Origin of the sequence: Sphingomonas sp. J315, from assembly GCF_024666595.1 — a bacterium.
GTDB lineage: Bacteria > Pseudomonadota > Alphaproteobacteria > Sphingomonadales > Sphingomonadaceae > Sphingomonas.
This window is the reverse complement of record NZ_CP088296.1, coordinates 3,810,455-3,866,486: the sequence shown is the minus strand read 5'-3', so window position 1 is coordinate 3,866,486 and position 56,032 is coordinate 3,810,455. Positions and strand designations below refer to the sequence as shown.

55 protein-coding genes, 2 tRNA genes and 3 pseudogenes (2 of these 60 cut by a window edge) are annotated in these 56,032 nt (G+C 65.4%); 29 read left to right on the top strand and 31 right to left on the bottom strand.

Annotated elements, in window-relative coordinates; genetic code table 11:
* Positions 1–90: the 5' portion of a GbsR/MarR family transcriptional regulator gene (locus LRS08_RS19620; RefSeq protein WP_257845616.1), read on the bottom strand. It extends 459 nt beyond the left edge of the window; the window shows 90 of its 549 coding nt (coding positions 1–90); it begins with the start codon at positions 88–90; its stop codon lies beyond the left edge, outside the window.
* 40 nt (positions 91–130) lie between these two features.
* Here LRS08_RS19620 and LRS08_RS19615 point away from each other — a divergent pair, with 40 nt between their 5' ends.
* Together LRS08_RS19615 and LRS08_RS19610 are read left to right on the top strand one after the other, a co-directional pair.
* Positions 131–520: a VOC family protein gene (locus LRS08_RS19615; protein WP_257845617.1), complete on the top strand. Its 390-nt coding sequence runs from the start codon at positions 131–133 to the stop codon at positions 518–520.
* Between the two features lie 3 nt (positions 521–523).
* Positions 524–973 (top strand): DUF488 family protein, encoded by a 450-nt coding sequence (locus LRS08_RS19610; protein WP_257845618.1) that lies wholly within the window; start codon positions 524–526, stop codon positions 971–973.
* Here the strand turns inward: LRS08_RS19610 and LRS08_RS19605 are convergent.
* Together LRS08_RS19605 and gyrA are read right to left on the bottom strand one after the other, a co-directional pair.
* Positions 963–1,310 carry a DUF952 domain-containing protein gene (locus tag LRS08_RS19605; protein ID WP_260481147.1) on the bottom strand — a complete coding sequence of 116 codons (348 nt, stop codon included), beginning with the start codon at positions 1,308–1,310 and terminating at the stop codon, positions 963–965. The genes LRS08_RS19610 and LRS08_RS19605 overlap by 11 nt on opposite strands.
* Positions 1,307–4,057: a DNA gyrase subunit A gene (gyrA, locus tag LRS08_RS19600; RefSeq protein ID WP_260481146.1), complete on the bottom strand. Its 2,751-nt coding sequence runs from the start codon at positions 4,055–4,057 to the stop codon at positions 1,307–1,309. The genes LRS08_RS19605 and gyrA overlap by 4 nt, the downstream gene beginning before the upstream one ends.
* 259 nt (positions 4,058–4,316) lie before the next feature.
* On the opposite strand from gyrA, the gene LRS08_RS19595 reads away from it, so the two are divergent.
* The gene (locus LRS08_RS19595) at positions 4,317–5,582 is read left to right on the top strand and encodes a hypothetical protein (protein ID WP_257845619.1); all 1,266 of its coding nucleotides are present in this window, start codon (positions 4,317–4,319) and stop codon (positions 5,580–5,582) included.
* A 52-nt stretch (positions 5,583–5,634) separates the two neighbouring features.
* Here the strand turns inward: LRS08_RS19595 and LRS08_RS19590 are convergent, their stop codons facing one another.
* A complete protein-coding gene (locus tag LRS08_RS19590) occupies positions 5,635–6,096 on the bottom strand; it encodes an Lrp/AsnC family transcriptional regulator (RefSeq protein WP_260481145.1) in 462 nt (153 codons plus the stop codon).
* Positions 6,097–6,286: 190 nt separating this feature from the next.
* Between LRS08_RS19590 and LRS08_RS19585 the strand changes: the two genes are divergently transcribed.
* The 4 genes from LRS08_RS19585 (at position 6,287) to LRS08_RS19570 (ending at position 9,678) form a co-directional block, all read left to right on the top strand.
* Positions 6,287–8,410, top strand: coding sequence for a sensor histidine kinase (locus LRS08_RS19585; RefSeq protein WP_257845620.1), 2,124 nt, complete (start codon positions 6,287–6,289; stop codon positions 8,408–8,410).
* An 82-nt stretch (positions 8,411–8,492) separates the two neighbouring features.
* Positions 8,493–9,461: a polysaccharide deacetylase family protein gene (locus tag LRS08_RS19580; protein WP_257845621.1), complete on the top strand. Its 969-nt coding sequence runs from the start codon at positions 8,493–8,495 to the stop codon at positions 9,459–9,461.
* Between the two features lie 17 nt (positions 9,462–9,478).
* Positions 9,479–9,555: transfer RNA gene (locus LRS08_RS19575), tRNA-Ile, on the top strand.
* A 46-nt stretch (positions 9,556–9,601) separates the two neighbouring features.
* Positions 9,602–9,678, top strand: a tRNA-Pro gene (locus LRS08_RS19570).
* Between the two features lie 12 nt (positions 9,679–9,690).
* Here LRS08_RS19570 and LRS08_RS19565 read toward each other — a convergent pair.
* Together LRS08_RS19565 and LRS08_RS19560 are read right to left on the bottom strand one after the other, a co-directional pair.
* Positions 9,691–10,869, bottom strand: coding sequence for a vWA domain-containing protein (locus tag LRS08_RS19565; protein WP_257845622.1), 1,179 nt, complete (start codon positions 10,867–10,869; stop codon positions 9,691–9,693).
* 38 nt (positions 10,870–10,907) lie between these two features.
* Positions 10,908–11,456, bottom strand: coding sequence for a CHAP domain-containing protein (locus LRS08_RS19560; RefSeq protein WP_260481144.1), 549 nt, complete (start codon positions 11,454–11,456; stop codon positions 10,908–10,910).
* Between the two features lie 186 nt (positions 11,457–11,642).
* Here LRS08_RS19560 and guaA point away from each other — a divergent pair, with 186 nt between their 5' ends.
* From guaA to LRS08_RS19545, 3 genes are all read left to right on the top strand, one after another.
* Positions 11,643–13,199, top strand: coding sequence for a glutamine-hydrolyzing GMP synthase (gene guaA, locus LRS08_RS19555; RefSeq protein ID WP_257845624.1), 1,557 nt, complete (start codon positions 11,643–11,645; stop codon positions 13,197–13,199).
* A gap of 4 nt (positions 13,200–13,203) precedes the next feature.
* Entirely contained in the window at positions 13,204–13,548 is a 345-nt protein-coding gene (locus LRS08_RS19550) for an ArsC family reductase (protein WP_409456266.1), read from the top strand.
* Positions 13,549–13,615: 67 nt separating this feature from the next.
* Entirely contained in the window at positions 13,616–14,050 is a 435-nt protein-coding gene (locus tag LRS08_RS19545) for a hypothetical protein (protein WP_257846206.1), read from the top strand.
* A gap of 18 nt (positions 14,051–14,068) precedes the next feature.
* Here LRS08_RS19545 and LRS08_RS19540 read toward each other — a convergent pair whose 3' ends face one another.
* Complete coding sequence (locus LRS08_RS19540; RefSeq protein WP_260481142.1) at positions 14,069–14,284, bottom strand: helix-turn-helix transcriptional regulator; 216 nt, start codon at positions 14,282–14,284, stop codon at positions 14,069–14,071.
* A complete protein-coding gene (locus LRS08_RS19535; protein WP_257845625.1) occupies positions 14,277–14,699 on the bottom strand; it encodes a hypothetical protein in 423 nt (140 codons plus the stop codon). The genes LRS08_RS19540 and LRS08_RS19535 overlap by 8 nt, the downstream gene beginning before the upstream one ends.
* A 124-nt stretch (positions 14,700–14,823) precedes the next feature.
* On the opposite strand from LRS08_RS19535, the gene panB reads away from it, so the two are divergent.
* From panB to LRS08_RS19510, 5 genes are all read left to right on the top strand, one after another.
* On the top strand, positions 14,824–15,684 hold the full coding sequence (gene panB / locus LRS08_RS19530) for a 3-methyl-2-oxobutanoate hydroxymethyltransferase (RefSeq protein ID WP_257845626.1): 861 nt from the start codon (positions 14,824–14,826) through the stop codon (positions 15,682–15,684).
* Between the two features lie 72 nt (positions 15,685–15,756).
* On the top strand, positions 15,757–16,461 hold the full coding sequence (locus tag LRS08_RS19525) for a tetratricopeptide repeat protein (protein WP_257845627.1): 705 nt from the start codon (positions 15,757–15,759) through the stop codon (positions 16,459–16,461).
* On the top strand, positions 16,458–17,780 hold the full coding sequence (locus LRS08_RS19520) for a PQQ-like beta-propeller repeat protein (RefSeq protein WP_257845628.1): 1,323 nt from the start codon (positions 16,458–16,460) through the stop codon (positions 17,778–17,780). Before LRS08_RS19525 ends, LRS08_RS19520 begins: the two co-directional genes overlap by 4 nt.
* 26 nt (positions 17,781–17,806) lie before the next feature.
* On the top strand, positions 17,807–19,171 hold the full coding sequence (der, locus tag LRS08_RS19515; protein ID WP_257845629.1) for a ribosome biogenesis GTPase Der: 1,365 nt from the start codon (positions 17,807–17,809) through the stop codon (positions 19,169–19,171).
* Between the two features lie 210 nt (positions 19,172–19,381).
* On the top strand, positions 19,382–19,795 hold the full coding sequence (locus tag LRS08_RS19510; RefSeq protein WP_257845630.1) for an Hpt domain-containing protein: 414 nt from the start codon (positions 19,382–19,384) through the stop codon (positions 19,793–19,795).
* Between the two features lie 12 nt (positions 19,796–19,807).
* On the opposite strand, the gene bfr is transcribed toward LRS08_RS19510, so the two are convergent.
* On the bottom strand, positions 19,808–20,290 hold the full coding sequence (bfr, locus tag LRS08_RS19505) for a bacterioferritin (protein WP_257845631.1): 483 nt from the start codon (positions 20,288–20,290) through the stop codon (positions 19,808–19,810).
* Between the two features lie 133 nt (positions 20,291–20,423).
* Positions 20,424–20,594 (bottom strand): bacterioferritin-associated ferredoxin, encoded by a 171-nt coding sequence (locus tag LRS08_RS19500; protein WP_224919999.1) that lies wholly within the window; start codon positions 20,592–20,594, stop codon positions 20,424–20,426.
* Positions 20,595–20,837: 243 nt separating this feature from the next.
* On the opposite strand from LRS08_RS19500, the gene LRS08_RS19495 reads away from it, so the two are divergent.
* Entirely contained in the window at positions 20,838–21,419 is a 582-nt protein-coding gene (locus tag LRS08_RS19495; RefSeq protein WP_260481141.1) for a hypothetical protein, read from the top strand.
* Here LRS08_RS19495 and LRS08_RS19490 read toward each other — a convergent pair.
* The 4 genes from LRS08_RS19490 to LRS08_RS19475 form a co-directional block, all read right to left on the bottom strand.
* Positions 21,409–22,653 carry a DUF418 domain-containing protein gene (locus LRS08_RS19490; protein ID WP_257845633.1) on the bottom strand — a complete coding sequence of 415 codons (1,245 nt, stop codon included), beginning with the start codon at positions 22,651–22,653 and terminating at the stop codon, positions 21,409–21,411. The two genes, LRS08_RS19495 and LRS08_RS19490, sit on opposite strands and share 11 nt — an antisense overlap.
* 58 nt (positions 22,654–22,711) lie before the next feature.
* Positions 22,712–23,128 (bottom strand): DUF3052 domain-containing protein, encoded by a 417-nt coding sequence (locus LRS08_RS19485; protein ID WP_257845634.1) that lies wholly within the window; start codon positions 23,126–23,128, stop codon positions 22,712–22,714.
* 125 nt (positions 23,129–23,253) lie between these two features.
* Complete coding sequence (gene purL / locus LRS08_RS19480; RefSeq protein WP_257845635.1) at positions 23,254–25,473, bottom strand: phosphoribosylformylglycinamidine synthase subunit PurL; 2,220 nt, start codon at positions 25,471–25,473, stop codon at positions 23,254–23,256.
* 57 nt (positions 25,474–25,530) lie between these two features.
* Positions 25,531–26,709, bottom strand: a complete 1,179-nt coding sequence (locus tag LRS08_RS19475; protein WP_257845636.1) for a cupin domain-containing protein — start codon at positions 26,707–26,709, stop codon at positions 25,531–25,533.
* Between the two features lie 79 nt (positions 26,710–26,788).
* Between LRS08_RS19475 and LRS08_RS19470 the strand changes: the two genes are divergently transcribed.
* Positions 26,789–27,535 carry an energy transducer TonB gene (locus tag LRS08_RS19470; RefSeq protein ID WP_260481140.1) on the top strand — a complete coding sequence of 249 codons (747 nt, stop codon included), beginning with the start codon at positions 26,789–26,791 and terminating at the stop codon, positions 27,533–27,535.
* 15 nt (positions 27,536–27,550) lie between these two features.
* Positions 27,551–28,087 (top strand): hypothetical protein, encoded by a 537-nt coding sequence (locus tag LRS08_RS19465; protein ID WP_260481139.1) that lies wholly within the window; start codon positions 27,551–27,553, stop codon positions 28,085–28,087.
* Here the strand turns inward: LRS08_RS19465 and LRS08_RS19460 are convergent.
* A complete protein-coding gene (locus tag LRS08_RS19460) occupies positions 28,070–29,530 on the bottom strand; it encodes a phospholipase D-like domain-containing protein (protein WP_257845639.1) in 1,461 nt (486 codons plus the stop codon). The two genes, LRS08_RS19465 and LRS08_RS19460, sit on opposite strands and share 18 nt — an antisense overlap.
* Positions 29,531–29,607: 77 nt before the next feature.
* On the opposite strand from LRS08_RS19460, the gene LRS08_RS19455 reads away from it, so the two are divergent.
* Positions 29,608–29,979 (top strand): PAS domain-containing protein, encoded by a 372-nt coding sequence (locus tag LRS08_RS19455; protein WP_260481138.1) that lies wholly within the window; start codon positions 29,608–29,610, stop codon positions 29,977–29,979.
* Here LRS08_RS19455 and arsC read toward each other — a convergent pair.
* From arsC to LRS08_RS19430, 5 genes and pseudogenes are all read right to left on the bottom strand, one after another.
* Positions 29,976–30,311: an arsenate reductase (glutaredoxin) gene (arsC, locus tag LRS08_RS19450; protein ID WP_257845641.1), complete on the bottom strand. Its 336-nt coding sequence runs from the start codon at positions 30,309–30,311 to the stop codon at positions 29,976–29,978. The genes LRS08_RS19455 and arsC overlap by 4 nt on opposite strands.
* Positions 30,308–31,669, bottom strand: coding sequence for an acetyl-CoA carboxylase biotin carboxylase subunit (gene accC, locus LRS08_RS19445; RefSeq protein WP_260481137.1), 1,362 nt, complete (start codon positions 31,667–31,669; stop codon positions 30,308–30,310). The genes arsC and accC overlap by 4 nt, the downstream gene beginning before the upstream one ends.
* A 4-nt stretch (positions 31,670–31,673) precedes the next feature.
* Positions 31,674–32,149 (bottom strand): annotated as a pseudogene (gene accB / locus LRS08_RS19440) (acetyl-CoA carboxylase biotin carboxyl carrier protein).
* 65 nt (positions 32,150–32,214) lie between these two features.
* Positions 32,215–32,649 (bottom strand): type II 3-dehydroquinate dehydratase, encoded by a 435-nt coding sequence (gene aroQ, locus LRS08_RS19435; protein WP_257845642.1) that lies wholly within the window; start codon positions 32,647–32,649, stop codon positions 32,215–32,217.
* A gap of 59 nt (positions 32,650–32,708) precedes the next feature.
* Complete coding sequence (locus LRS08_RS19430) at positions 32,709–34,064, bottom strand: CHAT domain-containing protein (protein ID WP_257845643.1); 1,356 nt, start codon at positions 34,062–34,064, stop codon at positions 32,709–32,711.
* A gap of 88 nt (positions 34,065–34,152) precedes the next feature.
* On the opposite strand from LRS08_RS19430, the gene thiS reads away from it, so the two are divergent.
* Positions 34,153–35,142: a sulfur carrier protein ThiS gene (gene thiS, locus LRS08_RS19420; protein WP_308223048.1), complete on the top strand. Its 990-nt coding sequence runs from the start codon at positions 34,153–34,155 to the stop codon at positions 35,140–35,142.
* On the opposite strand, the gene LRS08_RS19415 is transcribed toward thiS, so the two are convergent.
* Together LRS08_RS19415 and LRS08_RS19410 are read right to left on the bottom strand one after the other, a co-directional pair.
* Complete coding sequence (locus tag LRS08_RS19415) at positions 35,139–35,795, bottom strand: hypothetical protein (protein ID WP_260481136.1); 657 nt, start codon at positions 35,793–35,795, stop codon at positions 35,139–35,141. The two genes, thiS and LRS08_RS19415, sit on opposite strands and share 4 nt — an antisense overlap.
* The gene (locus tag LRS08_RS19410; protein ID WP_257845645.1) at positions 35,756–36,352 is read right to left on the bottom strand and encodes a class I SAM-dependent methyltransferase; all 597 of its coding nucleotides are present in this window, start codon (positions 36,350–36,352) and stop codon (positions 35,756–35,758) included. Before LRS08_RS19410 ends, LRS08_RS19415 begins: the two co-directional genes overlap by 40 nt.
* A 95-nt stretch (positions 36,353–36,447) precedes the next feature.
* Between LRS08_RS19410 and LRS08_RS19405 the strand changes: the two genes are divergently transcribed.
* Complete coding sequence (locus LRS08_RS19405; RefSeq protein WP_257845646.1) at positions 36,448–36,618, top strand: CsbD family protein; 171 nt, start codon at positions 36,448–36,450, stop codon at positions 36,616–36,618.
* 164 nt (positions 36,619–36,782) lie between these two features.
* Entirely contained in the window at positions 36,783–37,103 is a 321-nt protein-coding gene (locus LRS08_RS19400) for a RodZ family helix-turn-helix domain-containing protein (protein ID WP_257845647.1), read from the top strand.
* Here LRS08_RS19400 and LRS08_RS19395 read toward each other — a convergent pair.
* From LRS08_RS19395 to LRS08_RS19385, 3 genes and pseudogenes are all read right to left on the bottom strand, one after another.
* A pseudogene (locus LRS08_RS19395) lies at positions 37,104–38,757 on the bottom strand (thiamine pyrophosphate-binding protein).
* 49 nt (positions 38,758–38,806) lie between these two features.
* Entirely contained in the window at positions 38,807–40,201 is a 1,395-nt protein-coding gene (locus LRS08_RS19390; RefSeq protein WP_257845648.1) for a leucyl aminopeptidase family protein, read from the bottom strand.
* 36 nt (positions 40,202–40,237) lie between these two features.
* Complete coding sequence (locus tag LRS08_RS19385) at positions 40,238–41,164, bottom strand: hypothetical protein (protein WP_257845649.1); 927 nt, start codon at positions 41,162–41,164, stop codon at positions 40,238–40,240.
* 55 nt (positions 41,165–41,219) lie between these two features.
* Between LRS08_RS19385 and LRS08_RS19380 the strand changes: the two genes are divergently transcribed.
* Together LRS08_RS19380 and LRS08_RS19375 are read left to right on the top strand one after the other, a co-directional pair.
* Positions 41,220–41,891, top strand: coding sequence for a hypothetical protein (locus LRS08_RS19380; RefSeq protein WP_257845650.1), 672 nt, complete (start codon positions 41,220–41,222; stop codon positions 41,889–41,891).
* Positions 41,884–42,279 carry a hypothetical protein gene (locus tag LRS08_RS19375; RefSeq protein ID WP_257845651.1) on the top strand — a complete coding sequence of 132 codons (396 nt, stop codon included), beginning with the start codon at positions 41,884–41,886 and terminating at the stop codon, positions 42,277–42,279. Before LRS08_RS19380 ends, LRS08_RS19375 begins: the two co-directional genes overlap by 8 nt.
* Here the strand turns inward: LRS08_RS19375 and rimO are convergent.
* Positions 42,258–43,586, bottom strand: coding sequence for a 30S ribosomal protein S12 methylthiotransferase RimO (gene rimO / locus LRS08_RS19370; RefSeq protein ID WP_257845652.1), 1,329 nt, complete (start codon positions 43,584–43,586; stop codon positions 42,258–42,260). The genes LRS08_RS19375 and rimO overlap by 22 nt on opposite strands.
* Positions 43,587–43,771: 185 nt before the next feature.
* Here rimO and LRS08_RS19365 point away from each other — a divergent pair, with 185 nt between their 5' ends.
* Entirely contained in the window at positions 43,772–45,166 is a 1,395-nt protein-coding gene (locus tag LRS08_RS19365) for a tetratricopeptide repeat protein (RefSeq protein WP_257845653.1), read from the top strand.
* 39 nt (positions 45,167–45,205) lie between these two features.
* On the opposite strand, the gene LRS08_RS19360 is transcribed toward LRS08_RS19365, so the two are convergent.
* Positions 45,206–48,220, bottom strand: coding sequence for a TonB-dependent receptor (locus LRS08_RS19360; RefSeq protein WP_257845654.1), 3,015 nt, complete (start codon positions 48,218–48,220; stop codon positions 45,206–45,208).
* 303 nt (positions 48,221–48,523) lie between these two features.
* Between LRS08_RS19360 and LRS08_RS19355 the strand changes: the two genes are divergently transcribed.
* A complete protein-coding gene (locus tag LRS08_RS19355; protein ID WP_260481135.1) occupies positions 48,524–50,224 on the top strand; it encodes an ATP-binding protein in 1,701 nt (566 codons plus the stop codon).
* 7 nt (positions 50,225–50,231) lie between these two features.
* On the opposite strand, the gene LRS08_RS19350 is transcribed toward LRS08_RS19355, so the two are convergent.
* The 3 genes from LRS08_RS19350 to serS all read right to left on the bottom strand — a co-directional run bounded on the left by LRS08_RS19350 (position 50,232) and on the right by serS (position 53,687).
* The gene (locus LRS08_RS19350) at positions 50,232–51,266 is read right to left on the bottom strand and encodes a TrkA family potassium uptake protein (RefSeq protein WP_257845656.1); all 1,035 of its coding nucleotides are present in this window, start codon (positions 51,264–51,266) and stop codon (positions 50,232–50,234) included.
* Positions 51,263–52,321, bottom strand: a complete 1,059-nt coding sequence (locus tag LRS08_RS19345) for a M23 family metallopeptidase (protein WP_257845657.1) — start codon at positions 52,319–52,321, stop codon at positions 51,263–51,265. The genes LRS08_RS19350 and LRS08_RS19345 overlap by 4 nt, the downstream gene beginning before the upstream one ends.
* Before the next feature lie 88 nt (positions 52,322–52,409).
* Positions 52,410–53,687, bottom strand: coding sequence for a serine--tRNA ligase (gene serS / locus LRS08_RS19340; protein WP_257845658.1), 1,278 nt, complete (start codon positions 53,685–53,687; stop codon positions 52,410–52,412).
* An 89-nt stretch (positions 53,688–53,776) separates the two neighbouring features.
* On the opposite strand from serS, the pseudogene LRS08_RS19335 reads away from it, so the two are divergent.
* Positions 53,777–54,221 (top strand): annotated as a pseudogene (locus LRS08_RS19335) (host attachment family protein).
* 64 nt (positions 54,222–54,285) lie between these two features.
* Positions 54,286–55,227 (top strand): hypothetical protein, encoded by a 942-nt coding sequence (locus tag LRS08_RS19330; protein WP_257845660.1) that lies wholly within the window; start codon positions 54,286–54,288, stop codon positions 55,225–55,227.
* On the opposite strand, the gene LRS08_RS19325 is transcribed toward LRS08_RS19330, so the two are convergent.
* Positions 55,210–55,503: a hypothetical protein gene (locus tag LRS08_RS19325; protein ID WP_260481134.1), complete on the bottom strand. Its 294-nt coding sequence runs from the start codon at positions 55,501–55,503 to the stop codon at positions 55,210–55,212. The genes LRS08_RS19330 and LRS08_RS19325 overlap by 18 nt on opposite strands.
* Before the next feature lie 411 nt (positions 55,504–55,914).
* Between LRS08_RS19325 and dksA the strand changes: the two genes are divergently transcribed.
* Positions 55,915–56,032, top strand: partial view of an RNA polymerase-binding protein DksA gene (dksA, locus tag LRS08_RS19320; protein ID WP_257845661.1) — the beginning only. 344 nt of this gene lie beyond the right edge of the window; only the first 118 of its 462 coding nucleotides appear in the window; it begins with the start codon at positions 55,915–55,917; the stop codon falls past the right edge of the window.

The window sequence follows — 56,032 nt, the reverse complement described above, 5'->3', positions numbered from 1 at the left end:
GACGGAGCGGTTGACGCCCCAATGCGTTCCCATCTCACCCCAGTGGAGGATGAAGGCTCTTGCGTCGGGATGCTCTGCGAAGCGGGCCATGATGTAATTTCTGTAATTACAGAAATAAAGAGAGTCAATCATGATCGATCATATGGGTGTGGCGGTGCGCGACGCGGCGCGGTCCAGGGCATTTTACGAGGCGGCGCTGAAGCCGCTGGGGATGAAGTGCCTGACCGAGGTGCCGGCGGAGGAGAATGGATCGGGGGGTGCAGCCTATGGCTTTGGCGTCGAGGGCGGCGGCGAGTTCTGGGTGGGCGACAATGAGAAGGTCGGAGAGGGGACGCATGTCGCGTTCCGCGCCGCGACGCGCGCGCAGGTCGATGCATTCCACGAAGCGGCGATCGCAGCGGGCGGGCGCGATCATGGCAAGCCGGGGCTGCGGCCAAATTATGGGCCGAACTATTATGCGGCGTTCGTGTACGATCCCGACGGGATTAATCTGGAGGCGGTGTGCTACGCCGAGGAGTAGGCGATGAAGGTGTTCACCATCGGCTATGAGGGCGCGACGGTCGCCTCGTTCCTTGCAGCGCTGGAGCGGGCGGGGGTGCGGCAAGTGATCGATGTGCGGCAGCTGCCGCTATCGCGGCGGCCGGGCTTTTCGAAATCCTCGCTGGGCGCAGCACTGGCCGAGCGGGGGATCGGCTATGTGCACCTGAAGGCACTGGGCACACCAAAGCCGGGGCGCGATGCCGCGAAGAAGGGCGATCGGCGGACACTGGAGTCAGTTTATGCCAGGCAGCTCGAATTGCCCGAGGCGCAGGCGCAGGCGGCGCGGATGCGCGAGTTGATCGCGGAGACGCCGAGTGCGTTGCTGTGCTTCGAACGCGATCCGGGGATGTGCCACCGGACGCTGTTGCTCGATGCGGAGGGTGAGGGGGTCGAGGTGGTCGATCTGTTCGCCGACGACGCGCTCAGCCGGTGACCGGCAGCGCGACCGATCCGTCCTCCGCGCGTTCGAGCGGCGAATAAGCCACCACCGTCTCGAGCGTCAGTGCGCCGTAGAGGTGGGGGAATTCCGCGCCGCCGCGCGACGCTTCCCATTTAATCGCGTCGCCCAGCGCCTCCAGGTCGACCGCCGCAACCCACAGATCGGGCTGGTCGGCGAAATGCTTGTCGACCGTCTCGGTCAGCTGGGCGGCGGTGGAGAGGTGGATATAGCCGTCCTGGATGTCGATCGGCGCGCCGTCGAAGCTGCCCGCTTCAAGGTCGGCCATCTGGGGGGCGGTCAAAACCTTGTAGGCGGTTGTCGGGCGGGTCATTCGCCGCCCTCCGTCCCCGAAGCGAGGTCGTCGCCCGGGGTTGCGTCGGGAACCGGAGCGGTTTCGGTATCGCCATCGGCCAGATTGACCTCGGCATCCTCTTCGCTCTCCTCGATCCGCGCGGCCGAGACGACATGTTCGTCCTGCGCGACGTTGAACAGCCGCACGCCCGCCGAACCGCGCCCGATGACGCGCAGCGAGCTGAGCGGAAGGCGGATCATCTTGGCCTGATCGGTCACCAGCATCAGCTGGTCCGACTGGGTTGCCGGGAAGCTGGCGAGCACCGGGCCGTTGCGGGCGATATTGTCGATATTGGTGATGCCCTGACCGCCGCGACCGGTGCGGCGATATTCATAGGCCGAGGACAACTTGCCATAGCCATTGGCGCAGACCGTGAGGATGAACTGCTCCTTGGCGCGCAGTTCCTCGAACCGTTCGGGCGACAGGTCGGGCTCGCCTTCCTTCTCCGCCTTCCACGGGGCGAAGCGCAGATACGCCTCGCGCTCTTCGGCAGTGGTGCCGACGCGATGCAGGATCGACAGCGAGATGACCTGATCGTCGCCCAGCAGGCGCATGCCGCGCACGCCGGTCGAGTTGCGGCTCTGGAACTCGCGGACCTCGTCGCCGGCGAAGCGGATCGCCTTGCCCGCGCGGCTGGCGAGCAGGACGTCGTCGCCCTCGTCGAGAAGCGCGACGCCGATCAGGCGATCGTTCTCATCCTCGCCCTCGAACTTCATCGCGATCTTGCCGTTCGACGGCACGTTGGTGAAGGCGTCCATGCTGTTGCGGCGGACATTGCCCTTCGCGGTCGCGAACATGACGTGGAGCTTGCCCCACTCCGCCTCATCCTCGGGCAGCGGCAAGACGGTCGAGATGGTTTCCCCGGCGGCGAGCGGGAGAAGGTTGACCATGGGACGGCCGCGCGTATTCGCTCCACCTTCGGGCAGGCGCCACACCTTCATGCGATAGACGCGGCCCAGGGTCGAGAAGAACAGCACCGGCGTGTGGGTCGAGGTGACGAACAACTCGGTGACGACATCCTCGTCCTTGGTCGCCATGCCGGCGCGGCCCTTGCCGCCGCGTGCCTGGGCGCGGAAGGCGTCGAGCGGAGTGCGCTTGATGTACCCCTGCATCGTCACGGTGACGACCATGTCTTCGCGTTCGATCAGGTCCTCGTCCTCGATCCCGTCGGCGGCGGCGGCGATTTCGGTGCGGCGCGGGGTAGCGTACTGGTCGCGAACGGCGACGAGTTCCTCGCGCAGCACTTCGTAGAGCTTGGCGCGATTGGCGAGGATTTCGAGCAGCTCGGCGATCGAATCGGCGAGTTCCTTGAGTTCGTCGCCAATCTCGTCGCGGCCCAGCGCGGTGAGGCGGTGGAGGCGCAGGTCGAGGATCGCGCGGACCTGGATGTCCGACAAGCGATAGGTGTCGCCGGTGATCTCGGTCTCGACCGCTTCGACGAGGCGGATGTACTGGGCGATCTCGGCGATCGGCCAGTCGCGCATCAGCAGCGATTCGCGTGCCGCAGCGGGGCTGGACGAGCCACGGATGATGCGGACGACTTCATCGAGGTTGGTGACCGCGATGACCAGGCCGAGCAAGATGTGCGCGCGGTCGCGGGCCTTGGCGAGTTCGAACTTCGAGCGGCGGGTAATGACCTGCTCGCGGAACTTGACGAACGCCTCGACGATGTCGCGCAGGTTGAGCAGTTCGGGGCGCCCGCCGCGGATCGCGAGCATGTTTGCCGGGAAGCTCTGCTGCGCCGGGGTGTTGCGCCACAGCTGGTTGAGCACGACTTCGGGCGTGGCGTCACGCTTGAGGTCGATGACGATGCGCACGCCCTCACGCGACGATTCGTCGCGGATGTCGCTGATTCCCTCGACCCGCTTTTCCTTCGCCGCCTCGGCGATTTTTTCGACGAGCGCGTTCTTGCCCTGCTGGTACGGGATTTCGGTGAGGACGATCGAGCGGCGCTCGCCGCGCTGTTCGGTGATGTAGCGGCTGCGCACGATGATCGAGCCGCGGCCCGACTGATATGCGTTGCGACAACCCGAACGGCCGAGGATCTGCGCGCCGGTCGGGAAGTCCGGGCCGGGCACGATCTCCATCAGCTCTTCGATCGTGATCGCGCCATTGTCGATATAGGCAAGGCAGGCATCGACCACTTCGCCGAGATTGTGCGGCGGGATGTTGGTCGCCATGCCGACCGCGATGCCGCCTGCGCCGTTGACGAGCAGATTGGGGTAGCGGGCGGGCAGGACCGTCGGCTCGCTTTCGGAGCCGTCGTAATTGTCCTGAAAGTCGACCGTGTCCTTGTCGATATCGTCGAGCAGCGACATCGCCACCTTGGCGAGGCGCGCTTCGGTGTAACGCATCGCCGCGGGGGGATCGGGGTCCATCGACCCGAAATTGCCCTGGCCGTCGATCAGCGGCACCCGCATCGCCCAGTCCTGCGCCATGCGCGCCATTGCGTCATAGATCGAGCTGTCGCCGTGCGGGTGATATTTACCCATCACGTCACCGACCAGGCGGGCAGACTTGCGATACGCCTTGCCGGGCAGATAGCCGCCCTCCTGCGCCGCGTAGAGGATACGGCGGTGGACGGGCTTCAGGCCGTCGCGGACATCGGGCAGCGCGCGCGCCACGATCACGCTCATCGCGTAATCGAGGTAGCTGGTCTTCATCTCATCGACGATGGAGATGGGGGTGATATCGGAAGGGTCCGCGAGGACGGTCTCGTCGGTCAAGAATCGGTGCTTTCGAAGGGTTGTTTCAGTGTTGTGACCGCTCTAGCGGGGCGGTGGCTACCTGCCAACCCCGCGCGCTCGCACGCGCGCGCACGCGAGGGCTGGCGGGCCGCGTATCATTTCGGGAGCCGGAGCGTTCAAAAAGCGTTCAGCGAGCCTGTGCGAGCGGCTGATCGCCTATACACCGCCTTGACCGGGCGGGGCGGATTACTAGAGCGGTCGCGTCAACCGCTACGCAAATGCGTGAGGAGAGTTTCGGATGAAGTCTGTTTCCAAGGCTGCGCTTGCCGCGGCAGTTCTGCTGGCTGCGCCCTACGCCGTGTCGGCACCTGCGGCTGCGCAGAAAAAACAGAAGGAAGAGGCACCCAAGATCAAGGTGAGCGATGCGTTCCGCAAGGCCGCGATCGAGGTCGAAACGCTGTTGAAGGCCAAAGACTATGCCGGCGCGGCGGGCAAGATCGACGCGCTCGACGCGCTGTCGGCCAATGACGACGAAAAATTCTACGTTGCCAATTTCCGCCTGCAGATCGCAATCGGGGCCAAGGACAATCCCGGCACGATCCGCGCGCTCGACATGCTGATCGCGAACCCCAAGACCGATCCGGCGAACTTGCCCCAGTATAACTATTTCCGTGGCGACCTGACGCTCGCCCAGAAGAAGCACGCCGAGGCGCTGCCGTATCTGATCAAGGCGCGTGACCTGGGCTATGTCACCACCGGCGGCAACCTCAATTTGCAGATCGCCCAGGCGCAGCTCGAGTCGGGACAGCTCGACGCGGGCATCGCCAGCATCGACGCGGCGATCAAGGGGGAGGAGGCTGCGGGCCGCAAGGCGCCGGAGAGCTGGTACAAGTTCGCCGTCGATCGGCTCTATCGCGGTGGCAAGAAGGCGGCGGCAAGCGAATGGCTGGGTCGCCAGATGGCCGCTTACCCGAGCGCGCAGGGCTGGCGCAGCACCTTGCTCATCTACATGGAGCAGGCGCGTGAAAAGGGCGTAGCGATGGACGCCGACCTGCAGCTCGACCTGTTCCGCCTGATGCGCGCTGCCAAGGCGATGGGGGGCGAGGCGGACTATATCGAATATGCCGATCTGGCGCAGCGTCGCGGCCTGCCATGGGAAGCCAAGGCGGTGATCGAGGAAGGCCGCGCAGCCGGCAAGGTTCTGGCGGGCAACACTGCCGCCAACGAACTCTATCGCTCCGCCACGGTTCGCGAGAAGGCCGAAGGGTCGCTTGCCGGTGAGGAAAAGGGTGCCGCAGCGGCCGCCAATGGCGTTGCGGCCAAGAATGTCGGCGACGCCTATCTGGGCAGCCGGAACTTCGTGAAGGCTGTGGAACTGTATCGCCTGGCGCTGCAAAAGGGCGGCGTCGACGCGAATCTGGTCAACACCCGTCTCGGCATCGCGTTGGCGATGCAGGGCCAGAAGGCCGAGGCAAAGACCGCGTTTCAGGCAGTCAGCGGTGCCGGGCGCAGCGAAATCGCGCGGTTCTGGACCACCTGGCTGGACCAGACGCCGACGGCCTGATTTCGAGCTTTTGTGAATCGAAGGGGCGGTCGATGGGCCGCCCCTTTTTCGTTCAGTCGACCGGCACGCCGGGGTCTGACTTGGACGTGCGGATCGTCAGCGAAGTGCGGACATGCGCGACGTTGGGCGCGGTGGTCAGCCGAGTGGTCAGGAACTGCTGAAAGCTGCTGAGATCGCGCGCGACGATCTTCAGGATGAAGTCGATATCGCCGTTGAGCATGTAGCATTCGCGAATCTCGGGAATCGCGGCCACATGTGCCTCGAACGCCTCAAGGTCGGATTCGGCCTGGCTCTTGAGGCTGACCATCGCGAAGACGGTGATCGAATAGCCAAGCCAATTGGGATCGAGATCGGCATGATAGCCCCGAATCGCGCCCTTTTCCTCCAAAGCGCGCACGCGGCGCAGGCAGGGCGGGGCGGTCAGGCCGACGCGGTCGGCCAACTCGACATTGGTCATGCGCCCGTCGGACTGAAGATGCGCCATGATTTGCCGGTCGATGTCGTCGAAAGCCATAATGTTTCCCTTGGACGGTGCCTTTGCATCGCCATTTGCCAGTTAAACATAATAAAATTACTTGCAAGCGCAATTGTCCCACTATGCTACGGCGCGCTTTCGGGACGAATTCTCCTGTTCCCTCCGGGCCTTCGGGCGGGTTAAGGATTCCTTACCGGCCGATTTCCGGCCCGACTGGGCAGACCGTTTTTTGCGCTACGACGACACCCTGGAGACCGTTCTGGCCGGAGATGTTTCGACATCATTCGGCAAGGCGTCGGCGTGGCGTCAGCTGGTCGATCTGATCGGTCGGCGGCGGGTAGCGGCGGATGCGCGCGCGTTCAACCTGCTTCGCCGGATTCGCGACGAGGTGCCGATCGGCGTCCGCGCCGCGAGCGCCCGCGCGCTGGAACATGTCAACCCGCCCGCGCCGCTGGTCGCACTGTGCGCCCTCGACGATATTTCGGTTGCCGCTCCGTTGCTGCGCACCGCGCGGATGTCATCAGGCGAGTGGGTCGAATTGCTGCCCCGCCTGTCGTCGGCGGGGCGATCGGTGCTGCGCGCCCGCCGCGATCTGCCGCCGGGGATCGAGCGCGCGCTGGAGGCATTCGGGCCGATCGATTTCGTGGTCTCGGGCGCCGCGGCGGAAGTCGTTGCCGAATCGACGCCTGAGGCGGCTGCGGATGTTCCGGCGGTCATCGCATCTGAAACCGTTGACGAACCCGTGCCGCTCACGGAGGTCGAGCCGGCGCTGGTCGCGCTGCCCGTGATCGCCGAGGACGAGGATGCCGAGCCGGTCGCGCTTGGCGAATCCGGTTCCGTGCTGGAGGCGGTCGCGCGGGTAGAGTCGCGGATCCGGATGCGGCTGCGCCCGGTGCTCGATCCGGTCGAAACGCCGGTCGTCGAGGTCGCGCCGGAACCCGACCCCGCACCCGCGACGGAGCCCGAGCCGGAGGTTGAGCCGACGGCGGTGCCCGCGAACATCTCGTCCTTTGTTTCGGTCGGAACGGCGGCGCTGGGCATTCCCGTCGTTGCGCAGGCGCTGGAGGCTGTCGAAGGCGAGAACCGGCCCGTGCCGGCCCAAAGCGGGACGGACGGCGAACCGTCCGTCGCAATCCCTCTTGCGACGGAGTCTCCCCCGGCGCACGCCTCGGACATGGAAGAAGTCTTCATTCTGGGTAATCGTGACCCCGAGCCGGTCGTCGCCGATACTGCGGATGTCGCGCCTGAAGGTCCGTTCGAGATTGCCGATGTCGTCGCGCGGATCGACGCATTCTATACGCTGCAGCAGGAACGCGCAGCGCATGCACCGCCGCCGGTTCGAATCGATGGATTCCGTTTCGAAACCGACGAGCTGGGGGTAATCCGTTGGGTCGAGGGCGTGTCGCGCGCGCCGCTGATCGGACTGTCGCTCGAACTCAACAACGCGAGTGACGGATCGCGTGCCGATGGCGTGGCTGCAGGAGCGCTGCGCCAGCGCGCGGTGTTCAACGACGCGCGGCTGACGGTGATCGGCGAGTCGGACGCTGCGGGTGAATGGCGCATTTCGGGTGCGCCCGCGTTCGACCGCGCGACCGGTCGCTTCTCTGGCTATCGTGGTACTGCCCGGCGTCCACGTCGGGAGGAGAGCGCGACACCTGCGGCGGCACCACTGGCCGATCCTGCAGCGGATTCGTTGCGCCAGCTGATGCACGAGTTGCGCACCCCGACCAACGCCATCGCCGGCTTTGCCGAGATGATCGAGCGCGAGATGCTGGGCGATGCTCCGCCGGTCTATCGGGAACGCGCCGGCACGATCCGCGACCATGCCCGGGCGCTGCTCGCCGCGATCGACGATCTCGACATCGCCGCGCGGATCGAGGCGTCGGCGCTGACGCTGCACAGCGGCGAGGTGACGCTGCGCCCGATCCTGGCGCGTATCGCCGACGATCTGGCCGCGCTGGCCGAGCTGCGCGGGGCGTGGATCGCGCTCCCGATCGACGATCCGGTGGTGCGCGGCGACGCGCGCGCGATCGAGCGGATGCTGTCGCGACTGCTCGCCACCCTGCTCTCGGCGGCGCGCGATGGCGAGCGGGTCGGGGTGCAGGTGAGCGAGGCGGCCGGCGTCGTCGCCATTGCGTTCGACCGGCCCGATGCGTTGGCCGGACACAGCGGCGAGGCGTTGTTCGCAATGGATGACGAACAGGAGGATGCCGCGCTGCTCGGCACCGGGTTCGCACTATGGCTGGTCCGCAACATCGCGCGCGAGCTGGGTGGCCAGCTGGCGATCACGCCGGAAGCGATCACGGTCGAGCTCCCCGCGATGGTAACCAAGTCTTTGGAACAGGCGCGCTAAACTCCCCATCGTGACGAGGGGTAGGCAACCACAGAACGGACCGGCCGATTTTCGCCCATCTGCGCCACCCGCAGATGCGGCGGTGCATTGGCCCGACGCGTTCGGAACCCGCTTTGCCGTGTTCGTCGATACCGAGGAAGAGTTCGACTGGTCGCAGCCGCTGGCGCGCGCGAACCGCGGAACCCAGGCGATGGACGCGCTGCCGGGCATCCATGCGCTGTTCGCCGACCATGGCGTGCCCGCGACCTATATGATCGACGATCCGATCGTGCGGTGCAGGCGCTCGGTCGATATTCTCCAGGGGTTGCTGGCCGATGGCGGGTCGGCGATCGGATCGCAGCTTCACCCCTGGGTCAATCCGCCGCACGACGAAATCGTGAGCCCGCGCAACAGCTTTCTGGGCAATTTGCCCCCCGCATTGCAGGCGGCGAAGATCGAAGCGCTGACCGACGCGATCGAACTGGCGTTCGGGCAGCGACCCGTGATGATGCGGACGGGGCGCTATGGGCTTGGTCGCGACACGCTCCCGCTGCTCGCGGCGGCGGGGTATCGCGTCGATACGTCGATGCGGTCGGGATACAGCTATGCCGCCGAAGCCGGGCCGGATTATCGCGCCATCCCCAACCATGCTTTTGCGACGGGGGAGGGGGATCTGATCGAGATTCCGCTGACCACCATCTATACCGGCGCGTTGCGGCGGGGCGGGATCGGGCTGCACCAGGCGCTGGGCCGGGTGCCGCGCGGGCGGGGCGTCGCGTCGCGGCTCGGACTCCTCTCGCGCGTCGCGCTGACGCCGGAGGACATGCCGATCGACCTCGCGCTCGACGCGATCCGGGTGGCGGCGGACAGCGGCGTGCGGTTGCTGATGTTCTCCTACCACTCGCCCTCGGCCGCGCCGGGCTACACGCCCTATGTTCGCGACGCCGACGACCTCGCGGCGTTCCGCAACTGGTGGGAGCGGGCGTTTGCATTGCTCGACCGACTCGGCATCGCGCCGGCGTCGCACGACCAGATACTTGCGGCGCTTGCCGAGGACGCGGATCGCCCCTAATCGGCGTGTCGCGCTGTGGGCCTGTAGCTCAACTGGTTAGAGCTGGCCGCTCATAACGGCTAGGTTGCGGGTTCAAGTCCTGCCGGGCCCACCAGCGCATTGCCTTTGTGGTCGGACCTGTATAGGCGACCCGCTCGCGTCGGGGAGTGGCGCAGTCTGGTAGCGCGCCTGCTTTGGGAGCAGGATGTCGCAGGTTCGAATCCTGTCTCCCCGACCATTTTTTTGAGCCTCAGGTCTTCCGGCTCAATTCCCGCATCGCGTCGTCCAGTCCCGCCAGCGTCAGCGGGTACATGCGGTCGTTCATCAGCTCGCGCATGATGCGGACCGATTGCGAATATCCCCATTGTTCCTCGGGGATCGGGTTGAGCCAGACGGTCGCGGGATAGGTGTTGGTCACCCGCTGCATCCACGCCGCGCCGGCTTCCTCGTTGAAATGTTCGACCGATCCGCCGGGGTGGCTGATTTCATAGGGGCTCATCGACGCATCGCCGACGAAGATCACCTTATAGTCATGGCCGAACTTGTGGAGCACGTCCCAGGTCGGGGTGCGTTCGGTGAAGCGGCGGCGATTGTCCTTCCACACGCCTTCGTACAGGCAGTTGTGGAAGTAGAAGAATTCGAGATTCTTGAACTCGGCGGTGGCGGCGCTGAACAGCTCCTCGCACAGCTTGACCCATGGGTCCATCGAGCCGCCGACGTCGAGGAAGAGGAGCAGCTTGACCGCATTGTGCCGCTCGGGCCGCATGCGGATGTCGAGCCAGCCCTGGCGCGCGGTGCCGTCGATCGTGGCGTCGATATCCAGCTCGTCCGCCGCACCTTCGCGTGCGAAACGGCGCAGGCGGCGCATCGCGATCTTGATGTTGCGGGTGCCGAGTTCGCGGGTGCTGTCCAGATTCTTGAACTCGCGGCCTTCCCACACCTTGAGCGCGCGCTTGTGGACGCTTTCGCCGCCGATCCGCACGCCCTCGGGGTTGTAGCCGGAGTTGCCGTAAGGCGAGGTGCCGCCGGTGCCGACCCATTTATTGCCGCCCTGATGCCGGCCCTGTTGTTCCTCGAGCCGCTTCTTGAGCGTCTCCATGATCTCTTCCCAAGAGCCGAGCGACTTGATCGCCTCCATCTCCTCGGGGGTCAGATATTTCTGGGCGATCGCCTTGAGCCAGTCTTCGGGGATCTCGGCGGTCTGGACGCCATAGGTGGAGGCAATGCCCTTGAACACCTTTGCGAACACCTGGTCGAAGCGGTCAAGCAGTCCCTCGTCCTTCACGAAGGTCGCGCGGGCGAGATAGTAGAATGCCTCAGGCGTGCGGTCGATCACGTCGCGATCGAGCGCTTCGAGGAGCACGAGATGCTCCTTCATGCTGGCGGGGATGCCCGCGGCGCGGAGCTCGTCGACGAAGGAGAAGAACATCGCGGGAGTGTGGCGCGGGTCGTCGCCCGCGTCCAGCCTCAGCGCGCGTAGGCGTCGATCAGCGATCCGACATAGTCGGGCTGTTCGCCGGTCAGTTCGGGGGCGGGGCGGGCCTTTGCGATCTTCGCGCCACTGACCGGGCGGCCATAGATGAAGCCGTGAACCGGGTAAGTGGTCGAGCCGAGACCGCGATTGTCGCGATACCAGACCTTGACCTGCGTCCAGTCGCCGTCGGGCGACACGTCGAACAGCGTTACGTCCTGCTCCACCTGTCCGCGCTTGCCGTCGAAACGCGACCAGTTGGCGTGGGTGACCATGACGACTCGCGGTTCGATCACCCGGCTGACCACCGAGACATGGCCCAGCGGGAGCGCCGACGACTTCGCGAAGGCAACCACCGCGCCGACTTCAGGCGCCTGTCCGCGCTGATATTTGGACGCGGCCTGGCCCCACCAGGTCCAGGCGTCGCCCCAGATCTGGATACCCGAAGCCGCGCGCGCGAACGGCACGCACTCGCCGACATAATTGAGGATCGATGCCGAAGCGGGCGCCGCGACCAGTGCCGCGGCGCCAAGGATCGACAGCATGATCCGGCGGGGGGGTCCGGTTCGACTGCATGGGGACAGCATAGGCATGCTGCGCTTCCGAATGCTTTGCGGGTGCGGTTAAGGACGCGGTGACCATGCCGGCGCGAGGAATCCGCAGTGCGCGAAATGGTTCCCGAGGTGGGCCGACGCCTTTACACTCCCGCCGTCCCTGCCTATCGGCTCGCCATGACACAGCCCGGCGAATCCATCCTCATCGTCGATTTCGGCAGCCAGGTGACCCAGCTGATCGCGCGCCGCGTGCGCGAAGCGGGCGTCTATAGCGAAATCGCCCCCTTCAACTCCGCCGCAGAGGCGTTTGAGCGGATGAAGCCGGGCGGCGTCATCCTGTCGGGATCGCCCGCATCGGTGCTGGAGGAGGGGTCGCCCCGCGTCCCCGATGCAATCTTCGACAGCGGCCTGCCGGTGCTGGGCATTTGTTACGGCCAGCAGGTGATGATGCACCAGCTGGGCGGGCGCGTGCAACTGGGCGACAGCGGCGAGTTCGGCCGGGCGTTCATCGACATCGCCGATCGTTGCGCGCTGTTCGACGGGCTGTGGGTCGAAGGCGAGACGCATCAGGTGTGGATGAGCCATGGCGACAAGGTAACCGACCTCGCCCCCGGCTTCCGCCCGGTGGCCGCCAGCCCCGGCGCGCCGTTCGCGGTGATCGCCGACGACAGCCGGCGTTACTATGCGATGCAGTTTCACCCCGAGGTGGTCCACACGCCGGACGGTGGAGGGCTGATCGCCAATTTCGTGCGCCATGTCTGCGGGCTGAAGGGCGACTGGACGATGGCGGAGTTCCGCCAGACCAAGATTGCCGAAATCCGCAAGCAGGTGGGCAGCGGAAAGGTGATCTGTGGCCTGTCGGGCGGCGTGGACTCGGCGGTCGCGGCGGTGCTGATCCACGAGGCGATCGGCGAGCAGCTGACCTGCGTCTTCGTCGATCACGGTCTGATGCGCAGCGGCGAGGCGGACCAGGTCGTGTCGCTGTTCCGCGGACATTACAACATCCCGCTGGTCCATGTGAACGCGGAGACATTGTTCCTCAACGGCCTCGCCGGCGTCACCGATCCGGAGGCCAAGCGCAAGTTCATCGGCAAGACGTTTATCGATGTCTTTGAAGCCGAAGCGAAAAAAATTGGCGGCGCGGAGTTTCTGGCACAGGGAACACTTTACCCCGACGTGATCGAGAGCGTCAGCTTTACCGGCGGCCCATCGGTGACGATCAAGAGCCACCACAATGTCGGCGGCCTGCCCGAACGGATGAACATGCAGCTGGTCGAACCGCTGCGCGAGCTGTTCAAGGACGAGGTCCGCGCGCTCGGCCGCGAGCTGGGGCTGCCCGATATCTTTGTCGGGCGTCACCCGTTTCCCGGCCCCGGCCTTGCCATCCGCATCCCCGGCGAGGTGACCAAGGAACGCTGCGATATCCTGCGCAAGGCGGATGCGGTGTATCTGGAGGAAATCCGCAACGCGGGCCTGTACGATGCAATCTGGCAGGCGTTCGCGGTGCTGCTCCCGGTCAAGACGGTCGGCGTGATGGGCGACGGGCGGACCTATGAGTCGGTGTGCGGCCTGCGCGCCGTGACCAGTACCGACGGGATGACCGCTGACGTCTATCCGTTCGACGCCAGCTTCCTGACCCGCGTCGCGACGCGAATCGTCAACGAGGTGAAGGGCGTGAACCGCGTGGTCTATGACTATACGTCGAAGCCGCCCGGAACCATCGAGTGGGAGTGATCCGGTGATTGCGCTCTACGGCATTCCGAATTGCGACACGGTCAAGAAGGCGCGGGTCTGGCTGGACGCCAATGGACTCGCCTACAGCTTCCACGACTACAAGAAAGAAGGCGCGGACCCGGCGCGGCTGGCGAAATGGGCCGAGACGGTGGGATGGGAGCCGTTGCTCAACCGCGCGGGCACGACGTTTCGCAAGCTCGATGAGGCGGACAAGGCGGATATCGATGCGGCCAAGGCGCTGGCGCTCATGGCGGCGCACCCCTCGCTGATCAAGCGGCCGGTGGTGGAGTATCGTGGCGGGCTGCTAGTCGGGTTCAAGCCGGAACAATGGGCCGCAGCGCTGCTGTAACGCGATGATTGGCAAGAGCGTCATTTAGGATCATCTTTCCCCATCGAAGCATTTAGGGGAGGGTGAGATGACCGAAGGCACGTCAAAGGCGCCGGCCTGGTTCATTGTCGGCGCGGTGCTGCTGATCCTGTGGGGCCTGATGGGCTGCGCGTCGCTTTACATGCACTTCGTGCTGGGGCCGGATTTCGATCCGAACGCGACCGACTATGACCGGCAGCTCTACGCATCGCTGCCAATGTGGCTGAACATCGTCTATTTCGTCGCCGTGCTTGGCGGGCTGTTCGGTGCGATCGCGCTGCTGATGCGGCGGCAACTGGCCGTGATCCTGTCGGCGGTATCGGTGGTCGCGGTAGTGATCCAGTTTGGCTGGATGTTCCTCGCCACCGACATCATCGCGGTGAAGGGCGTGTGGACGACCTATTTCCCCGCTTTCATCATCGCAGTGCAGCTGTTCCAGCTGTGGTTCGCCAATATGGCGAAGGGCAAGGGGCTGTTGCGCTGAACCCGGTCGGGAGGGGGATCACTCCCCCTCCCACTGGAACACGTCCTCGAGCGGCTTGTCGAAGACGCGGGCGATGCGGAACGCGGTTTCGAGCGTGGGGGAATATTTGCCCTGCTCGATCGCCGCGATCGTCTGGCGGGTGACGCCGACCCGGTCGCCCAGATCGGCCTGGGTCATCTCCCCTGCCATGAAGCGCAGCGTTCGGATCTGATTGGCAATTGGCGGACTAGCCATGCCAGCCTCGGCGGTATCCGAGCAGGGTTGCGCCAAACCGGATCGCTTCGGCGAGGATGAAGGCACCCGCGAGCGCGAAGATCGTGTCCGGCCCGTGCAGGCCGAAGTGCAGCCAGACGATCACTGCGACCACGCCAAGGATCAGGGTGAAATAGGCAAATCCCGTCGCACGGCGGCCGACCGCGCGGTCGCGCTCGTCGGCGGGGGCATTGGCCTCTTTCGGGGCACTGATTGCCCAGATCGTGGCTGCGGCGATCATCACCGCCGCCTGTGCCACGGTCGCGACGATGAACGGGCCGAGCATCGCGAGCCCGCGCACCGCGTGCGGCGTCAGGGCGAGGATGATGAAGAACGCACCCCAGATCAGCACCGTGCTCAGGAACGACACCCATGCGATCTTCTCTCTAAACGCCATGCGCCCCTCCCATGTAAGAAATATTCGACTCAATGGTATATATAACGAACATCTAGTCAATGAGAACTGACATGTCGAATGAGGTCGCTAGCGCGCTCGCGCTGGCCCCGCTAGAGCGCCAACCATGTCCACGACCTTCACCATCGACACCTCCACCAGCCGCGCGACGCCGACCCCGGCGCCGATGAAACGGCTGACGGTCCCCGCGATTCAGGCGCGCAAGGGGAAGGAACCCGTGGTGATGCTGACCGCCTACACCGCGCGGATGGCGCAGCTGCTCGACCCGCATTGCGACGTGCTGTTGGTCGGCGACAGCCTGGGACAGGTCATCTATGGCCTGCCGTCGACGCTGTCGGTGACGCTGGACATGATGTGCGCGCATGGCGCGGCGGTGGTGCGGGGCAGCTATCATTCGGTCGTGGTGATCGACATGCCGTTCGGTAGCTATGAGGCGAGCCCGCAACAGGCGTTCGAATCGGCGGCGCGGATCATGGCGGAAACCGGGGCTGCGGCGGTGAAGCTGGAGGGCGGTCAGGCGATGGCCGAGACCGTCGCGTTCCTCACTGCGCGGGGCATTCCGGTGATGGGCCATATCGGCCTGACACCCCAGGCGGTAAACGCGCTGGGTGGCTATGGCGCGCGCGGTCGCGGCAATGCCGAATACGCCAAGATCATCGGCGACGCGAAAGCCGTGGCAGAGGCGGGAGCGTTTGCGCTGGTAGCCGAGGGCGTCGTCGAGACGCTGGCGAACGAGATTGTCGCAGCGGTGCCCTGTCCGGTGATCGGTATCGGCGCGTCGGTGCAGTGCGACGGGCAGGTGCTGGTGACTGAAGATATGCTGGGCCTGTTCGAGCGCACCCCGCGCTTCGTCAAGAAGTTCGACGATATGGCGGGCCGCATTTCCGCCGCGGTCGAGAGCTACGCATCGGCAGTACGCGACCGCAGTTTTCCCGGTGATGAGCAGGTCTATAAGCCCAAGGATTGAGGCGCTTTCGTTTCCCGTCCGGCGCGGCTAAGGTCCGCGCCACACCCCCCGATTTTCCCGATGGAGTTCCCCTTGGCGCTGAGCCCGCAAAGCAACGATGCCTTTCTGCGTGAGGTCGACGAAGAGCTCCGCAAGGACCAGGCGTTGCACATCTGGCAGAATTACGGCCGCTGGATCATCGCCGCGATCGTCGGCGCGCTGCTAGCATTTGGCGGCTTCCTGTATTGGCAGAGCCACAGCGAGGGGCAGCGCGCGGTCGAGGGCGACAAGTTCGCTGCGGCGTTCAAGGCGCTGGGCGAGAACAAGCCGCAGCTGGCCGAAGGGTCGCTGAAGGAATTGGCCGATTCCGGCACGCCTGGCTTCAGCGCGAGCGCACGCTTCACCCAGGCGACGCTGCTGCTGCAGAAGAACGACCTCAAAGGTGCGGCGGCGCTGATGGGGGCGATCGCGGCGGATACCGACGTGCCGCAGGAGTTTCGCGATCTCGCGCTGATCCGTCAGACGATGATCGAATATGACACGATGAAGCCCGACGCGGTCGTCGCCCGGCTGAGCGGCCTCGCGGTCAAGGACAGCCCGTGGTACGGCAGCGCGGGCGAGATGCTCGCCGGCGCCTATCTGCGGCAGGGCAAGCGCGCGGAAGCAGGCAAGCTTTATGGCGCGATCGCCAAGGACGAGAGCGTTCCGCGGTCGATCCGTCAACGCGCGGTTCAGATGGCCGGCGTACTGGGTGTCGACGCGATCGTCGACGAGGGTGAGGACAAGAAAGCACAATGATGAAGGCGGTTCGTACTTCGGTCGCGCTGACGGCGCTGGTCGCGCTGAGCGCGTGCGGCATCTTCAAGGGGGGCGGCAACAAGACCCCGGTGCTGGGTCAGCGCGTTCCCATCCTGGCGGGTGAATCCGGCATCACCGCCGACAAGACGATCGCCGATGTGCAGGTTGTCCTTCCGATGGCGACGGTCAATCCGGGATGGACCCAGCCGGGTGGCAATGCGGCGAAGGCGATGGGCCATCTCGCGTTCGGCCAGGCACCGGTGCGGGTCTGGTCGGCGAGGATCGCCGGAACAACGGGCCGTGTGCGGCTTGCCGCCGCGCCGGTCGTTTCGGACGGCAAGCTGTTCGTCGTCGATACCGATGCGGTCGTCCATGCGTTCGACGCGGCCACCGGCGGCAAGCTCTGGTCGCTCGCGACCTCGTCGGACAAGGAAAATCGCAATGCGGCGTTCGGCGGCGGGGTAAGCGTCGAGGGCGGGCGCGCCTTCGCCACCAACGGGCTGGGCGATGTCGTCGCGATCGACGTGGCGGCGGGCACCGAAGTGTGGCGCAAGAAGCCGGGCGGCCCGCTGCGCGGCGCACCGACGCTGTTCCTTGGCAACGCCTATGTCGTGTCGCAGGACAATCAGCTGTTCGCGCTGGCACAGACGGATGGTGCGGTGGTGTGGACCCAGTCGGGTACTCCGGAAACGCAGGGCGTGTTCGGCGTGGCGGCACCCGCCGCGGCGCAGGGGACGATCGTCGCTGGCTTCTCGTCGGGCGAACTCAACGCCTATCGCTACGAAAATGGGCGTGCGCTGTGGAGCGACACGCTTTCGCGCTCGACCATCTCGACATCGGTCTCCAGCCTGGTCGATATCGATGCCGAGCCGGTGATCGACCAGGGCCGCGTCTATGCCGTCGGGCAGGGCGAGCGCATGGCGGCGGTCGAACTGAATTCGGGCCAGCGCATCTGGGAGCAGAATTTTGCCGGCATCTCGACCCCGTGGGTCGCGGGCGAGTGGATCTTCGTGATGACCGACGATGCGCGCCTCGTCTGCATCGCGCGCGGCAGCGGCAAGATCCGCTGGATCAGCCAGATGCGCGCGTGGCGTGACGAGAAGGACAAGAAGGGGCCGATCAACTGGGTCGGTCCGATTCTGGCCGGCGACCGTCTGTGGCTCGCCAACACGCGCGGTGAGCTTGTGTCCGCGTCGCCAGCAGATGGCAGCGTCGGTCCCATGATCGAGCTGGGCGACACGATCAGCCTTGCGCCGGTCGTCGCGAACAACATGATGTATGTCCTGAGCGACAAGGGCGAGATCACCGCCTATCGCTGAGGTGGCAGTTGCGGTAGGAGGCGCGGATGCGTCTTCCTACCGTAGCGATCATCGGCCGGCCCAATGTCGGCAAATCGACCCTGTTCAACCGGCTCGTCGGCAAGCGCCTTGCGCTGGTCGACGATCAGCCCGGCGTCACCCGCGACCGGCGCGAAGGGGACGGCGACCTGCTGGGTTGCAAGTTCCGGATCATCGACACCGCGGGATTCGAGGATGAGGACGCCGCCAGCCTGCCCGGGCGGATGCGCGCGCAGACCGAGGCGGCGGTGCGCGAATCGGATGTCGCGCTGTTCATGATCGACGCTCGTGCGGGGGTGACCCCGCTCGATGCCGAGGTCGCGCGCTGGCTGCGCAGTTCCGGCGCGCCGATCGTCCTGCTTGCCAACAAGGCTGAGGGGCGTGCCGCCGAGCCGGGCATCCATGAAGCGATGGCGCTGGGGCTGGGCGACCCGGTTCCATTCTCCGCCGAGCATGGCGAAGGGATCGCCGACCTTTTCGAGGCGCTTCAGCCCTATATCGACCGCGAGGAAGATGCGTTCGAGGAAGAGGAGGATGATTCTCCCGACGCGCCGCTCAAGCTGGCCGTGGTCGGGCGCCCGAACGCCGGTAAATCGACCCTCATCAACAAGATCCTGGGTCAGGAACGGCTGATTACCGGGCCTGAGGCGGGGATTACCCGCGACTCGATCGCGATCGAGTGGCTGTGGACCGATGATGAAGGCAATGATCGGCCGATCCGGCTGATCGACACGGCAGGGATGCGCAAACGCGCCAAGGTTCAGGAGAAGCTGGAAAAGCTGTCGGTCGCCGATGCATTGCGCGCGGTGGATTTCGCCGAAGTCGTGGTGCTGCTGCTCGACGCGACCAAGGGGCTGGAGGTCCAGGATCTCAAGATCGCCGACAAGGTGCTTCAGGAGGGCCGCGCGCTCGTAATCGCGCTCAACAAATGGGACGTGGCGGAAAACCAGTCGAGCCTGTTCAACGGCGTAAAAGGCGCGCTGGACGAGGGGCTGGCGCAGGTGAAGGGCGTGCCGTTGCTGACGGTGTCCGGGGCGACCGGAAAGGGTCTCGACACGCTGATTCGCGTCGCGTTCGAAACGCGCGAAGCGTGGTCGCGACGAATCACCACGGGACAGCTCAACCGCTGGTTCGAGCGCGCGATCGAGGCAAACCCGCCGCCCGCGCCGGGCGGCAAGCGAATCAAGCCGCGATACGTCACCCAGGCCAAGACGCGCCCTCCCAGCTTCATCCTGTTCGGTACGCGGGTCGACCTGTTGCCCAAAAGCTATGAGCGCTATCTGGTCAACAGCATGCGCAAGGAGTTCGATTTCGGCGCAGTGCCGGTGCGGCTGACGATGCGTCCGTCGAAAAACCCGTTCGATCGCGAGTGAGGGTGCCAAGCCGCGCTGACGGCCTGTGGATATCCGTGACCTCGCTGCAGGCGGCCGCGTCCACGCGTGTTCCGGTGGCTGAAAAGGCGAGGGTTTGCGGGTCGATGGTCTATCCGGTTGCCCGTTAGGAAAACGGTTTCCCGTCAACCGGACGTTTACCAGCTTACCCATATTTGTGATCCGGACGTAATGCGTGTGCTGGAGGTTGATTTGGCGACCCTCGATGGAGACCGGCTGGTGGACTGGACCGCGTTCGCGCATGCCCGGACGCAGCTTGGCGCGAATTTCGTCCGAATCCTCGGCTATTTTCAGGAGGATGGCGTCAAGTCGGTCGGACTGATCGAGGACGCGATGCGGTCGAACAATGCCGCCGCGATGGTGCTGCCCGCACACACGCTGAAGGGGGAATCGCACCAGTTCGGCGCCGAACCGCTGGCCGAATGCGCCGCCGCGATCGAAGAGATCGCCCGCCAGTGCGTCGAGAATCGCTATGAGCCGAGCGAGGCGCTGAAGCATGTTGTCGAGTTGCGCCCGTTGTTCCAGGCGACGCTGACGTTGCTGGAGCGGGAAGCGAACCCGCTGGTCGAACGACGCCCGATGTTCGGACGTCGCCCGGGGGCGTAGGACCCCGACCCGTTACTCCGCCTCTTCCGCCTTGGAATTGAGCTGGATGTAGTTCTGGATCCCCATCCGCTCGAGCATCTCGAACTGGGTTTCGAGCGTGTCGACATGCTCTTCCTCGCTGTCGAGGATGCGCTGGAACAGGTCGCGGCTGCCATAGTCGCGGACCTTCTCGCAATGCTCGATCGCGTCCTTGAGCACCGCCACCGCCTCATATTCCAGCTCGAGATCCGCCTTGAGCGCCTCTTCGACCGTCTCGCCGATGCGCAGCCGACCGAGCAGCTGGAAATTGGGCAGGCCGTCGAGGAACAGGATGCGTTCCGCCAGCATGTCGGCATGTTTCATCTCGTCGATCGACTCGTGGCGCTCGAACTCGGCGAGCTTCTTGACGCCCCAGTGATCGAACAGACGATAGTGAAGCCAATACTGATTGATCGCGGTCAGCTCGCCCTTGAGCACCTCGTTCAGATAGTCGATGACCTTGGGATCGCCCTTCATGTCGCACCTTTCGCGTTTTCGTTTGTTCCAGCGGAGCTGAACCAATCTCTTTCGCACGCGAGTATAGCGCGACTTGGGCGCTTCAGACAGTCAAAAAATGGCGGATTTCTGCGGGTTTGCGGAGGTGCGAACGCTACGCAGCAGCGCGTTCGGCGTCGATAATGGCTCGCGCGAACGGCACGCACTGACCGCATTTCGGCTGACGACCGAGCGCACGATATGCCTGACACGCGCTGATCGCTCCGTCACGCGCCGCAGCGCGGACATCCTTCTCACGAATGGCGTTACAGACGCAGACGACCATCAGACCCTCTCACTCTCTCGCTCTAGCTAAGGCGATTGAGAGTGATTCGCAAGCCTATTGCGAGGCATTCGCGAAAATGCTGATTGGCCGCCGGTTTGCAACGTGGAACTATGCAGTATGCGCCCTTTCCTCCCGTTCGCCCTGATTCTCACCCAGGTCCCGGCAGTTGCCGCAGACAAGCCGCGGACCCCGACCGCCGATCTGACTCCACCGGACGAGGTGGTTCGCATCGTCAACGGGGCTATGGCCGAACTGTTGGCGCCTGGCGAACAAGCCGGACCGAACTGGGAAGTCCAGGGCGTCGATCTCGTCGCACGGATGGCGGCCCATCCGGAGGGTATCAATCGGACGGCGACGATCAGCGACATGGCGGGTGATCGTTCAGTCGATCACTATGGAGAGGGGACGCTCCCGAATCCGCCGGGGCTTGAACCTGTGCTCGACCTGCCGGGGCAGCCGATGTCCGGCGACGTCCACTGGCAAACCATATCGGAACTGGGCGACGGTGTCTGGATGCGCGCCAGCGCAAAGCTCGTGCGCCGCGGAAACGCACGTTGCGGAAGAGGGTGGGAAACGCTGACCATTCTGAAACCTGGCGACGCACCCTTGAGCGAGGAAATGCGCTTTGCGGTGATGTTCGTGCGACTGATGGCCGAACGGATGCGCCAGATGGAGGTCTGCTCGATCGCCTTTGAGCAGCCCGATGGGACCTTGATCGAGCGTAGCTTCCTTCCCGATGGCCGGCCGCTTCCCAAGCTGGACGAGCAGAGCAAACCAGTTCGCATCCGTCCGCTTGCAGACGCGACCGCGATCCTCAACCCTTGATCAGTACCCCACCCGCCATCGCCTGAGGGCGCCCGCGCGACAGGCTGCGCCACAGCCATTCGAGCGGGCCGTAGGCAAAATGCTCAAGCCAGGGCTTCGACCAGAGCAGGATCAGCGCCCAAACCGCGAACACCACCAGATAGACCTCTGCCCGCGACAATTCGCCATACCAGCCAAGGCCGTAGCCGTAGAAGATCGTGGTGCAAATCAGGCTGGTCACCAGATAGTTGGTGAACGCCATCCTCCCCGCTGCCGCCAGCCGATCAGTCAGCGCTCCCCCAGGGCGCATCAGCAGGACGATCAGGCTCGCCCAGCCCATGATCATCAGCGGACGGACGGGGATGGTCAGAACCATCGTCGAGGCTGTCACCTGAACCACGCCATAGTCCGAGCGTATCATCCAGACGGCGAGCGCGCTGTAGAACGGGACGCCAATGCCGAAGCCGATCGCGACCCAGCGAACATATCGGCGACGTTCCCACTGTCCGGTCAGCATCCCGTTGCGGAACGCGGCCATACCGAACAGCATGTAAGCGAGCGTTTCCCAGCCATATTGGATGACACCCAGCAACGGTCCCCAGGCGACTTCCTTGAACCGCTCGACCGTGATGCCCCACCAATCGCCCCGGTGGATCGCGACCTGGCCCGTCAGCCAGTCCGACGATGGTCGGCCAAAGCCGCGTTCAATGCCGACAAGGGCTTCGCGCATTTCCGGATTGTCGGGCGTCGCCTGGGCGATCGCCGCGATCATCGGAATGAAGGCAGAGACGATGAACTGGACTACCAGCAGGATACAGCCGACGATCAGCAGGGTCTTGATCCGCGAGTTGCGGAACAGGAAGGCGACCATGCCCATTAGCGCGTAATTGTTGAGAATGTCGCCCCACCAGACCAGCCAGAGGTGGAGCAGGCCGAAGACGAGCAGCCAGGTCATGCGCGAATAGTGGACCTTCGCGGCGTTCTCGCCCTTCGCAGTCGCGCGTTCGATCACCAGCAGGGAGGAGGCACCGAACAGGAAGGAGAACAGCCCGCGCATCTTGCCGTCGAAGAGCACGAAATTGCCGAACCAGACGGCGAGGTCTGCGCCTTCCGCGCCACCATAGGCCGCCGGATTGAAATAGGCCGGCATCGGCATCGAAAAGGCGATGATGTTGAGCAGAAGGATGCCGAGCACCGCGACCCCGCGAACGGCGTCGAGCGTCAGATGACGGTCACCCGCCATAGTCGTGGCCATCGATCGTCTCCCCCCGTGTTAGCCGAGGAATACACCGCCTTGTTGCGGCGCGCCAGCCTCAACACGCGCCGCGCAACTCCTTGCGGATCATCAGCTTGAGGCCGGACCAGGTCTCGTCCACCGCGCAGACCTTCACATCGACAAGTCCAAGGGGCAGGGCGATCTCGCGGATCGTGTCTTCGACGATGTCGGTATCGAGGTTCGCCGCCTTTTTGGGCCAGGATACCCAGATGAAGCCGCTCGGCGCGATCAACTGGCGCAGCGCCCTGAGCTCGCGATCGAGCGTCGCGCGGTCCGTGACGAACACATGCGCCGCGTCGATCCCGGTGCAGGGCGCCGCGAGGACTTCGAGGCCGAGGTCATCGACCCGCGCTTCTGCCCGCACGCTGGCGGGCATGTCAGCGATGAACAGCCGCATCCCGGGCTTGAAGCCCAACTTGTCGGCGAGCGGGGTGGTCGAATAGCCGGCGGTCATGGCCCCTCCTGCGGGTCTAATCGTTGCAACCTGTCCCTGCCTACGCACGAGGCGCGGATTGGGTGCATTGCGGCGAGTCGAACCGAAGGTGGCAGATTACGACCATCGTGGGAATGCGATGGCTGTCACGCCAGTGCCGCGTCCGGCCCCATCAGCGCGGGGAAGAAGCCTTCATGCGCGTCGCGCAGCGTATCGATCGTTACGCACCAGTCGCCTTCGTCGAGTTCGAAGATCAGCCGGTCCTTGATCGTGCGGCCCATCGGGTCGGCGGGGACATCGGCTTCGGCGGCGGCGGTGAGGAATTCGGTCAGCGCCTCGTCGGGCACGGTGACGATGTAGAGGCCCTGATCCTCGCCGAAGAAGCTGCCTGCGATGCCGAAGGGCTGGGCCTGGTCGATCGTCGCGCCGATGCCGCTGGCGAGCGCCATTTCGGCGAGCGTCACCGCGACGCCGCCGTCGGACACGTCATGCACGGCATTGACCAGACCGCGCCCGATCATGTCGCGGACGAAGTCGCCGGTGCGCTTTTCGGCCTTCAGGTCCACCGGCGGGGGCGGGCCTTCCTCGCGGCCATGGATTTCGCGCAGCCAGATCGACTGGCCGAGATGGCCCATCCGCTCGCCCACCGCGATGATCGCATCGCCGGTCGCCTTGAACCCGATCGTCATCGACTTCGCCCAGTCGGCGAGGATGCCGACGCCGCCGATCGCGGGGGTGGGGAGGATCGCCGATCCGCCACCGGTCGCCTTCGACTCGTTATAGAGGCTGACATTGCCCGACACGATCGGGAAGTCGAGCGCGCGGCAGGCATCGCCCATGCCCTCGAGGCAGCCGACGATCTGGCCCATGATCTCGGGCCGCTGCGGGTTGGCGAAGTTGAGGCAGTTGGTGATCGCCAGCGGGGTCGCGCCGACGCTGGTCAGGTTGCGCCATGCCTCGGCGACCGCTTGCTTCCCGCCCTCGACCGGGTCGGCGAAGCAGTAGCGCGGAGTGCAGTCGGTGGTGATCGCCAGCGCCTTGTCGGTGCCGTGAACGCGGACGACCGCAGCATCGCCGCCGGGGCGCTGGACGGTGTCGGCGCCGACCATGTGGTCATATTGTTCCCAGATCCAGCGGCGCGATGCGATGTCGGGCGAGCCCATCAGCTTGACGAGATCGGCAGCGATGTCGGTGCTTTCCGGCTCGTCGGCGAGGTCGGCGGGCTTGGGCGTGGGGACATGCGGACGATCGTAGAGCGGCGCGTCGTCGGCAAGTGGGGCGAGCGGGATGTCGGCGACGGTGTCGCCCTTCCACTTCAGCACCATGCGGCCCGTATCAGTAACGTGACCGATGACGGCGAAGTCCAGCTCCCATTTGTGGAAGATGGCTTCGGCGAACGCCTCACGGCCGGGCTTGAGCACCATGAGCATCCGCTCCTGGCTCTCCGACAGCATCATTTCATAGGGGGTCATGCCCGTTTCGCGCTGGGGCACGTCGTCCATGATGAGTTCAATGCCGACGCCGCCCTTCGACGCCATTTCGACACTGGACGAGGTGAGGCCCGCCGCGCCCATGTCCTGGATCGCGACGATTGCGTCGGACGCCATGAGTTCGAGGCAGGCTTCGATCAGCAGCTTCTCGGTGAAGGGGTCGCCGACCTGAACGGTCGGGCGCTTGGCGTCGGCATCTTCGCCGAAATCGGCGCTCGCCATGGTCGCGCCATGAATGCCGTCACGCCCGGTTTTCGAACCGACATAGACAATCGGATTGCCGACGCCGGAAGCGGCCGAATAAAAGATCTTGTCGGTCTGCGCGACGCCGACGGTCATTGCGTTGACCAGGATATTGCCGTCATAGGCCTTGTGGAAATTGACCTCGCCGCCGACGGTGGGCACGCCGACGCAATTGCCATAGCCGCCGATGCCGTGGACCACGCCCGCGATCAGGTGCTTCATCTTTGGATGATCGGGGCGACCGAAGCGCAGCGCGTTCATGTTGGCGATCGGGCGCGCGCCCATGGTGAACACGTCGCGTAAAATTCCGCCCACGCCGGTCGCCGCGCCCTGATAGGGTTCGATGTAGCTCGGGTGGTTGTGGCTCTCCATCTTGAAGATCGCCGCCTGCCCGTCGCCGATATCAATCACGCCGGCATTCTCGCCGGGGCCACAGATCACCCAGGGGGCAGTCGTCGGCAGCTTCTTCAAATGGATGCGGCTCGACTTGTAACTGCAATGCTCCGACCACATCACCGAAAAGATGCCGAGTTCGGTCAGGTTCGGCTCCCGCCCCATGGCGTGCAGGACGCGTTCATATTCCTCGGGCGACAGGCCGTGCTCGGCGACGATTTCGGGCGTGATCTGAGTCATGGTCGCGCGCATAGCGGGAGAGAAGCGCCGCGTCACCCCGGTGAACGCAGATCGCGATCAGACACGCGGGCGATAGGGTTCGGCGAGTCGATCGCGCACGATCCGGGCGACCAGTGCATCCAGTTCGGCCACAGGATGATGCGGGAACTGGGCGCGCACTTCCTGCGCGGAAAAGGCGGGCCGGGCGAGCATCCATTCGGCCGCGTCGGCCAGCAGACCGAGCGGCGCGCGCGTACCGTTCGTGGCGAGCCAGCTTCCCGATTCATCCCTGCTGACCTGTGCGGGAAGACCGGTGCGCGCGTAGAAATCGAGTGCCGGGCGGGCGGGGAGCGCGACGGGATGCGCCGGGGTCGCCAGTTTGCGCTGTCGCAGCCGGATCGAGTCGCGCAGCGCGGGCGACCTGGCAAGGCTCGCAAGACGCGCGCCGAGGTCGGTCAGATGAGCGTTGAGGGCATCGCCGTCCTCGCCGCGCGCGTCGGGGAGCCAGGCGCGAAAGGCCGGGTCGGCGAGCGCGGTCTGCTGGATAAGTTCAAGCAACAGCCGCCCCGAAAACGGCGCGACGCCAAAGGTCAGGTGGAGCGACTGGGTATCGGTGGCAATCGCGTCGTGGAAGAAACCGCGCGGAATATAGAGCAGATCGCCCGGGCGGGTGGTGACGTCCATCAGCACCGGCCCCTTCGCGGCGTCAATCCACGCCTGTGCGTCGTCGCCCTGTGGCGGATCGAGCGGCATGTCGGCGCGATGGGCATAGATGCGCCAGCGCTTTTCCCCGGCACACTGGATCGCGAACACCTCATGCGTGTCGTAGTGCGAGGCGAACGCCTGAACGCCCTGAAACGAGACGTAACAATTGGCACCCACCAGCGCGGCGAAGCGATCGGCGAGCAGATCGGCCAGCGCGCGTACTGGGGGGAGCAGATCCTCAAGATGATCGAGGACGAGGCTGGCCCCCATCGCCAGCAGATGTTCGATCCGCGCCGGATCCCCGGCGGGTGCCTTGCCCGGAGCCTCGGCGAGATAGTGCGCAGGATCGACCGCGCGCCCGTTGAGCATCAGCTTGAAGCGGTCGGGCGTCCACGGCGCGCGCTGGGCAAGCAGGGCGTTGAGATCGCTCCACCCGATCGGCGGCGCAATGCGCCGTGCCTCGGTCGCCGGAATGTGAACCGGACGGAGGTCCCAATGGCGGTCGAGAAAATCGCCTTCGGGTAGCGGTGCGAGGAAATCGGCAAAGGTCACGCGCCGCAGTCTAGCGCACGTCGGCGCACTGTCGAGCACGAGCAAGCGTCGGTTCAGCGGGGTTGTGCGTTGAGGGTGCATGGTTGCGATCCTGTCCCATCGGCGCGAGCGCGCGGGCGGTGCGGCGGCAGCGGCGGCGCTGACGCTGGGCCTCGGTGCGTTGCTGGTTGCCGGGCTGGCGGTGCGGGCGCAGGTCGTGGTTGAGGAAGACGGCATGGCGCTGTTCCGCGTCGCCCCCGATGCGCCGCCGCCGCCCGAAGCGATCCGCGCGCCACAGCGCGACACCCGGCCCGAGGGGGAGGCGGCTCCGCCCAATCTCACCTCACGAGCGACGCCGGTGGTGGTGCCGGAGCCGATGGTGCCATTGCCGCTGCCGCCGCCGCTTTTGCCTGTGGCCGAGAAAGCAGCGGATAGCAGTCAAGCGACCAGCGGGGCTGCGGACGTTCCGGGCCCGGGGAGCGGTGCGGGCGGTCAGGGAGATGGCTTCGGCGCAGGCGGCAGCGGTGACGGGCGCGGCGCCGGCGACCCCGATGCGACCCCGCCGCGCTGGATTCGCGGCGACATTCGCGATTCGGATTATCCCGAGGACCTTGCCGATGCGGGGATCGGCGGGCGGGTGACCGTGCTGTATCTGGTCGAAACCAATGGCCGGGTCAGCGACTGCGATGTGGTGGGGTCGAGCGGCGTGCCGCGTCTCGACGCGCTCACCTGTCGCCTGATCCGCGAACGCTTCCGCTTTCGCCCATCGCGCAGCGGGGCGGGGAAGCCGGTTCCGGCGCTGATCCGCGAAAGCCATGAATGGGTGTTCGAGCGCGTAAACCCTTGATAGCTTGCGCACGACATGGCGCAGGGGGTGCGGGTGAGCCGGCTGGAACATTGGTATCTGAAACGGTTTAGACCGGTGGATGGCGGATTTCTGTTCACCCAATGGGGTTATGAGGTTCACCTGTCGCATGCAGAGGTCGCGCAGTTGCTCGTCGATTGGCGTCGAGTGTGGATGAACCCCTTCCTCTGGGGCGGGTGGCTTGCGCTGGGGGTGGCTTTTCCGGCTATCCTGTACCTGCAGGGCTCTGGCGTGGCGGCGTTCATGGTCGCACTTCTGTTCGGGGTGATGATGTTGGTCACCCTGATGTACGCGCTGCGCCGGGCGAATGAGCTGGCGGAACCCCGCGTGCCGCTCGAAGCGGCGCGCGCGTTCAGTTCGAGCCAGCCGACATGGCCAGTAGCGATCGTCGGCGTCGGGATTGGCATCGACATGCTTTTCGACGCGGAAGGCGTCTGGATTTGGGTGTCGAGCCTGTTCATCGCGATCAACGTTGCGATCCTGCTCAGCGTGCTGTGGCGCTGGATACGCGCGCGGTCATCGTCGGCGGCCTAGCCTCCGGAGCAAGCCGCCCTTCGTCATCGCCTCGAACGGTGACTCATCACCCGAATCGAGGATCTGGTTCTCCGCCAGCCATTCCTCGACGGTGGCAAGATCGGGGACCTGGTAGGGGCGCATCGAGCGCCCGGTGCCGCGCAACGCCTCGACCGCTGCGATCAATGACCCACCGTCCTCGATCGCCTTCGCCACGCTGAGCGAATCGGTGCCGAGATGTTCGGCCAGCAGGCCGTCGCGGATCGCCGCGATGCGACCTGCCTCCTCCGGAGTGCGTGACGCCAGCGCCACGTCGCATTCGGTGTCGAGGCCGAGCGAGCGGTTGTTGAAGTTGGACGATCCCACCCGCAGGAAGCGGTCGTCGACCACCAGCACCTTGGCATGGACATAGATCGGGTCCCCGGCACGCGTGTAGGGGTGGTAGAGGCGCAGCCGGTCATGCGGGTCCCGCTGCTTCAATGCCTGGAACAGGCGGGCGCGGGCGGTGTCCATCGCGGTCTGTTCGAGCCAGCCATCGGCGCGGCGCGGGTTAACGATGACGAATTCCGGTCCGTCCGGTTCGGCCAGCCGCTTGGCGATCGCCTCGGCAATCGCACGGGAGGCGAAATACTGGCTCTCGGCATAGACGAAGCGGCGCGCGCTGCCGATGAGGTCGAGGTAGAGCTTTTCGATCTCCTGTACCGGTGCTTCGCCGTTCAGCTCGGGCTGGGTCCGCGCGATGGCGGCACGGATATCGGTGAAATCGGGCGTGAGCCGGTCGGGCCAGCATTCCTGCTCGACATCGGGGCGCTTCAGGCGATGCCCGCCCGCACGGTGCCAGCGTTCCCGACACAGATCCCCCAGCATCGTGGCGGCAGGCCCCTGAATCGCGGTCGTCGCGTCGTGCCACGGCATGTAGCGGTCGCCGCCGGGGTCCGTCCGTCCCGGATCGCCATCGGCATGACCCCGCGTGTCCCAGCGGCCCAGCGTCATGTCGATCCCGCCGCAAAAGGCGAGGCAGTCGTCGATCACCACGATCTTCTGATGATGCGAGGCGCCGGGCGGGTGGGTCGAATCGAGCTTCAGATGGATGCGCTTGGCCAGCTTCCACGCGACGAGGGTCTGGAGCGTCTTGCCGCGGAACAACGAGGTGAGCGCGCCGACATCCCAGCGCAGGATATGCACCTCCAGATCCGGGTTGCGGCGGGTGATCCAGCTGATGAACGCTCCCACCTCGCGCGGGGCCTCGGGATGCTCGGGGGGATCGTCATGGGTCAGCAGGATGCGCGCGTCGAAGTCCCATCCGATCAGCAGGAGCTGCTTCTTCGCCTGCAGCATCGCGGTGCGCGCCACGCGGAAATAATCCTCCGCATCGACGATGACCGACAGGCGCGTCGCCTGTGCCGCGCGCCAGCAATTGCGGCCGGGCTCAAGGAGCAGCGAGTCGTCGGGGCCGGCGGACATGTTGCGGGAATACCGGTGTGCAAGGGAAAGGTCACGTGTTCACTGGACTTTAGCAACCCGGTTGCTAACCAATGTGCATGGACGCGCCCGCGCAACGACTGATGCCGATCCACGCCAGCTGGCAATGCGACCTGAGCGACGATTCGCTGACATGGAGCGACGGGGTCTATGACCTGTTCGGCCTCGAACGCGGCGCGCCCGTGCGGCGCGAGGACATTGTCGCGATGTACTCCGCCGAATCGCGTGAGGAGCTGCGGCGGCTGCGCGAAGGGGCGATTGCCGAGTGCGGCAGCTTCACGTTCGAGGCGAAGATCCGTCGCCCAGATGGCCAGTTGCGCTGGATGCGGGTGACCGCCGATGTCGTGGTCGAGGACGGGGTGGCACGCTACCTTTATGGCACCAAGATCGACGTGACCGACGAGATCATCGGAGCGGCGGTCGCGGCCTAGAGAATTTCGCGAATCGCTTCGGGCGGGCGCCCCAGCCGAACGCCCTTGTCGGTTTCGACCAGCGGGCGTTCGATCAGGATCGGGTCGGTGGCCATCGCGTCGAGGATCGCATCGTCCGACGCATCCTTGAGCAGCTTCGCGCCCGCCTCCGCCTTGCGCAGCCCGTCGCGCGGCGACATCCCGCCCTTCGCATAGAGCCGCGCCAGCTCGTCGCGCGACGTTGGGGTCTTGAGATATTCGATCACGGTCGCGATGGCGCCGGCGTCCTGAAGGACCGCCAGCGCCTCACGCGACTTGGAGCAACGCGGGTTGTGCAGGATCGTGGCGTTCACGCCGCGTCCTGCTTCGCCAGCCACTCTTCCAGCCACTTGATCGTATAGTCGCCCTGCTGGAACTCCGGCACGTCGAGCAGCGCCTGATGCAGCGGGATCGTGGTCTTCATGCCCTGACCCTCGATCACGAACTCTTCCAGCGCGCGGCGCAGACGGCGCAGGGCGCCCTGGCGGGTCGTGCCGTACACGATCAGCTTGGCGATCATGCTGTCGTAATAGGGGGGGATCTTGTAGCCCGAATAGAGGCCGCTATCGACGCGGACATTCATCCCGCCCGGCGCGTGATATTGCGTCACCTTGCCCGGCGAGGGCGCGAAGGTGCGCGGATCCTCGGCATTGATGCGGCACTCGATCGCGTGGCCGCGGAACTGCACGTCTTCCTGCCGCAGCGTCAGGCCGTGGCCTTCGGCGACGCGGATCTGTTCGCGGACGAGATCGAGGCCGGTGATCGCCTCTGTCACCGGATGTTCGACCTGCAGCCGGGTATTCATCTCGATGAAGTAGAATTCGCCATTTTCCCACAGGAACTCGATCGTCCCCGCGCCGCGATAGCCCATGTCCGCCATTGCCTTGGCACAGATCTCGCCGATGCGGTTGCGCTCCTCGGTCGACAGGACCGGGGAGGGGGCTTCCTCGAGCACCTTCTGGTGGCGGCGCTGGAGCGAACAGTCGCGCTCGCCCAGATGGATGGCGTTGCCGTTGCCATCGCCGAACACCTGGATTTCGATGTGGCGCGGGTTGCCCAGATATTTCTCGAGATAGACGGTGGCGTCGCCGAACGCGGCCTTCGCCTCGCTGCCTGCCTGCTGCATCAACGTCTCGAGCTCGTCCTCGGACGTGCAGACCTTCATGCCGCGACCACCGCCGCCCGATGCGGCCTTGATGATGACGGGGTAGCCGGCCTTGGCGGCGATCGCCTTGGCCTCGTTCAGATCGCTGATCGCGCCGTCCGATCCGGGGACGAGCGGCAAGCCGAGCGCACCAGCGGTACGCTTCGCCTCGATCTTGTCGCCCATGGTGCGGATATGCTCGGGCTTCGGCCCGACGAAGATCAGGTTATGCAGCTCGACGATCTCGGCGAACTTGGCGTTTTCGCTGAGGAAGCCATAGCCCGGATGGATCGCGTCGGCGCCGCTGATCTCGGCCGCCGAGATAATGTTGGGGATGTTGAGATAGCTTTCCGCCGCAGCCGGCGGGCCGATGCAGATCGCCTCGTCCGCCAGCCGGACATGCATCGCATCGGCATCGGCGGTCGAGTGGACCGCCACCGTCTTGATCCCCATTTCATGGCACGCGCGATGGATGCGCAACGCGATCTCGCCGCGATTGGCGATCAGGAGCTTCTTGATCTCCGGCACGGGCTTACTCGACGACGACGAGTGGCTGGTCGAACTCGACCGGCTGGCCATTATCCACCAACACCGCCTTGACCGTCCCGCCATGCGGGGCCGCGATCGGGTTCATCACCTTCATCGCCTCAACGATCAAAAGTGTCTCGCCGGCCTTGACCGACTGGCCGACGGCAATGAACGGCTTCGCGCCGGGTTCGGCGGAGAGATAGGCGGTACCGACCATCGGCGACTTGACCGCATTCTCATGCGGGGGGTGATCGATGCGGGGTCGGACGGCATCGTGACGGGGGCGGCAGTAACCGGAGCGGCGGCGGGAGCAGGCGCGGCATAGGCCATCGGCGCGGCGCTGATCGTGCGCGCGACGCGCACCTTGCGATCGCCGTCCTCGACCTCGATCTCGGTCAGGTTGGTGTCGTCCAGCACTGCGGCGAGCTGGCGCACCAGCTCGATATCCACGTGCATCCCCTTTTTATGTTCTTCGCTCATGCGACCTCGAATGGTTCAATACGCGCGCCCTGCCCCAAGCGGGCGCATGGAAAACGCGCCCTGTGTCAGAGTCGGGCGGCGGCTTCAAGCGCAAGCAGGTACGAAAGCGCGCCGAACCCTGCGATGGTTCCCTTAGCCGCACGGCCGACATAGCTCAAATGCCGGAAGTCCTCGCGGCCGTGCGGGTTGGAGAGGTGCACCTCGATCACCGGGGTACGGATGCTCTTGATGCAGTCGTACAGTGCGATGCTGGTGTGGGTGAAGGCGCCGGCATTGAGCAGCACCGCCTTTGCGCCCCGCGCCTGCGCCTCGTGCATCCAGTCGACCAGGTGCCCTTCGTGATTCGACTGGCGCAGATCGACGGTCAGGTCGAGTGCGCGGGCGCGGTCCTCCAGCATTCCCGCAATGTCGTCGAGCGTGTCCGAGCCGTAGATTTCCGGCTCGCGCGTGCCGAGGAGGTTCAAGTTCGGGCCGTTGAGGACGAAAATCGTATCGGGCATCATTGCACTCGCGAAATTGTGGCCGTGCTGTAGCGGCGCGGTGGGCGAAGGTCGAGGCTTCAACCGGATGCCGAAGGTGCCCCGAACAGGGTGAAGCTTGCCCAGGCGGCCGGATCGTCGCCGAATGCTCCGCGCGCATCGAGCTGGGCGAGGCGGAGCGCCTCCTCCGGCGGCTTGCGCTTGAGGAATGCGTGTTCGGCAAAGTGAAGCATCAGCAGCTGGGTCGCGGTGTCGCTCACGTTCCACAGGCTCGCCACGACCTGTCCCGCGCCCGCCGATACCCATCCCCGTGCGACGCCATAGGTGCCGCCGTCGAATGTCTTGCCGAGCGCGGTCTGGCAGGCGCTGAGGATCACCAGCGGATGCCACGCGGCCCATGCCTCAAACCGCTTGGTGCGCAGATCGCGCCCGTAGAGATGCCCGTCCGCCAGTGCGAGGAAGCTGCCGTCCATCGGGTTGACCGAATTGGCGAGGCCATGGGTAGCAAGATAAACGATGCTCGCCTCGCCATAATTGTCGATTCCGGCCAGCACCCGTTCGCGGGTTGCTGCCTTGCCGGTGAGGACGCGGGTGGGTGGCACGCCGAATATCCGCGCAAATGCCTGAGCCTCTTCCGCGGCGCCGGGCAGCTCGCTCCATTCATAGGCAGGATCGCTCGACAGATCCGGATTGCCGACGACGAGCGCGTTGCGCGGGTTCAGACGCGTGTCGAACACGCGGCGCGAATCCGCGAGCGTCTCGATGTCGGGCAGGATGACCGTTGACCAGCGATCGGCAAGCATCGCATCGCCAAGCGGCATCGCGGCATAGGGCGCCGACCCGGTGTCGCGGGCGGGCAGGATGAGCAGACGCCCGCGCCCCTCGGCAAGCGTCGAGGCAATGTTTCCGGGCAGGAGGCGGTCACGGGCGCGGGCAAATTCGGCGCGCGGATCGGTCGGTGCGGTGGCGGACGGCGGGGGCGGTCGCGGTGCGCCGCGCTTCACCGGCGCGCGGGTGGCCGTCCGCGCATCGACCCGCAGCGCGTCGAGCAGAAAGTCCATGCTTTGGTAGGGCTCCGCGCCGTTGCCGCTGGCAATCACGCCAGATCCATCGAGCAGCCAGCCATGCAGCCGCCCATCGGGTGCGCGCCAGTGAATCAGCGCGCATGTTGCCGGACCACCGGTGAATTGGGCGAGCCGGTGCCGGATCGACTGCAGGGTCATCAATAGCTGGCTTTGCGGAACCGTACGTCCGGGCGCGGCATAGATCCCCGTGCCGAACTTGCGGCGGAAGCCGACCGAATAGCCGAGATGGTCGCGGATCGCGAGGAGCAAGCGGGGGTCGGGCGCTGCTGGGGTCTGCGCGATGGCCGGCAGCGGCGCTGTGGCGGCGAGTGCGGCGGCACCTTCGACGAAGCGGCGACGGGAGAGCGGCATGCCGGTCCTTCCATATCTTCGCGACGGTGTTGGCCGCCCGCAAAGCTTCCTATATGCGCGCCACGAGTTCAACCGGTCAGGAGCAATCATGCACGCCGACGGCACCATCACGATCATCGTCAATGGCGAGCATCGCCGCGTCGTGGCGGGGCTGTCCCTCGCCGATCTCGCCAGCGAGCTGGGCCTGGTGCCGGAGAAAGTCGCGGTGGAGCGCAACCTGGAGGTCGTTCCGCGATCGACACTGGCGCAAGTGATGGTCGAGGATGGCGACGAGCTGGAGATCGTCCATTTTGTCGGTGGCGGCGATCATGATGACAGCTGGACGGTCGCAGGGCGGACGTTCAATTCGCGGCTGATCGTCGGGACCGGCAAGTACAGGGATTTCGCGCAGAATGCGGCGGCAGTCGAGGCTTCGGGGGCGGAGATCGTCACAGTCGCGGTGCGCCGGGTCAATGTCAGCGATCCCAATGCGCCGATGCTGACCGATTTCATCGACCCGAAGAAGATCACCTACCTCCCCAACACCGCCGGTTGTTTCGATGCCGAGAGCGCGATCCGCACGCTGCGGCTGGCGCGTGAGGCGGGGGGATGGGACCTGGTCAAGCTGGAGGTGCTGGGCGAGGCGAAGACGCTCTACCCCGACATGCACGAAACGCTGCGCGCGACCGAGATCCTCGCCAAGGAGGGCTTCCTCCCGATGGTCTATTGCGTGGACGATCCGATCGCGGCGAAGCGGCTGGAGGATGCGGGCGCGGTGGCGATCATGCCGCTAGGCGCGCCGATCGGGTCGGGTCTTGGCATCCAGAACCGCGTGACGATCCGCCTGATCGTCGAGGGCGCGAAGGTACCGGTGCTGGTCGATGCCGGGGTCGGCACCGCGAGCGACGCGGCGGTGGCGATGGAGCTGGGTTGTGACGGCGTGCTGATGAACACCGCGATCGCCGAGGCGAAGGACCCGGTTCTGATGGCGCGCGCGATGCGCCTTGCGGTCGAAAGCGGGCGACTGGCCTATCGCAGCGGGCGGATGGGGCAGCGGCGCTATGCCGATCCGTCGAGCCCGTTGGCGGGGTTGATCTAGGGGGCGGGTTTCGGCGCGGTGGTGGTCTTGGCGATGCCGCGCCGGGCCGCTGCGCCGTCGAGGAAGGTGCACAGGATCGCCTGATCCTGCTCTTTGGCGAATGCCTGTGTCTCCCGCACTTCCTTAGCGACTGCGGTGTCCGCCGCGGCCATCATCCGACCGACCTGACCGCGACACAGGGGCGCTATCGGGCTGTTCAGGCATTGGGCCAGCGCCGCCATCGTCGCAGGGGAATGCTGAGCGGCGAGATGTGTCACTCGTTCCTCGCGTGCGATGCTCGCAAAGGCTTGTCCCGCCCGAAACTGCAGGACTTCAAAGCCCCAATCTGTCGATACCCTGAATGGAACATTCTCCTCGTACAACAGATTTTCGGGATCGTATCCGCATGCCCGGATCGGCTCGTTATAGCGGGTGGAATCGACCGTGAGATTCAAACGATAACCATCCACGATGGCGCGCTGGTGCGCCTCGAAGAGTTCTTCGGCAACGACTTCGCGAGCCACCTTTGCGTCCGCTGCAGTGCCAACGCGATAGCTCGCCATTGCGGCTGGGCCGCCGATCCAGCCAATGAAAACGAGCAACAATACGCCGACCAACCATCCGATAAGCCGCATCATGCCTTCCCCACCAGCCACACCGTGAAGCCGCCGCAACTGGCGTCCTCCATCACATGATTGATCACCGCCAGCCCGCATTCGGCGAAGATCGCATTGTACTCGGCGGGAGCGAGGCTCGCGTGGAAGAGTTCCTCGCCTTCGAACTCGCCCATCGCGGTACCGCTGGCGGGGCCGGTGTTGAACAGCGCGACGCCGCCCTTGCGCAGCCAGATACTCATCCGCCGGATCAGCTTTTCCTGCTGATCCACCTCCAGATGGAACAGGCTGCACCAGGCGAGGATGCCGTCATAGGCGCCGCTGTCGCCGCCGAAGCGCATCATGTCCGCCTCAACCCATTTGTGGCGCGGGAAGCGAGTTCGGGCGAGGTTGATCAGCGTCGTCGAGGTGTCGACACCGGTCAGGTGATGGCCGTGGTCGATCAGGAAGCGCGCGATCGGCTCTCCGCCACCACAGCCGAGGTCGAGCAATTCGGCACCGCGGGGGAGCATGCGTTCGAAGCGCTCGAGCCAAGTGCGCTCGGGGAAACTACTCCGACGCGCCGCGTCGAACGCCGATGCGTGGCGCTGGTAAAGCTCGGCAATCCGCTGCGGCATCGTCCGAACCTCCGGGAAATGGCCGAAATTTCGGAACTCTCACGCGACCCGGCGGTTGATCGGGAAACCCCAACCCCGGACCAATGGAGACCATCATGGGCGAACTCGTCGACAAGATCAAAGGCAACGTCAACGAAGGGATCGGCAAGGCGAAGCAGCAGAGCAACGATCCCGAAACGCGCGCCGAGGGCGCGCAGCAGGAAGGGAAGGGCAAGGCGCAGCAATTCGCCGGCAAGGTGAAAGGTGCGCTCGGCGACGATATCTGATCGTCCCGAAATCGTGCTTAACCCGAATTAGGGCCGTTTTCTGCGGGAAACGGCCCTTTTTCATGGGCGAATCAGAATCGACTCGCGACGTGATTCGAGTCATTACATTGTTCCGGGCCGGGACGAGTCCCGGCATTGTCAGCCAACCGGGGGGCTTGACGCCGATGAACGCGATGATCGAACAGCCGATATTACCTTTCGCCAGGGGTGACTGGCGCATCGAACCGCGCGGCAGCGTGGGGTGCGCACTTGCCGAAGCGCGCCGGCGCTGTGCGATGACGATCGAGCAGGTCGCGGAAATGACCCGCGTGCCGATCCGTTACCTCGCCGCGATCGAGGCAGAGCGGTTCGACGAGATTCCGGGCGTGATCTACATCAAGGGCTTCGTAAAGGCCTTTGCCCGTGCAGTAGGGCTGTGCGAGCGCTGGGCGCTCGACGCGGTGAACGCAGCGCTTGGCGCACCGCGCCGCCGCGCGACGGACTGATCAGCCCCTTATCGCCGCGATCGTCGTTGCGGGGGTGATGAACTCGACATCGGTCTTGAGGTGCAGCAGGCGGACGCCGCGTTCGGCGAGCGCGCGGTCGAGCGCAGGGGCGAAGTCGTCGGTCCGCTCGACCGTTTCAGACCAGCAGCCATAGGCGCGGGCGAGCGCGGCGAAATCGGGGTTGTGCAGCGTGGTGCCCGACAGGCGCGCGGGGAATTCGCGCTCCTGATGCATGCGGATCGTGCCGTATGCGCCATTGTCGATCACCAGCACGAGCATGTCGGCACCATGCTGGACCGCAGTCGCCAGCTCCTGTCCGTTCATCAGGAAGTCGCCGTCCCCGGCAAGCGCGACTGCAAACTTGTCCTTGCGGCGCAGCGCGGCGGCGACGGCGGCGGGCGTGCCATAGCCCATTGCGCCGGCGGTCGGAGCGAGCTGTGACGGCTGTGCGCCGTAGCGCCAATAGCGGTGCCACCAGCCCGAGAAATTGCCCGCGCCGTTGCAGATGATCGCGTGATCCGCGTCGATCCGCTCACGCATCGCGGCGACGCACTGGCCGAGGTCGAGCGTGACGCCGTCGCGCGGCTTGGGGTTTGACCAGTCCTGCCATTCGGCATGGGCTTCGGCACCGGCAGGGCGGGGCGTTTCCGGAGCATCGGCGGCGGCGAGCATCGCTGCGAATTCAAACACCGGTGCGGCGATGCCCAGATCGGCGCGATAGACGCGGTTGAGCTCGCCCGCATCGGGATGGACATGGATCAGCGTCTGGCCGGGATGGTCCGGGGTTATCACCGTATAGCCATCCGTCGTCGCTTCACCGAGTCGCGCGCCGACGACGAGCAGCAGGTCGGCCGCCTTGATCCGCGCGACGAGCCTGGGGTTCGGGCCATAGCCGAGATTGCCGGCCCATGCCGGCGAGCTGTTGGGGATTGAATCCTGTCGCCGGAACGCCCCCGCGACCGGAATGCCCCAGCTGCGCGCGAACGCATCGAACGCCGCGCCGGTCGCAACGTCCCATCCTGCGCCGCCGACGATCGCCACCGGGCGCTCGGCGGTGCGGAGCAGGTCGAGGACGTCGGTGAAGTCCTCGGGGGCAAGACCCGCGCTGTGGCGCGTCAGCCGCGGGCGGTCGCGTGTATCGACCACGTCGAGCAGCATGTCTTCGGGCAATGCGACCACGACCGGACCGGGTCGCCCGCTGACCGCGACATTCCACGCGCGCGCAACATATTCGGGGGATCCGCGCGGCATCCTCGATCCGCGTCGCCCATTTGGTGAGGGGGCCGAAAAAGGCCGGGAAATCGACCTCCTGAAACCCTTCGCGGTCACGCATCGATCGGTCGACATCGCCGATGAACAGGATCATCGGGATCGAATCCTGCATCGCGACATGGACGCCGATGCTGGCATTGGTCGCGCCGGGCCCGCGCGTCACGAAGCAGATCCCGGGCTTGCCCGTCATCGCCCCGTCGGCGCAGGCCATGAACGCGGCGCCGCCCTCTTGTCGACAGGTGACCAGATCGACCTGCGGAACGTCGTGCTGCGCGTCGAGCACCGCAAGGAAGCTTTCGCCCGGAACGTGGAAGATGCGGTCGCAGCCCTGGGCCACGAGGTTGTCGACCAGGATGCGGCCGCCGTTGCGCGTGTTCGTCATCGCCGCACCTTGCCGCCGCGCTGTCGGGAAGTCGAGCCGGTTGCGCCGGTTACGACTTGTCGGCGTAGCGCGCCTTGAGCATCGCCCAGGTCGCGCGCAGCCCCATCGCGTCACCGCCCTTGGGACGGCCCGGCTTGGCGGCCGGGCGCCAGGCGAACAGGTCGAGATGCGCCCAGGCGATGTCCTTCGGCACGAAGCGGCGGAGGAAGAGGGCGGCGGTGATCGGGCCGGCGAAAGGTCCGTCGGGAGAGTTGACCATGTCGGCGATGTCCGACTTCAGCATCTCGTCATAGCCATCCCACAAGGGTAATCGCCACAGGGGATCTTTCACACTGTCCCCTGCGTCGAGCATCGCGCCCGCCAGCGCATCGTCATTGGCGAACAGGGCGGGGAGGTCTGGCCCGAGTGCCACCCGCGCGGCCCCCGTCAGGGTCGCGAAGTCGAGGATCAGGCCGGGCCTGACCTCGACCGCCCTGGTCAGCGTATCGCCCAGGATCAGACGTCCTTCCGCATCGGTATTGGTGTTCTCTACCGTCAGCCCCTTGCGCGTCTTGAGGACGTCGCCCGGCCGGAAGGCGTTGCCCGCGACCGAATTCTCGACCGCCGCAACGAGCAGGTGGAGCCGCACCGGCAGGCGCTGCGCCATCACCAGCCCGGCGAGCGCAATCGCATGCGCCGCGCCGCCCATGTCCTTCTTCATCAGCCGCATGCCCGCGCTCGGCTTGATGTCGAGCCCGCCGGTGTCGAAGCACACACCCTTGCCGACCAGCGCGAGCCGGGGGTGCTTGGGATCGCCCCATTCCAGCTCGATCAGCCGCGGTTCGCGCCCGCGCGCCGCCGCCATCCCGACCGCGTGGATCATCGGATAGCCCTGTTCGAGCGCATCGCCGCGCGTGACCGTCAGCGTCGCGCTGTTGGCCTTGGCAAGCGCCGCGATCTCCGCCTCCAGCTCCGCCGGTCCCATGTCGGACGCCGGAGTGTTGACCAGATCGCGGACTTTGAACGTAGCGGTGGCGAGGCGGAGGATTTCCTCGATCCGCCCTGGTTCGCCGGTCAGCAGCACGCGCGCACCCTGCGCGGTCTCGTCCTTGCGGTACCGGTCGAAGCGATATTGGGCCAGCACCCAGCCGAGCATCCCCGCTCCGGGCTCGCCGGTCGCGAGGCGATAGGTGCCTTCGGGCAATTGTTCGCCGAGCGAGGCGATGCGGAAGGGCGAAGTCTCCGCCTCGTCGCAGACCAGCAGCATCGACCAGTCATCGTCCTTGTCGGCGGGCAGGACCGCGCGGTTGCCGGCTTTGCCGGTCAGCTTGTGCGCGGCGATCGCGGTGCGGACGCGCGGCGGCTGACCCTTCAGCCAGTCCTGCCATTGGTCGGGGTGGACGACATGGATGGTGCGCGCGGGCTGGCCGCGATCGGGCTGGAGCAGGGTGGACAGGTCGGTCATCGCGGATGATCTAAGCTGCGCGCCCACCGACGGCAACTAGCGCGCCAGCCTTGTCGAGGGGGCAGTGCAGCGCTCCATCGCCCGGTCGATCATCGCGACCAGCCGGTTGCGGCTCTCGGCGAGCCGCGCGGGCTCAAGCCCCCGTTCCTGCGTCTCGAAATTCACATAGGGCAGTCCGCGCAACAAGGCGTAGTTGGACAGCGACCCGTCGCTGATGCTCACCCGCTCGAACACCACGTTGAAGTCGGCCAGCGCCAGCGCCTTGCCGCACCACGCGGAATAAGGCGAGCGCCCCGAGCGATAGGCGACATAGGCGAGGCTGTCGTCATCGTCGAACGGCCAGGCACGCCCTTGCGAAGGATGTGGCTGCATGACGTCGTCGCAAAAGCGGATCGACACCTCGCCGCGCCCCGGCGGATCGGACTGGTTACAGCGGGAGTTGCGGGTATCGAATCCGGGCGAGTTGGTGTGGAGCGCGATGATCGGCAGCGCCCCGCGCCGAACGTCGGCGAGGATCGTGTTGGCGTAAAGCGGCGTTCCATCGCGGAAATTACGATTGGGATCGATCGGCCCGCCTCGATCGACCGCGGCGTTGCGGCGGCGACCATCCTCGGCAATGCCAGAATCCACGACGATCATCACCCCGCCATAGGCCCGCACGCCAGCCAGCCCCGCTTCGAACCCGGCATTCTCGTTGTCATGCGGGACGAACCAGAGCGGACCACGTGGTTTATTCACATTCGCGATGCGAAAGAGCCGCCAAGCACCTCTTTCTTCGCGAAATTCGATACGGGTCACGGAAAGGCCGCGCCAGGTTGCGGGATCCCGATGACGGGCGAAATCATCGTCCGAAAGCGTCAGAGGATCGACCACTTCGCCCCGGATACCGCTTTCGGCCTGCGCTCCGGTCAGCGCAAGCCAGGTGGCGGGGAGCGCTGCGAGCGCGAGGCTTCGGAACATCATGGCTTGGACCCTAGGGCGGGATCAGGGCAGTTCAAGCGAAAGACGGGAGCAACAAGTGGCGCAGATCGAGACGGCGACGGAGCGGCGTAAGGCATTGCCACCCGACATCAAGCTGGGCTGGTTGTCGCTGTGGATTGGCGCGAGCGGGCGGGCGACCTGGCTCGATATCGCAGCCGAGGTGCGCGAAAGCAGCATCGACATCCTGGTGTTCAAGGGGCCGTTGATCCAGCAGGCCGACCTTAAGCCGTTCGTCCTGGCGCTGGAGGGGTTTGCGGCAGGATCGACCGACGAGGCAGTGCTCGCCTCGCCGGGCGGATCGCTCCGCATTACCCTGTCCCGGTCGAAGTCAGGATGGATGCGGCTCCACGTCTGGCTGATCTGGGGGCGGGTGGAGCATAACTTCACCTTTGGCCTGTGGCAGGAGGCGTTGGATGAGGCCGTTTCGGGCGCGCGCATGACGCTGGCACGGGTAGAGGCGGCGCGGTGCGGCTGGCGACCGCGCTTTCTGGAACTGTTCGACCGCAGCGGGCCGGGCGCGCCCCAGCCGGTTTCGGTTACGTTACCGGAAACATCCGACCGCATTGAAGACTGGGACTCGGGTATCACAACCGGCGACATCGCGTTCCGGTATGAAATTGACGGCTTCGGTTGGTACGGCGTCAAAGTGCGCGTCGGCGACGAGGTTGGCGAGTTTTGGGGGCGGGTACCTGACCGATGCGATGGGTGACATGCTACGCGGGGCGCTCGCGATGCTCGCGGGCGCGCCCAGCTTCACGTTCATGTGCCACGCCGAACCGGGCCTGACGCGGGTGACGTTCGAGCGGGTACAGACACGGGGAATCGGAGGAACGCGCATGACCGCGCGCACCCTTCATGGCTGCCATGTGCTGGTGCAGGAGGTAAACCACCTCAACGGGTCCGACGGCACGGTCGAGTTCGATGCGGTGTGCCATTCGCCGCGTGCACTGGCCGAGGCGATCTATCGGATGGCAGCACCGCATTTCGCCACGGGGACGCACCCGACAAACCCGGCTGCGCTTGCCGCGCTCGAAGGCGCGCTGGTCGCCGTAGTTGAGATGGAGATGGCTGAGGATCAGGCCAGCGGTGCGCCGTAGAGGTCGTGCTCGTCAGCGTCCTCGATCTCGACCTGGACGATGTCGCCCTGCTTCAGATGCCCGGCGTCGCGCAGGAACACGGTGCCGTCGATCTCCGGCGCATCGGCCTGCGACCGGGCGTTGGCGCCCTCGCCATCGACCTCGTCGATAATGACCTCGAGCGTGCGACCAATCTTCGCCTGAAGCTTGGCTGCACTGATCGCGGCGGTCTTTTCCATGATCCGGGCGTAGCGCTCTTCCTTGACTTCATCCGGCACCGCGCCGGGCAGGTCGTTGGCGGCGGCACCCTCGACGGGTTCGAACCGGAACGCGCCGACACGGTCAAGCTGCGCCTCGTCGAGCCAGTCGAGCAGATACTGGAAGTCTTCCTCGGTCTCGCCCGGGAAGCCGACGACGAAGGTCGACCGGATCGTGATGTCTGGCGCGATGCTGCGCCAGTTGCGCAGCCGCTCCAGCACCTTCGCCTCGTTCGCCGGGCGGCGCATCGTGCGCAACACCGACGGCGCGGCGTGCTGGAAGGGGATGTCGAGATAGGGAAGGATCAGTCCCTCGGCCATCAGCGGGATGACCTGATCGACATGCGGGTAGGGGTAGACGTAATGGAGCCGCACCCACGGCGCGATCTTGCCGAGTTCGCGGGCGAGGTCGGTCATGTGGGGCACGACCTCCGTGCCCTTCCACATCCGCGGCTCCTTGCGGATATCGACGCCATAGGCGGAGGTGTCCTGGCTGATGACCAGCAGTTCCTGCGTGCCCGCCTCGACCAGCTTCTCCGCCTCGCGCAGGATCGCGTCGGGGCGGCGGCTGACCAGATCGCCGCGCAGCGCCGGAATGATGCAGAAGGAGCAGCGGTGGTTGCACCCCTCGCTGATCTTCAGATAGCTGTAATGGCGCGGGGTCAGCTTGAGCCCCGCATCCGGCACCAGGTTGAGGAAGGCGTTGGGCGGCATCGGTGCGGCGTCGTGGACAGCGCCGACGACTTCCTCATATTGATGCGCACCAGTCACGGCTAACACATTGGGAAAGCGAGCGCGGATGACCTCGGCTTCCTTGCCCATGCAGCCGGTGACGATGACGCGGCCATTCTCCGCAATCGCTTCGCCGATCGCTTCGAGCGACTCTTCCTTGGCGCTGTCCAGAAAGCCGCAGGTGTTGACCAGCACCACATCCGCGCCGGCATAGTCGGCGGACATGGCATAGCCATCGGAACGGAGTTTGGTCAGGATACGCTCGGAGTCGACCAGATTCTTGGGACAGCCGAGCGACACCATGCCCACCTTGGGGGCTTCGGGGAGTCGCGTTGCCATGATCGGGCCGCGACATAGGCGATTTTGGGAAAAAAGATAGGGGCGGGACGGATAGCACTGCCGCGCGCTGGCCCGAACTTGTCAGTTGCGGTCGCCAGAACCCGCGTTCAAGCTGTCACGACGTTGTAAGTGCGTGTCTTTTCCAACCTAGGGGGCGGCGGCCTCGCGCAGATGGATACAGGCCAATGGTCGCATTGTGGCGGACTGCAGGACTGGTGGCGGGCGCGGGGATCGCGCTGACGGTGACGCCAGCCGCCGCACAAGGTGCGCGCGTGCCGGTGCCGCCCGAGGGGATCGCGGCCTTCAACAAGGGCGAATATGGCAAGGCGGCGGACCTCTTTGTGCCGGCGTTCGACAATTGCCGATCGGCCAATCCGCAGGGTGCCGCCTGCGCCGACATCGCATTGGCGATTGCGGTGCTGGTGGCTACGGCTGGGAACGCCAAGACCGAGCCGATGATCCTGTCGGCGCAAGCCTATATCGACACCAATGTCGGACGCGACAGCACCGACGCGCTGGCGATGTTAGGCGCTGTTACTAGTTACTACGACCGGCTGGCGAACCTGGAGAAGTATCTGCCCGTGGCCGAGCGGCGGCTTGCGCTCGCCCGAAAACTGCAAGGACCGACCGGGCGAACGGCTGTAATCGCGGCAATCGGGCTGTGCGTCGTCCAGTGGAATCTTGGGCAGGGGCAGGCAGCGATCGATCTGCTAAACCCGCTTGTCGGCAAATTACCGGACACGACGCCTGCGGATCTGCAGCTGTCCGGTCGTGTGCACGACTGCATCGGCATGGCCTATTTTTCGTTGGACCGGGTCCGGGAAGCGGAGCCAGCCTTCCGCAGGGCGCTGGCATTGTTCGAGCGTGCGGAAGGCGAAACGAGTGAACTGGCGATCGACGCCATGGCAAGTCTGGCCAACACATTGCGCAAGCTGGACCGCGAGGACGAGGCGCGCGTGATTGCGGCACGGATCGACCGGCTCGCCAAGCCGGATGCGCAGGTCCGTTCGCGCATCGACTGGGCAAAGGGGCCGGCAGCCGACCCGGTCGCTGCCGCCCGCGCCGCATTGGCGGCGGCGGAGAAGCAATTCGGCGCGCAATCTCCGGTCACCGACATGGCGAGCGCTGACGTCGGCATCGCGCTGATCGATGCCGGGCGCGTCGCGGAGGCCGAACCCTATCTCGAGCGCATCAAGGCCGCCGCTAATAACCCCGCAAATCCCGCATCGGTCCGGATCAAGTTGCTGATGGGGCAGATCACACTGACGCTCAAACAGGATGTTCGCCGGTTCGAACGCGCGATCCCTGCGATCGAACAGCTGGTGGCACTTGCCAAAAGCAGTGGTGCGGGGAGCGACAAGATCCTGATCGACTTCCAGATGTATGCCGGAACGAGCCTGTTGTTGAACGGTCAGGCACCGCGTGCCTACCCTTTCCTGACCGACGCCGGAAAGCTGCTGCTCGAACGCCTTGCCAGCTATCGCGATTTCGATGCGGCAGCCCAGCGTGAGACCCGGGAATATTCGCCGATATTCAAGTTCAAGGTTACAACGGCGTGGGTGCTGGCGCAGCGGCGCTAGGCATCGCCCCCTCGTCGGGGCGATGCCTGAGTGCGGTGTCTAGAAGCGAATGCTGAGCCCCGCAGTGATGCGTCGGTCGGTCAGCCCCTGGAAGCAGAGCAGCGCCTTGTCGTTGACGCAATACTGGTTCTGATCCTCGCGCAGCAGGTTGATCCCCTCGACCCCGACATTGATCCTGTCGGTGATGTCGTAGTTGATGCTTGCATTGAGCTGGCCGCGCGCGCCGTTGATGCGCGGAAGGCCGAAGAAGAACGGATCGTTCGACACATAGCTCGACCGCCACGTGTATCGCATCCGCGCGTTGAGCCCGTATTTGTCGTAGAACAGTGTCGCGTTGTACGCGAATTTCGACAGGTTGGTGAGCGTGATCAGATCCTGCGAATTTGGCTTGCCGAGCAGGGTGAAGACGGTGCGCGGGCCATCCGCGGTGCGATATTCGCGGGCCGTTCCACCGGTCTTCTGATAGGTGAAGTTGCCGATGAACCCGAAACCGGACGCGAAGCCCAGCGTGTCTTCCCATGCGGACAGATCGTGCTGGAACGCGATTTCGATGCCGGTCTGTGTCGTCGTCCCGCCGACGTTGAATGTCGAAAGCAACGGCACGCAGATCCCGACGCCCTGGACCGGGTTGTTGATGTTGCGGTTGGCAACCGGGTTGTAGATTCCGCCCTGTTCGCACGGCGGGGTGATGTCGATGTTGAGGTTGCCACTGAGATCGAGGTTCGGTGCCGGATCTTCCTGCCGCTGCGCGAACAAATTGGTGCGCGACTTGTGGAAGAAGCCGATGCTGATCAGGCTGGAGGGCGCGAAATAATATTCGCCCGACAGGTCGAACGACCAGACCGCCTCGGGGACCAGCGCCGGGTTGCCCACCGCGACCGGCGTATTCGCGCCAGTACCGAAGGAATAGGAGGTCGAGAGCGTATCGAAATTCGGACGGCGGATGTCGCGGGCGACGCCGCCGCGGATCAGCACCTTGTCCGCCGGTTCGACCACCAGGCTGAACCGCGGCAGCCAGAACTCATAGCTGCTGCTGGTGACCGTCTGTCCGGTCACCACCCCATTCGCGATGTTATTTCCGGTCGAGTCGAGACCCGTATGCAGCCAACGTACACCGGCATTGCCGCGCACGCGCGCGCCGCCGACCTCACCGTCGAAATTTGCCTGGAAATAGGCGGCGCTGGTCGTTTCGCGGATGCTGAAAAAGCCCGCGAAACTCTCGGTCGGCGTGGCGAGCGAGGCGACCGCTGGCCCCTGGGTGCGCGCTGCGTTGCTGGCGGCGATCGCGCTGTTGAGCGTGTTCAGGACCGACACCGGATTGCGGAACGCCAGCCCCCCGTCGATCAGCAGGAAGTCAGGGAAATAGAGCGTGCGTCCGTCCGCCGCATTGAAGTTGTCCGGTCCCGGGATCAGGATGTCGGCGAACAGATTGCCTCTCGGCCGGTTCCACGCGCTGGTCGTGTTGGTCAGGCTGACATTGTTCGAAAACTCGCTGTTGACCGCAGAGGTGCGGTTCCAGCGATAGCCCGCGTCGATCGAGCTGATGAACGGCATGACGTCCGAAAAGTCATAGGACAGGTCGAGCCGCGCGGCGCGCTCCTGATTGTCGGTGGTACTCGCGCCCTGCGCCACCTGCTGAAGCTGATAATTGGCGGGGTTCAGCAGTTCGGCGGCACTGGGCGCGAACGGGCTGGCCTGGTCGAGTCCAAATTGCAGCGTGCCGTTGCGCAGGTCGAAGGCGAGGGGGACGCCGTTATCGATGCTGCGCCCGATCACAGGTTGCGGGCCGCGCGGGTTGATGAAGTCGAGCGTGGTCGAGAAGTTGGGGAATTCCGACTTTGACGTCGACAGCGAGCCTTCGGCGCGAACCGTCAGGTCCCCCACGACCCATTCCGAGCCCAAATCGAACACACGGCTGCGCGTGATCCGCGCGCCGGTGTCACTCGACATGCGCATGTTGGAATCGATGACCGTTCCGGTCGATCCGCCAATCCCGATCGTACCCGCGACGGTGGCCTGGACGGTGCCCAGATCGATCGGACCATTGGGTCCGTCGAGCGTGCCCCACTTCACCGTTTCGAACGCCGTATTGTTGGTCGCATCCACCACCGACTGGGTGGCGGTGCCGGAAATCTGTATCCGATGGCTTTCCTGGGCGCGCTGCTGGTTGTTCACGGTCGCGTCGAAATACAGCCTGAGATTGTCGGCGGGCTTCCATTCGAGCGCGCCGGTCCCGTTCCAGGTTTCATATTCGTAATTGTCGAGACCCTGCTGGAAGAACTGGATGCGCAGGAAGGGGAAGGACTGGGCGCTCGGCCCCTGGCCGGGAAGGACCACGGCGTCACGATCGACCCGTGGTGCGAAATTGGCGACGTCCTGCCGGGCAAAACTGCCGCTCACGACCACGCCAAACTCGCCAATGCCGGTGTCCCAGCGGCTGCCGATCGTGCCGGAAATGCGCGGGAGCGTTGTCCGTGCGAGGTCGCTATTCTCCATCTGCCCCCGGAACGCGATCAACGGTTCCTTCAGCGACAGCGGACGCATCGTGCGCAGGTTGATCGTGCCTCCGACCGAACCTTCAATCGTTTTCGCGGTCGGCACCTTTGTGACCTCGACCGAAGCGATCAGCGCTGCCGGCAGATCCTCAAAGCTGATTCCCGACCGGCCCGCGCCGGACCCGACGGTCGATACGCCGTTGATCTCGGTCCGGTTGGCGTCGGTGCCGCGGATCTGGACAGCGTTGCCGACGCCGGCCTGACGGGTGATCTGGACACCGGTGACGTTTTCCAGAACCTCGGCAAGGTTCTGGTCGGGGAGCTTGCCGATATCCTCGGCCTGGATGACTTCGACCAGATTGTCGGCAGTGCGCTTTTCCGCGAGCGCGGTGGCGAGCGAACTGCGAATGCCGGTGACGATGATCTCATCCTCTGCGGCAGGCGCGACGGGTGCGTCCTGTGCGAAGGCGGGATTGGCCAGCGTCACCATCGCAGTTCCGGCCAGCAGGATCGCCGCAAAACCGTCCCGGCCAACGCCGGACGCACGTTGAGTCTTCATGCGGCGCATCCACCCCTCCCATTTTTATCATCTGTTTGACCGCAAACTCAGTTTGATTGACCAATATGTCAACCTATTTTCCATTCCAGATGGCTGACAATTTCAAATTGTGATCATACCAATGCTATAGACCAATTGTACTTTCACAAATAACACCCTGATTTCAATCGTTCAGCGTGAGCGGCTCAAAGAGCAGCTCCGAAACGCGGTCTCCGGACGGGTATCTCGACCATCTGGTGTTTACGACTTTCGGCCCGTAACATGCGTGTGGGAAGGCCCGCATTCAGTCGGGCAGGTGGCGGGGTGCGGACACCAAACATCTATCTGACGATCCTGGGTCAGCCAGCGGCGCGACTCGTGACTATCTCGGGCGTCCTGTTCGTAGTCGTCGCCTGGATCACGGTGATCTGGCAGATAGTTGAGGACCGGCGCACTGCGGTTGAAGCGGCTGTGCGTGAAAACAGGGGGCGCGTCGTCGCCTTTGAGCAATATGTCCGGCGCACGCTTGAGGCGGCGGATTTGGCGACCGCCTATCTCGACGAACGTTATGGCGCACAGGTGCGGTCGCCGGGCACTACCGGCACACGGCGAATCGTATTGCCCGCATATTTCGACGCAATCGTGTCAGGTGCGCAGCTCGCCGACGCCGATGGAAATATCCGGTTTAGCACCAGCGCGGACGCTCGGCGGAGCGTGCGAGACCGCCGCGTGTTCAGAGAGCTTCGGGAAACGCCGACTGTCGATCGCGCCATCTCCAACCCGACGACCAAGCCCGAGACTGGCGATACGGTCCTGTTGATCGCTCGCGCGCTGCGGAACCCGGACCGGAGCTTTGCCGGCGCCGTAGCCGTTGAGATCCCGGCGCGGCGCTTTGTCGATTTCAACGCCGGCATTGAATATCGTCCGGCCGATCTGATTTCGATCATCTCGCTGCGCGGCATGACCCTGGCGCGGCGCGAGGGCGGTGTCGTCAGCTGGGGGCAGGACCTGAGCGGGCGCCTGGTGATGCAACGCCAGATGGCCGAGCCCAACGGGGAATATTGGGGGCCGAGCTCACTTGACGGCAGACGCCGCCTGTTCAGCCACAGGAGGCTGACCAATTACCCGATTTTCGTGACCTCGGGCGTGGGCGAAGCCGACATCCTTGCGCCCGCGACGCGGCGTGCAGGGTGGTTCCTGAGTCTGGCGACGGCACTGACCCTGTTGCTGGGTGCGCTGCTTGTCTTGTACGCGCGGCATGTCAGCAACCAGGAACAGGCGCAGCGCCGGTTTGACCAGATGCGGGACGAGTTCGCCCATTCCGCGCGGGTTTCATCGCTCAGCGAGATGGCGGCTGGCCTGGCGCACGAACTCAACCAGCCGCTGACCGCCGCCTCCAACTATCTTGCGGTCGGGGAGCTGATGATCCGGGGCGACGGTACGCGCGAAGCGGTTGGGGCCCAGCTGCACCAGGTGCGCGGCCAGATCGCGCGCGCGGGCGAGATCATCCGCCGGATCCGAGACTATTTATCGAAGGGCAGCGCGGAATTGCGCATCGAAACGCTGGACGCGACCATATTCGACGCGATCGAGTTGGCGCGCGGCGGCAATGCAGCGCCGCGCGCGCGCGTGCTTTATGCGGGCGGCCATGCGCAAACGCGGGTGCTGATCGATCGAATCCAGATCCAGCAGGTACTGGTCAACCTGATCCGCAACGCGGAGGAGGCGGTGGCGAGCGTCCCCGAGGACCGGCGCTTGATCCGGATCAAGTGCGAGGCCCGGTCAGAAGAGATGTTCGAAATTCGCGTCGAGGATGATGGCCCCGGCTTTCCCGACAGCGTGCTGGAGCAGTTCAACCTGCCCTTCATCTCGACCAAGGCCGAGCATGGACTTGGCATCGGCCTGTCGATCTGCCGCCGCATCATCGAGGTACATGGCGGAGAGTTGAAGGCGTGGAACCGCGCCCGGGGCGCGACCGTCAGCTTCACCGTCAAGCGTGAAGCAGTTCTGCGCTCGGTCGCCTAGCCGACAACTATCCGTGGGCGGAGTCGCCCTGGGGAATGATTTCGACGATCACGTCATCCGCCTTCAGCGCCTTCGCCTGTTCCTCGAAGAAGCCATAGGGTTCGCCGTTGCGGTAGATCCGGACGCCAAGGCCGGTGGTGATTGCAGATAGCGGCTTGCCGATCTCCACCGCCTTCACGCAGCGTTCGGACAAATGCACCCGCCCGTCGACCGAGGCGAGGTCGAGCATATAGTCGGCGACATGTGTCCCCTCGACCGATCCGGCGAGCAGCAGCCCGGCGAAGCTGACCGGGTTGATGACGGTATTCGCCCCGGCTGCGCGCGCGGGAAATTCATTGTCGTCCGCCTTGATGATGATTGAGATCGGCACCTTTGGCGCCAGGTGCCGGGCGGTGAGGGTGACGAGGATCGAGGTATCGTCGCGCCCGGTGGCGACGATCAGCGTCTTTGCGCGGTCGACCCGAACGTCCTGCAGCGTCTGGTCGCGCGTCGCGTCGCCGACCAGCACGTTGCACCCCACATCTTCGGCACGGGCGAGCGCGTGTTCGTCCCCGTCCACCACGACGATGCAGGCGGGATCGGTGCCGCGCGCGACCAGTTCGCTGACCGCGTCAGAGCCGGTCTTGCCGAACCCGGCGACCACGATGTGGTTGGTGAGCATTTTCTGGATCTGCGCCATGCGCCACCTGTCCCATGTGCGTTTGAGGATGAATTGGTAGGTCGTGCCGATGAAGATCAGGATCACGAAGATGCGGATCGGCGTCACCACCAGCGCGTCGAACATCCGCGCGCCGGGCGAGATCGGAACGATGTCGCCATAGCCGGTCGTCGTGATCGAAATCATCGTGAAATAGATGATGTCGAGAAAGCTGATATGATCGTCGAAATTGTCGCGCAGCCCTTCGCGATCGAACCAGTGGAAGGCGACCGCGAAGGCATAGAGGCCCAGCACGGCGGCGACGCGCCAGGCGATCGACACCCAGGGTGATACGCCCGACTTCCGGCGGAGCGCGGCATGGGTCGGGATGCGGTGGCGGTTCAACGGCTGGGCAGTCTGGGAATCGGATCGACGGGGGTGCGTCCCTGGCGCAACTCGAAATGCAGCTGCGCACGGTTCGTTCCGCTGTCGCCGGACAGGGCGATCATCTGGCCACGCTTCACCGACTGGCCGCGCTGGACGAGCAGCTGCCCGGCATGGCCATAGACGCTCGTCCAGCCGCTGCCATGCTGAAGGATTACCAGCCCGCCGAGTGCGGGGATTTCGCTGCCGACATAGGCGACGGTGCCGTCGGCGGCGGCGAGGATCGGGGTGTCGAGCGGCACCGCGATCTTGATCCCGTCGCTCCGCTCGCCACTGGCGATCGGACCGAATCGACGGATGACGGTGCCGCGCGCCGGCCAGGCAAAGCCACCGCGCAGCGTTGTCGTCGGTGCGGCGACTGCGGCGTCGGGAGGCAGTACCCGCGCCGAGGACGCGGTCGGCGGGGTCGGGCGCGCGCGCTCGGCAATGGCGGGCTGGCCGCCCGTGACGATATCGTCGATGTCGAGCCGGAAGGCGGCGGCGCGCTCCTCCAGCGTCATCGTCCGGGGGTCGCCGGGGATCAGCAACCGCATGCCGGTACGCAGGATATAGGGTTCGGTCAGGTCGTTCTCGGTCACCACCCGGCCCCAGTCGACGCCATAGGCGCGGGCGATGGCGATGCCGGTCTCACCTGCGCGGACCAGATGATAGCGCCCGCCCGGGATCGACAACCGCTGGCCGACGCGAATCGTGTAGGGCGGGGGAATATTGTTCGCACGCGCGATCGCTTCAGATCCTGCACCGGTCCTGTCCGCGATCTTGCGCAGCGTGTCGCCGGACACGACGACATATTCCGACGCGGGAATGACACGCGCATCGGCAGTCACCCGCCGCGCCTCCCACGCCGAGACAGGCGCGGGGAGGGCGGGGACGTCCTCACGCCGGGGGGCCGCCGTCGGATCGACCTGTCGGGGCGCGGGGGCCGAGCGGGCAGAAGGCGTCGCTCCCGGCGGAATACAGCCACCTGCCAGCGGCGCCAGCATCAGCGCCGCGATCAACCCCGTCCTGATCCTCATCCCCCGCATGATCCGCCCGGTTCAACCTATTGCCCGTTCAAGCATAACAAGCGATTCACGATGCGTCAGGTCCAGATACGGCGGCACGCTAACTGGCGGGTTCGAGCCGGTTGACCCCGCGCAGATAGGGCTGGAGCACGTCGGGCACCGAAACTGCACCATCCTCTTGCTGATAATTCTCCAATACCGCGACCAGCGTGCGGCCGACCGCGAGGCCCGAGCCGTTGAGCGTGTGGACGAAGGCCGGCTTTCCGTCCGCGCCACGATAGCGCGCATTCATCCGACGGGCCTGGAAGTCGCCACATGTCGAGCAGGACGAAATCTCGCGATAGCGCGCCTGCCCGGGCAGCCAGACTTCGAGGTCATAGGTCCGCGTCGCGCTGAACCCCATGTCACCCGCGCACAGCAGCATGCGGCGGAAGGACAGGCCGAGCCGTTTGAGAATCTCCTCGGCGCAGGCGGTCATCCGCTCATGCTCCGCCTCCGACTGATCGGGAGTGGTGATCGACACCATCTCGACCTTCTCGAACTGATGCTGGCGGATGAAGCCGCGCGTGTCGCGACCTGCAGCACCTGCCTCCGAGCGGAAGCAGGGAGTGAGCGCGGTCAGGCGCAGCGGCAGTTCCTCGCCGCTCAAAATCTGCTCGCGCACGCTGTTGGTCAGGCTGACTTCGGACGTCGGGATCAGCCAGCGGCCATCGGTGGTGCGGAACGAATCCTCGGCGAATTTGGGCAGCTGGCCGGTGCCGAACATGATCTCGTCGCGGACGAGTACCGGCGGCACGCATTCCTCATACCCATGCGCGCCGGTCAGCGTGTCGAGCATGAACTGGCCGAGCGCACGGTGCAGTTTCGCCGCCGCGCCGCGCAACAGCGTGAAGCGCGACCCGCCGAGCATCGCGCCGGTGTCGAAATCGAGGCCCAGCGCAGGGCCGAACTCGTTATGCTCGCCGGGCGTGAAGGCGAAGGCCGGCTGGGTGCCAACCGTGTGCACCAACTGATTATCGTCCTCGCTCGTCCCGTCGGGTACGTCCGCAGCGGGCAGATTGGGGATCGCCGCCAGCGCGGTGCGCAGTGCCTCGTCCGCCGCGCTCTGGGCGAGGTTGAGGTCTTCCAGCACCTGTTTGAGCTGCCCGACCTCGGCCATCAGCGCCTGGGCCCGGTCTTCGTCCTTCGCCGCCTTGGCCTGGCCGACCTGTTTCGACAGCTCGTTGCGCCGCGTCTGCGCCTCCTGCTGCTGCGTGGTCAGCGCGCGGCGCGCTTCGTCGAGCGCGACCAGCATTTCAGCCTGCGGCTCGGCCCCACGGCGGGCAAGGGCGGCGTCGAACGCCTCGGGGTTCTCACGGATCGCGCGAATGTCATGCATGGGGGCAGGCTATGGCGAGCCGCGCGGGGCTAGGCAACCCGGTGTGCGCGGTGTGCGTTCACCCTGTGTAACCAATCAAGGAGAGACTCATGCACGTTCCGCACAATGCGATGGTCGTGGTCGCCGATGGCCGCAAGATGCTGTTCCTGAGGAACGAGGGCGACAATGTTCACCTCAACCTTCAGGTCGAGCGCAAACGGGTGCAGGAAAACCCCGACAATATCGACCAGCGCACCGACGCTCCGGGCCGTGCCTTTTCAAGCGTGGGGGGCGGGGCGCAGCGCCTATGAGGAGACCGATTTCCACCAGCTGGAGGAAGACCGGTTCGCGGCGGAGACGGCGGAACTGCTGAAGAAGCGCGCGCTCAACAACGATTTCGAATCGCTGATCATCGTCGCGCCGCCGCGCACGCTAGGCGAACTGCGCAAACATTATCACAAGGAGGTGAGCGAGCGGCTGACCGGCGAGATCGACAAGACGCTGACCGGTCATCCGATCCCGGAGATCGAACAGGCACTGATCGACGCCGACTGACGCTGGTCGCCGCGGCGCTTATTCGGCCGCCGCGGCGTCCTTTGCCTTGCGGTTCTGGTACCGCTTGCGCACCACCAGCGCCGCTGCGGCCGCGCCGAACAGCAGCACCATCGGCGGCGCGGGAACCGGATCGGGACCACCCGAGGAGCTGCTGGTGCCGCTCGACGTGCCCGACGAAGTCGAGCTGCTGGTCGAGGTGCTCCACCCACTCGAGGTGCTCCACCCGCTCGAGGTCGAGGACGACACGTCGCCCGAGGACGAGGCCGAGGTCGAGGAAGCCGACGAGTTGGACGACGAGGTCGAAACATCGCCAGACGAGCTGGCCGAGGTCGAGGTCGACGACGACACGTCACCCGACGAGGACGCCGAGGTGGACGAGGACACGTCACCCGAGGACGATGCCGAGGACGAGACGTTGCCGCTCGACGAAGACGACACGTCGCCCGACGAACCGCCCGAGGCCGAGCTGGTCGAGGACGAGGACCCGCCCGACGAGGTCGAGCTGGATGATGCGCCTGACGACGTCGACGACGACGAACCACCGGTCGACGACGACACGTCACCCGACGATCCGCCCGACGATGTGGAGGAGGACGATCCGCCGGTCGAGGACGAGACATCGCCCGAAGAGGTCGAGCTGACCGCGCCGCTCGACGTGGACGAGCCACCTGTCGACGAGCCACCGGTCGAGGAAGTCGAGCTGACGCTGCCGCTCGACGAGCCACCGGTCGAGGTGGACGAACCGCCAGTCGACGAGCCGCCGGTCGAAGTCGATCCGCCCGAGGTCGATGTCGAACCGCCGCTGGTGCTGCTGGTCGAGGAAATGACGATGCCGCCGCTGCCTGACGCGCCGCTGCCGCTGCTGCCGCCCGAACCGCCGAAGAATCCGCCAGCGAAGAATCCGCCAACGAAACCGCCGCTGCTGCCTCCGGTCACTGCCGCTGCGGCGCCACCGCCGCCGCCACCGCCGCCACCGACGACGGGCATCTCACCGCTTGAGCCATAGGTGGGCGGGGGGCAGGGGGATCGCCGTCCCCTGTGACGTCACGGTCACGACCTGGGGCTGGCACTGGGCAGTGGTAGTTACGGTGCGGCGCACGACGCGCTTGCGCAGAGGGCGCTTGACGACGCGGCGCTGGACCACGCCCTGCTTCACCGATTGACGCTGTTGCTGATAGCCGCGCTCGGCGCGGGTTTCGGCGACATGCACCGCGCCGCCGCCGACGACGGCACCGCCGCATGCGCAGGCGCACAGTTTTGCCAAGGCCATCCGAACCGACATTTTGCTTCTCTCTCGTCCCTGGTCACCCAGGGGTGCGCTAGGCACCCGTTCAGCGGGTAATTGCCCGAGAAGTGCAGAAGAAAGTATTAAGTGCAATGTCGTTAACCACGCTTTCCACAGCTTGGGGACAATTATCTGCGACCGCCTCGCATCATCTATGGTTAATGTGCCTTTAGGGGACGGAACTGTCGGCCATCGTGCGCGAAAGCTTAACCAATTTGCGGCATTGGTGACGTCGATCGCACCTCTCCGGTTCAGCGCTGTGTAATTTCCCGCATGGCAAGAACGGCTTGGCGCACGAATCTATGGATTCGGTAGCTTGTGGTACGAAATTTGCCCGGATATAGGGCGCCCCGGGGATACGGGGATCGAGATCGGCGAAGGCCATCCGATCCCGTTGTGGAGTGTGGGATGGCGACCGTTTTCGAACACCGCGACGATCCAGCGAAACCCGTAGCCGCGAACGATTTGCCTGACGGCTATCGTCCGACCGCGGACGAGCCGTTCATGAATGCGCGGCAGCAGCAAT

Coding starts and splice junctions, on each gene's coding strand:
- LRS08_RS19615 (WP_257845617.1), top strand. CDS start 131: ATGATCGATCATATGGGTGTGGCGGTGCGCGACGCGGCGCGGTCCAGG.
- LRS08_RS19610 (WP_257845618.1), top strand. CDS start 524: ATGAAGGTGTTCACCATCGGCTATGAGGGCGCGACGGTCGCCTCGTTC.
- LRS08_RS19605 (WP_260481147.1), bottom strand. CDS start 1,310: ATGACCCGCCCGACAACCGCCTACAAGGTTTTGACCGCCCCCCAGATG.
- LRS08_RS19595 (WP_257845619.1), top strand. CDS start 4,317: ATGAAGTCTGTTTCCAAGGCTGCGCTTGCCGCGGCAGTTCTGCTGGCT.
- LRS08_RS19590 (WP_260481145.1), bottom strand. CDS start 6,096: ATGGCTTTCGACGACATCGACCGGCAAATCATGGCGCATCTTCAGTCC.
- LRS08_RS19565 (WP_257845622.1), bottom strand. CDS start 10,869: ATGTTCTTCTCCTTCGTCGACGAGCTCCGCGCCGCGGGCATCCCCGCC.
- LRS08_RS19560 (WP_260481144.1), bottom strand. CDS start 11,456: ATGCTGTCGATCCTTGGCGCCGCGGCACTGGTCGCGGCGCCCGCTTCG.
- guaA (WP_257845624.1), top strand. CDS start 11,643: ATGACACAGCCCGGCGAATCCATCCTCATCGTCGATTTCGGCAGCCAG.
- LRS08_RS19545 (WP_257846206.1), top strand. CDS start 13,616: ATGACCGAAGGCACGTCAAAGGCGCCGGCCTGGTTCATTGTCGGCGCG.
- LRS08_RS19540 (WP_260481142.1), bottom strand. CDS start 14,284: ATGGCTAGTCCGCCAATTGCCAATCAGATCCGAACGCTGCGCTTCATG.
- LRS08_RS19535 (WP_257845625.1), bottom strand. CDS start 14,699: ATGGCGTTTAGAGAGAAGATCGCATGGGTGTCGTTCCTGAGCACGGTG.
- panB (WP_257845626.1), top strand. CDS start 14,824: ATGTCCACGACCTTCACCATCGACACCTCCACCAGCCGCGCGACGCCG.
- LRS08_RS19520 (WP_257845628.1), top strand. CDS start 16,458: ATGATGAAGGCGGTTCGTACTTCGGTCGCGCTGACGGCGCTGGTCGCG.
- der (WP_257845629.1), top strand. CDS start 17,807: ATGCGTCTTCCTACCGTAGCGATCATCGGCCGGCCCAATGTCGGCAAA.
- bfr (WP_257845631.1), bottom strand. CDS start 20,290: ATGAAGGGCGATCCCAAGGTCATCGACTATCTGAACGAGGTGCTCAAG.
- LRS08_RS19500 (WP_224919999.1), bottom strand. CDS start 20,594: ATGGTCGTCTGCGTCTGTAACGCCATTCGTGAGAAGGATGTCCGCGCT.
- LRS08_RS19495 (WP_260481141.1), top strand. CDS start 20,838: ATGGCCGAACTGTTGGCGCCTGGCGAACAAGCCGGACCGAACTGGGAA.
- LRS08_RS19490 (WP_257845633.1), bottom strand. CDS start 22,653: ATGGCCACGACTATGGCGGGTGACCGTCATCTGACGCTCGACGCCGTT.
- LRS08_RS19485 (WP_257845634.1), bottom strand. CDS start 23,128: ATGACCGCCGGCTATTCGACCACCCCGCTCGCCGACAAGTTGGGCTTC.
- purL (WP_257845635.1), bottom strand. CDS start 25,473: ATGACTCAGATCACGCCCGAAATCGTCGCCGAGCACGGCCTGTCGCCC.
- LRS08_RS19470 (WP_260481140.1), top strand. CDS start 26,789: ATGGTTGCGATCCTGTCCCATCGGCGCGAGCGCGCGGGCGGTGCGGCG.
- LRS08_RS19465 (WP_260481139.1), top strand. CDS start 27,551: ATGGCGCAGGGGGTGCGGGTGAGCCGGCTGGAACATTGGTATCTGAAA.
- LRS08_RS19460 (WP_257845639.1), bottom strand. CDS start 29,530: ATGTCCGCCGGCCCCGACGACTCGCTGCTCCTTGAGCCCGGCCGCAAT.
- LRS08_RS19455 (WP_260481138.1), top strand. CDS start 29,608: ATGGACGCGCCCGCGCAACGACTGATGCCGATCCACGCCAGCTGGCAA.
- aroQ (WP_257845642.1), bottom strand. CDS start 32,649: ATGCCCGATACGATTTTCGTCCTCAACGGCCCGAACTTGAACCTCCTC.
- LRS08_RS19430 (WP_257845643.1), bottom strand. CDS start 34,064: ATGCCGCTCTCCCGTCGCCGCTTCGTCGAAGGTGCCGCCGCACTCGCC.
- thiS (WP_308223048.1), top strand. CDS start 34,153: ATGCACGCCGACGGCACCATCACGATCATCGTCAATGGCGAGCATCGC.
- LRS08_RS19410 (WP_257845645.1), bottom strand. CDS start 36,352: ATGCCGCAGCGGATTGCCGAGCTTTACCAGCGCCACGCATCGGCGTTC.
- LRS08_RS19405 (WP_257845646.1), top strand. CDS start 36,448: ATGGGCGAACTCGTCGACAAGATCAAAGGCAACGTCAACGAAGGGATC.
- LRS08_RS19400 (WP_257845647.1), top strand. CDS start 36,783: ATGAACGCGATGATCGAACAGCCGATATTACCTTTCGCCAGGGGTGAC.
- LRS08_RS19390 (WP_257845648.1), bottom strand. CDS start 40,201: ATGACCGACCTGTCCACCCTGCTCCAGCCCGATCGCGGCCAGCCCGCG.
- LRS08_RS19385 (WP_257845649.1), bottom strand. CDS start 41,164: ATGATGTTCCGAAGCCTCGCGCTCGCAGCGCTCCCCGCCACCTGGCTT.
- LRS08_RS19375 (WP_257845651.1), top strand. CDS start 41,884: ATGGGTGACATGCTACGCGGGGCGCTCGCGATGCTCGCGGGCGCGCCC.
- rimO (WP_257845652.1), bottom strand. CDS start 43,586: ATGGCAACGCGACTCCCCGAAGCCCCCAAGGTGGGCATGGTGTCGCTC.
- LRS08_RS19365 (WP_257845653.1), top strand. CDS start 43,772: ATGGTCGCATTGTGGCGGACTGCAGGACTGGTGGCGGGCGCGGGGATC.
- LRS08_RS19360 (WP_257845654.1), bottom strand. CDS start 48,220: ATGAAGACTCAACGTGCGTCCGGCGTTGGCCGGGACGGTTTTGCGGCG.
- LRS08_RS19345 (WP_257845657.1), bottom strand. CDS start 52,321: ATGAGGATCAGGACGGGGTTGATCGCGGCGCTGATGCTGGCGCCGCTG.
- serS (WP_257845658.1), bottom strand. CDS start 53,687: ATGCATGACATTCGCGCGATCCGTGAGAACCCCGAGGCGTTCGACGCC.
- LRS08_RS19325 (WP_260481134.1), bottom strand. CDS start 55,503: ATGTCGGTTCGGATGGCCTTGGCAAAACTGTGCGCCTGCGCATGCGGC.